The following is a 57,671-nucleotide window of genomic DNA, read 5'->3' as shown; positions in this document are numbered from 1 at the left end:
CGTTGTTCGAAGATTTAAAGCGGGATCTGAAGCTTTTAAAATTACTCCATTTTTAGAAATAACAGCTGTTTTTACTGTGAGGTAGGCTTGTTGATTTATTAAAAGATTTTTCAATAGGTCGTGAGCATTAAATGTTGTATATACAATTCCTTCGAGATCTTGCGTTCTAGGATTAAAAAGATTAGATTGCATAACAGAAAATACTTCATTCTTTGTAGAAGAGCGTTTGAAGGAAGCTGAAAATTCTTCATTGGGAGAAATAGTAATTTTATTAGTATAATTCTCTCCTAAATGTTCTAAAAGATTCGATGCCACAACAATTTTATCTCCATTAGCTTGAATTTTGATAAGAGAGATTTCATCGTAAGTAGTGCTAAAAACTCTTTGCATTTCGTTGCTGAGAGCTGTGTCTGGATTTTCTGGAATACCTTGATCTAATTGCAACACTTCAGAAAACAAAGCAAGAACATTGGCATTTAAAGGAACTATCTGCATGAGGGTATTTGCTTTGAATGCTGCATTTTCTTTTAGAGAATTAGAAATAGATGAAACTGTTGAGTGGTATTGCTCTATGTTTAATAAAACTATATTGATTCCAAGAGGAACAATGATAGCTGTAACACAAGCTAACCATAGTCGGAACCCAATTGTTTTAGTAAAGGGGATCATCTATATAGCGATTTTACTTTCCAAAGACTTTCAAGAAGCGCAGGCTCTTCTCGAGTTTTGAATTTTTTCTTAGTATATAAAAATTTTGTTTAAGGGGATATCTACTATTTATTTAGAGCTACTCTAGGAAATAATGCAAACTAAAGACAGTGCCAATCGTTATTATGGATATCATCCTGTTTTACATTCTTTTATTCATTGTTTTTGGCAAAGATATTAGAATCTTTGAACAGGCTTTCCTGACCAAGTTCTTCTTCGATTGCCATGAGCCTATTGTATTTAGCGATACGCTCAGAACGTGATAAAGAGCCTGTTTTAATTTGTCCTGTATCAAAAGCAACTGCAAGATCTGCGATGATTGTATCCTCTGTTTCTCCAGAGCGATGAGAGATTATTGAGCTATACCCATGAGTATGAGCTAATTGAATAGCTTCTGCAGTTTCTGTAAGTGTACCTATTTGATTTGGTTTAATAAGAACTGCATTAGCGAGATTTTTGCTAATTCCTTCAGCTATTAATTCGGGATTTGTTACAAATAAATCGTCTCCGACAAGTTGCACTTTTTCACCGAGTTCTGTTGTTAGCAAAGACCAGCCGTCATAATCCTCTTCTGCCAAGCCATCTTCTATCGAGTCTATAGGGAAAGTTTCACATAGTTCTGAGAGAATTTGTATTTGATCTTCGTAATTTTTCCCATTATAGGTTTGTTTTTTTGTATCATAAAATGAAGATGCAGCGCAGTCCAGAGCTAGAGAGATATCTTCTCCAGGAATAAAACCAGCTTTTTCTATAGCAGAAAGAAGAAGCTCGAGAGCTTCTGCATTTGATTGTAAATTAGGTGCAAACCCACCCTCGTCTCCGACCCCTGTTGCTAAATGGCGTTCGTTCAAAAGTTTTTTGAGAGAATGGAAAACATCTGCTCCCATGCGTATGGCTTCTTTTACAGAACGTGCTCCGATTGGTCGAATCATGAATTCTTGGAATTCTAAACCATTATCAGCATGCATCCCTCCATTAATGAGGTTCATCATAGGACAAGGGAGCGTAGAAGCAAAACATCCTCCTAAGTAACGATAGAGAGGTTGTTGTAAGGTATTCGCTGCAGCTTTTGCTAAAGCTAAGGAAACACCTAAAATAGCGTTAGCTCCTAATTTCTCTTTATTAGGAGTTCCATCAGCATTTACCATGATCGAATCTAGTAGAACCTGATCAAAAATGCTACACTCTTGTAAAAGAGGGAGAAGAATCTCTTTCACATTTTTAATGGCATTGAGTACTCCCTTACCTTGGAATCTAGAGGAATCATGATCTCGAAGTTCCAGAGCTTCATGTATCCCTGTAGATGCTCCAGAAGGAACACAAGCTTCTCCGAAAGACCCCATACTGGTAATAACTTTAACATATAAAGTCGGAAAACCTCGGGAATCTAAAATTTCTCGAGCTTGGATATCAGAAATAGTTGCTTCGAACATAATGAGTCTCTTTTTAAAAGATTAAAACCTTTAGAGAGGTTTAAAGAATAGTTCTACCGAATATACAATAAAAGCGGATTCTTTATTGGCCATATTAGATTTTATTATAACAAAAAGTAAATAGATTTTGTTACTTGAAAATTATGAAAAATATAATAACTGTTCCTTATAGGATGTCATAAGATCTCGGTATTTTGCAGCATCATCAAAAAGAAAATTTTCAGAAGCCTGAAGCATCAGCTTTTCATATTTTTTAATTTGTTTTTCGAGATCTTCCTGAGAAAGAGTTCTTTCTATTGTAAGATCTTTTTTCCCCCCTTGAGGAATCGGATTCTTAAAAATAGCCTTTATAATAGGGCGAGGGGTAATATTATGCTTTTTGTTATAATCAAGTTGGATTTGTCTTCGTCGTTCAGTTTCTTTTATAGTTGTTTCTATAGATTTTGTTTTCTGATTAGCATAAAAAATAACTTTCCCTTGAATATTTCTTGCTGCTCTTCCACAAAATTGAATTAAGGATGAGGTGCTCCGCAAAAAACCTTCTTTATCAGCATCTAAGATGGCAACTAAAGATACTTCAGGAAGATCTAGCCCTTCGCGTAAAAGGTTAACACCAATCAGTACATCAATTTTACCCATACGTAGATCTGATAAAATATGTGTGCGTTCTGCAGTTTCTATTCCAGAATGGAGATAAGCTGCTGCTATATCAAGCTCATTAAGAAATACTGCGATATCCTCAGCAAGTTTCTTTGTTAGGGAAATAACGAGAATCTTTTCATGTTTTTTAGTAAGTCTGAGGCGAATTTCTTCTAAGAGATCATCGACTTGTCCTGTTGCTGGTCGGATTTCTGGAATGGGATCTGGAATTCCTGTTGGACGAATGATTTGTTCAATAATATGCCCTTGACTTTCTCTAAGTTCCGTTTCTCCTGGAGTTGCAGAAACATAAATGACTTTGCGAAAATATTTCTGGGTTTCTTCATAAGTTAGAGGACGATTATCGTATGCTGAAGGAAGACGAAACCCATATTCTATTAAAGATTCTTTTCGAGAGCGATCTCCGCGATACATAGCTCTTATTTGTGGAAGTGTTTGATGAGATTCATCAATAACGAGTAGAAAATTTTCAGGAAAATAATCTAGGAGACATGCTGGAGGAGTTCCTGGAGGATTCCCTGTGAAATGTCGAGAATAATTTTCGATTCCTTTACAGAAACCTATTTCTTTGATCATTTCAATATCATGCATTGTTCTGTGAAATATTCGATCTTGTTCTACAGGACGGTTATCAAAAAATAGCATACGTTCTTCTAATTCTTCACGAATAGTTCGAATTGCTTGTTCTCGAATTGCTTCTGGAGTGACATAATGGGATCCTGGATAAAGAGTAGCTGTTGTTAAGGATGCCTTAGGAATCATTGTAAGAGGATCACAACTTTCAATAGAAACTAAGGAGTCATTAACAAATTCTAAACGTAAAGCTTGAGTACTTTCATATGCTGGGAAAATATCTATAACACTTCCTCTCTCACAAAATGTACTCCTTTGTGGAACCGGAGAAGCTTGATAATGCATTTTTACAAGCTGGGAAATAAAAGTTTCTCTGAGATACTCTTTCCCAACTTCTATAACTAAAGACATGGATGCGTAATTTTCTGGAGAGCCAATACCGTAAATACAAGAAACAGAAGAAACAATGAGAGTATCCTGGCGTTCTAAAATAGATCGTGTTGCAGATAAACGTAACTTATCTATCTCATCATTGATTAATAGACTTTTTTCTATATAAGTGTCACTACGCGCTATATAAGCTTCTGGTTGATAGTAGTCGTAATAGGAAATAAAATATTCAACAGCATTATTTGGAAAGAATTCTCGAAATTCTTGATAAAGCTGAGCAGCTAAAGTTTTATTATGAGCTAAAACTAAAGTTGGTAGGTTTATATTGGCAATGACATTTGCTATTGTAAATGTTTTCCCAGATCCTGTTGTTCCTAAAAGCACTTGTGCTTTTATGTTTTTATGAAGCCCAGAACAAAGTTGAGCAATAGCTTTTGGTTGATCTCCACAAGGTGTAAAAGGGGCATGTAACTTAAATGTCATAGACTTATTAGTTAAGCAAAGAACGCCATTTATGACTCAATCCCAATTTATCATGGACTTCTTGTATAGTTTCTTTGGCTACTGCACGCATGTGCATGGTTCCCTGATACAAGGCTTCTTGAAGAAGTTGAGGGTGAGCTAAGAGCTCATTACGTCTATGTTTAAAGGGTTCTAGAAAGAACAAAATTTCTTCTGCTAGACGAGCTTTAATTTCAATATCTTTGATGCAGCCTTGACGATAACGTCTTTTAAATTCTTCAACCTCGTCTTTATGACGATTAAAAAGATCATGATAGATGAATAGAGGATTTCCTTCGACTCGACCAGGGGTTGTTGCGTGAATTCGATTAGGGTCTGTATACATCTTGCGAATTTTTTCTTTAATGGTGGTTTCATCATCAGAAAGATAAATCGCATTATTTGCTGACTTACTCATTTTTCCTTGACCATCAATACCAATTAAAGAGGTAAGATCTCCTTGTAAAACTTCAGGTTCTGGAAAAACTTCTCCATATAAACGATTGAAATTTCTTGCAAGATCTCTAGTAAGCTCTACATGGGCTTCGTTATCTTTCCCTACAGGGACAAGTTGAGCTTTTGCTAAAAGGATATCTGCGCTTTGTAAGATAGGATAGCCAATAAGGCCATAGGATAGACCCCCTTCTTCTATAGAAGCGTTTCGTGCCATCTCTTTAAGACTAGGAATTCCCATGACTCTATTTATGGAAATTATCATAGAAAATAGGAGATGAAGTTCGTAAATTTCAGGAATTGCAGATTGAAGATAGATAGTAGACTTCTCGGGATCTATCCCTACACTTAACCAGTCTGCAAGAACTTCATAGACGTTATTATCAATCTCTAAGACTTCTTCTTTGCGAATTTTAGTAGTTAGGGTATGAAGATCTGCTATAATGAAAAAGCATTCATATTGGGGATTACTTTGTAGTTCTAAACGATTTTTTATTGAACCAATCCAATGTCCTAAATGAAGCTTCCCTGTTGGGCGATCTCCTGTGAGTACTCGTTTCTTCTTGTTCATAATTTTGATTATTGAAGAGCTTTCATAAGTTCTTCAAAATGATTTTTTAAAGATTCTAGTTCATCACGAATTTCTTGAAGATTTTTTTCTCCAACAGGATTTTTTTGTGCTTCGAGAAGTCTTGCAAGCAAATGTCGAATTAGATGACTAGTATTTTGTACATCTGTCATGAGCAAAAACTCTTGTCCATCAACACGAGCTAAGCGATTTAGAAAGATACAACGTTCCTGCTGTGCAAGCATATCTGAAGTGATAAAATTAATAAATTCCCCACGTTCATGTATATCTTTCGCTACTCGGATTGGCATCATAAATGCTGCAATGAGATTTTGTGCTGCTTGTTTTTGCTGTGAGCTAACCTCTTGAATAAGTTTACCATTAATAAGCATCTCAAAAAAAAAGTTTGCGATTTCTTGTTGTCCATTTGCACAGTTAAAGACAACATTTTGAAATTCTCGGAATGTTGTATAGCCAATAGAAGTAGCAAAAATCCTTTTTAAGTTTCCTTCAAGAAGGAGGTATACATTATCTTCTAATTCTAATGTTTTTGTTTTTGCTGCCATAATGATCACACCTTTGTATTAGGAAAGAAGTTATTTTTAACTTTTTCGAGTTTTTTTATCAATTTTTCCAAAGAGCCTCTTTCTTCTGAGGATAGAGTAGAACACTTTCCTAGTAATAAAGTCCCTTTGGAGAGCAAGGTGAGTGCTTGTTTTGATAAGGAAGTTTGGCGACAATCTGTTGTTGTTAAGGGAAATTCTTTACGAATAATACTAAGAAGTTCGTCTTTAGTTTCACCTTTATAATTGCGAATTATCTGTTCTTTTTTGTCTTGAGACCCTTGACGGGATGCTAAAGTATAAATAGCTTGTTTTGGCATTTTTTCAGCTTCTATTTTTAAAGAATCAGGAAGAAGGGAAAAGAGCTCATAATATACTAGGAAGTTATATGGCGTTTGCCGATTGCCATATGTTAGCATGAGCCAAAAAGAAAAGGCCCCTTCGCGATAGTTTTTAAGAAGATCTCGAACTTTCTTAATTCTCTCTCCATGTAAAAGCACTGATTGATGATGAATTTGTTTGATCTCAGCAGAAAGTAAACATAGGTTATGAAAGTCTTGTTGTTCTACTTGATCTTTCGAAGAATAGTGTTCTAAAAGTTTTTGTAACTTAATTTTTTCTTGAGGAGATAGAGTTCTATTTGCAAATTTTCCTGGAAAAGGAGAGAGTTCACCTTCCATACGTTTACGAGCTAGTGACTCTATTTTATTAGGAGTATTTTTCTTAAAGCGATTTTCTAGTAGAGTCTTTAAATTGCCCATAGAATTAAATATCTCTTAATAAAATTAACAATTCTTTTGTTAAATTTAGATAGTCTTCAGAAGCTCTACCGCTCGGAGCTGTTAAAAACACAGGCTTACCATGAATCGCAGCTTCTGAAACGGTAATATCTCTGCGTATCTTAGTTTCTAGAAGTTTTCCTGGAAAAGTTTTTTGAATAAGCTCTGCAAAAGTAGAATTATTTTTGCCTCGACCGTTCCAAAAAGATAGAGCAACTCCAAGTACTGTTAAAGGATGTCGCGCAGCTATCCCTTGAATAAAACCAGCTAAACGTTCTAAACCTTTTACACTGTAAAATTCTGGGGTTGCACAAATAAGTGCATGATCAGCAGCTATTAAAGCAGATTCTGTAAGCCAACATAATGAGGGAGGGGTATCAATAATGATATAATCGTAGTCATTTTCCACTTGCTTTAGGATGTTTTTCAATCTTTCGTGAGAATAACGATCTGCAGCAAGGTTCCCAGAAACTTCGATACGCTCTAACCACGTATCTGCAGGAATTAAGTCCAAATCAGAATTTTCAATTGGACGAATAACCTCGCGAATATCTTTTTCCCCCTGTAACACAACTGCTAAACTGTCGTAACAATCTGGGTCAAGACCTAGTCCTGAAGTTAAATTTGCTTGGGCATCGAAATCTATAAGCAATACTCTAGCATTGTGATACTGCGCTAATGCAGCTCCTAAGTGAAGAGTCGTTGAAGTTTTCGCAGTCCCCCCTTTGAAGCTATTTACAGCTATAGTTTGCATAGCAAAAGCTTATCCTTAGATTTTAATGGCTACAATAGTGCAGTTAAGCTTAAAGAATTCTTTTCTTCAAGTATAGTATTTAAGAACTGTTCTACGGTTATATTGTTAATAACGCGATTATCACGTGTTCGCACAGATAGCGTTTTATTTTCGATTTCCTGGTCTCCAAGGAGAACCATATAATTAATTTGCATAGTTTGTGCGTTACGAATTTTTTTACTCACAGATTCGCTAGTGTTATCTATAGAGACAATAAGGCCCAACTTTTGCCATTCTTGAACAAGCTCTTTTGCTCGGAAAGCATGCCTATCCGCAACTGTAATGAGACGAATTTGTTCTGGGCTAAGCCATAGAGGAAATTTACCATTAAAATGTTCTATTAGAATACCTAAAAATCTCTCTATAGAGCCAAATAATGCTCGATGTAGCATTATAGGAGTACTTTTTTCCCCTTCAGAATTTGTATATTCTAAATTGAAACGCTCTGGTAAAAACATATCCAATTGAATTGTTCCACACTGCCATGTACGCTGGATAGCGTCTTTGACGTGAATATCAATTTTAGGACCATAGAAAGCGCCTTCTCCAGGTGTGACAATAAATGGGATGGAAGAATTTTCTAAGGCTCTTTGTAGGGCTGTTGTTGCGTGATTCCAAAGTTTATCACTACCTATAGTACCTTTTTCGGGTCGTGTTGAAAGCTCTAGATGATAATCTAAACCAAATGTTTGGTAAAGTTCAGAAACTAAAGAAAGAATATTTAGCGTTTCTCCTTCTACCTGCTCAGGAGTTAAAAAAACGTGAGCATCATCTTGATGAAATGCTCGCACACGCATTAAACCTGAAAGAGCTCCAGAAACTTCATAACGATGAACATGTCCTATTTCTGCAATGCGAAGAGGAAATTCCTTATAACTGTGTGAGTGAGTTTTATAATAAAGCATGCAGCCAGGACAATTCATTGGTTTGATGGCATAATCTTCATCATCAATCAATAGGGTATACATATTTTCTTTATAATTTGCCCAATGACCAGAATTTTCCCAAAGTTGCCGATTCATAAGTTGAGGGGTCTTGATTTGCTTATAGCCAGCAAGTTTATGTAGTCGTTTCCAATAATCAATTAAAGCTTCCCATATGATCATTCCTCTGGGATGGAAAAAAGGCATACCCGCAGAACACTCTTGTTGAGAAAATAGATCCAGCTTAGCCCCAAGAACTCGATGATCGCGTTTTTTTGCTTCTTCAAGTCGGTATAGATGTTCTTTTAACTCTTTAGTCGTAGGAAACGCTATGCCATAAACTCGAACTAGAGATTTTCTAGAGGGATCGCCTCTCCAATAAGCTGCTGAAGTTCGTAAAATTTTAAAAGCTTTTACCGGCGCAGTAGAAGGAAGGTGAGGACCTCGACACAAATCGATGAATTCCCCTTGACCATACATTGAGATTTCCTCATGTTCTGGGAGCTCTTGTATCAACTCAACTTTAAAGGGGTTTTTTGAAAATTTCTCTAAGGCTGTTATTTTATTTTTAAGAATAAATCTTGTTATAGGAAGACGTTCTTCGACAATTTTAGCAACCATTGCTTCAATAGCTGGAAAATCTTTTTCACTAATAGTAAGATTGGCAAAATCGTAATAAAATCCTTGATTGATAACTGGTCCTATGGTGGGTTGTGCATCTGGCCATAGTCGAAGAATAGCTTGAGCAAGCAAATGAGCTGAAGTATGGAAAAATATTTCTCTTCCTTGAGAGTCTTCAAAAGTAATAAAAGTTATTGTGTCATCTTCTTCCAAGAGAGTAGAAAGATCTTTAGGATGTCCGTTGATTACGGCTCCAACAAAGGTATGCGAATTTTTAAAATTTTGCGCGAAGTCTATCGCAGAAGTTCCTTTTGGCAATTCGTATGTCTTTTGATTACAATTTACTTGGATCATATTTTCTAGGGGGATGTTTCTTCCCTAGTATTTTAGTGTTTTTAGTGATCAAAGCAAGAGACTTTTTCAGAAAAACATTTATGTGAATTTTTAGTATTTTTCTTTTTAATTTTTATTTAAGTTGGAGGCAATTTTTCTCTTCTTTTAAAATAGATGGGTTTTATTCCACTCTAAAGTTTCCGCATGTCTTTGTTTTTAGTTTTTTTTACCGCTTTTATTTGGTCTTCATCTTTTGCTATTAGCAAGCTTGTTATGAGTTCTGCAGCTCCTCTGTTTACTACAGGGATTCGTATGCTGTTTGCTGGAGGTGTTCTTGCCAGCATTGTTTGGATGCGGCGAGGTTCTTTGCGTTTTCCAAAACAAATTTTTATCCATATTATTATTTTAGCTATTACAGGCTACTATCTTGCTAATGTCTGTGAATTTTTGGGACTACAGGGATTAAGTTCTGCTAAAGCTTGTTTTATCTATGGTCTATCACCTTTTATTTCAGCTTTATTTTCTTATTTGCAGTTGAAGGAGAGGATTTCTTTTAAAAAAATTTTTGGATTAGGCTTAGGCCTTATAGGGTATATTTCATACTTAGTTTTGGGTGGTGAGAGTGGTGGAGGACAAGCGTGGTCTTGGAATTTCGGCCTACCTGAATTTTTGCTTTTGTGTGCGACGTGTTTTGCTGCTTTTGGTTGGACGCTATTGCGTAAAATAGAAAAGAATAGCTCTTTATCCACCTCTGCAATAAATGCCCTAGCGATGCTCGTTGCTGGAGGATTTTCTCTTGTACACTCTTTATGTGTAGAACCGTGGAATCCGATTCCTGTACAGAACATCCCACTATTTTTAGAATCGGTATTTACTTTAGTCTTCATCTCGAATTTGATCTGCTACAATCTCTATGCAAAACTTTTAAGAAAATACTCTTCGACGTTTCTTTCTTTTTGTAATTTGATCATGCCATTATTTGCAGCTTTTTATGGATGGATTCTTCTCAGAGAAAGTTTTTCCTGGGGCCTACTTCCAGCTGTAGGTTTTATGATCCTTGGTTGTCGTTTGATATATCAGGAAGAGTTACGTCAAGGTTATATTGCCTCGTAATGTAAAACTGTTTTACATTTTAGGCGAGGTTCTAATGAACTCGCCCAAAGCTTTAATTAAAAATTGCAGAAGTCGTTTGAGTTTGACTATCTGCAATATTATTTAGAGTTTGTAAAGCCTCTTTGAAAGCACTGTAGGCTTGTTCTTGCAATTGACCTGCTTGTCCTGCATATTGACCCTGAACAGAAGATAGCTGCTTAAGCATTTCTGCTCTAGCTTCAGCTTCCCCAGCAGCTCTTTGGTGCTCAGCAACTTCTGCTCCGATTACACCTCCAGTAATTCCTTCTATTCCGGCGCTAAGTCCGTGTATGACTTGAGACATTTGCATTGTTGCTCCCAAAACCTTAGAACCGAACTCAGCTGCTCGAGCTCCTTGTTGTTTGACAACGTTGAAACCTCGAGTCACTTTTTCAGACCAATTTGGTGTATTTAATACCTTCCCAAAAATTCCTCCGGTCGTGGCTTTTGTAGCTGCTGTTGCCATATCGTCTGTAAGATTTGCTGCGGTTTTAGCTGCAGAGGCTCCGATTCCTCCTCCTAAAGCTGAAGTTGCAGAGCTCGCTGCTGATGCGGCAGCTGTTGCTGTCTGCTGTGTGGATTGGGTCGCTGTAGATAATGCAGATTGCGTAGTTGCTGCTGCTGCGCCTCCTGTTTCTTTTGTAAAGCTAGCTGCTTTAAGAGAGGATGTTCCGCTTTTTAAAGCACTGAGAGTTCCCATACCCACAGTTAAGGCGAAGCCAACAACATTTACAATTCCAGAAATTAAACTTTGTTTAGCTTGTGCTTCGGTCGCTGCTGCTTGACTATTTGCTTGAGATCTTATTGCTTCTCCGATTTCAGGAGCCATTTGTATTTGGTTTGCAATAGCTTGGTTTTGTTGTTGAAATGATGCTGACCAACTTTTTCCAGAAGCTTCCGCTAAAAGAGCCATGATTTGCCCTAAGAGAGCTAGAGTTCCTTTTCCTTTTCGAAGAACTACACCATTTACTTCAGAACTTTCAGGAAATGGGAGATGAGGGGCCTCGTAATTTGCTCCGAGCTTAGTTGCTGTAACAGCGCCAGCTGTTGCAGTCTTTGAAGCTTCGGCTACAGTAGAAGTTGAAGAAGCACCTTTAGATTTTTCACTTTTCGAAGTCTTTCCGCTTTTAGTTGTTTGTGACGTTTTTTCTTTTTTAGAACTACCTTCAGTTTGCATATCTTGAATAAGGTCTTCAAAGCCAAGAGCCTCGTCTGTTCCAGCTGCTTTTTGCCCTTGGGCTTTTCCTGATGCCGACGCTCCAGTACTTCTAGCATTTTGTGCAATCTGAGCAGTTAATGACGGATCTTGATTACTTGATGGACTTCCACTGACTCCTGATGTCATAGAAAAATACCTCTTGAAATTAATTTATACTGCACTTGCAAGACCTGCGCTAATTGTTGCGAAGGCTTTTCCAATTTGAGCACCGAGTTTTGTCGCTTGTTGAGACATCTCTTCGGATTGACCTGTTTGTTTTGCTGCTATTTTACTTGCTTGCATCCAGAATTGAGTGAACATTTTCATCATTTCAGACTGAGCTACGAGTTTCCCAACTTCTTTTTGTATTTGAGCAAGTTCTTGTTGAAGGTCTGCTGTCTGCATTTGACCAATTCCTTTTACTAGACCAGGAACTGCTGTGGCTATGCTTATACCCAGACTGACCCATTTACTAGATAGAGAGTTTATTACTTTAGATAGGTTGGGGAATGCCTTGGATATTACACTTTTCCCTGTAGAGAAAATTTTTGTTATGGCTTTAGATACTACTTTAGCAATAGTTTTTATGAGGGATTTAATAGCGGCTTTAAGTCCCTGTTTAACAGCAATTTTTATAGCTTGTGAAATGGCTTGTTTTATTGCTTCTACAACAGCTGTTTTAACAGCTTGAATGACAGCTTGTATTGTGACTTGAGTTGCAACAGCAGTCACTGTCGTCGTCGCAGCAGCAGCTCCAGCTCCAGCTGCTAAAGCTCCAGCTGCAGCTAAACCAATAAATCCTGCTCCACATGTAAAGATGCCTGCAATAACAGAACCTACTGTCACAGCTATAGAAACGGCAATCATGACCTTATTCGCAGTCTCCATCGCAGTGTTATCTTTAGCTTTAGCTTCAAGCTCTTTCATTTTTTGGAATTCTTCACGTTCTTTATCTATTTTTAGCCCCTGCTTTTCTAGAGAAGCTTTATTAGAAGCGTCTGATTGTGCTTGAGTACTGAGATAGTTAGATATCGCTGACCTTGTAGATTCTCCCAAAGCTGCTATTGCTTTGGCAAGTGCCATACCAATTTCTGAAACATCTTTTCTCGGTGTGAGTTTGGGAACAGGAAGCTGAGGGGTCTCTAATTGCGTGTTGCCAACGATGTTTCCAGAAACAGCATCTTTTACAATGTCCGTAACTTGTTGTAATAAAGCATTTTCTTCAGGGCTTAGTGTAGATAAGAAGGTTTCTTTTAATCCTTCAAGAGCCTGTAACCCTTTGGAAATATCAATCGTTGTACCGATTTGTGTTGCCAATTCTTGTATTTGTTGGCTTTCGGTTTTAGAAAGGCTATTTTCCTCTTGAATTTGTTTTATAAGATCGCCAATGTCTCCTGATTGCATATCAGGACTGTTCGCAGCAATTCCTTGAGTCTCTTTTGCTTCAGAGTTTGTGAGTTTTACATCACTCTGCATTTCTGCATTGAGTCCTGAGCGAGTTTGTTGTACCTGCTTATTTTCTTTTCCTGTGAGCTTGTCTTCATTGGGAACCCCTTGAGGAGTCGATGTTAGCACCTGACTTAGAATATTTTTAGCGCTATCTGGTCCTGAGGAAGATGAAAGAGACATATTTTACCTAATTGATTGATTCCAAAAGACTATTCAACGTTTTTAGATATGTTATCAGTTACGATTTTAGAAAGATTTTTTAAGCTATACAGAACAGAAGATAAATTTTTAGCAAAGCGCTCATCTTCTTTAGGATTAGGGAATAAACCTTGGGTAAGCTCTTCTATATGTAACGAATCTAGTGTTCCAGAAAGTGCTGCGATCATTTTAGACATTTGTTTGCTGTCTGTAAGATTTGCAAATGTCTGAGCTAAAGGAAAATCTTGATAAATTTCTAAAACAGCGTTTTCCAAATCATGAAGAGCTGTTTCATTGTTTTTTATTGATTTCGAGCAAATAGTAGAAGGTTTCGCTATAGGTTTGGATGTCTTTTTTGATTTTTTTTGAATTTTTTTCTGCATGACAGGTTCCTAGTTCCTAGATTCTATTTTTTTTTGTTTTTCTTTCCTGGAGCCTTTTTTGCTACAGGCTTTCTCTTCGTGTCTTTTTCTTTTTTAGATTGTTGCGTGTTAGCAATAGATCCTTTCATAATACTACAGCGCTCTTTCAGAATTTTATATTCTGGTTTGTCGCCGCAAATGTCTGTAGTAATGTCTAAGAAGTTTTTAGACTCTTCTAGCTGATCAAGCTTTAGAAGACTGTCTGCGATATAATAGGGTGGGATAGGGTTGTCTGGTTGAGAATCAAAGGCTAGGAAAAATCCGAAAGCAGCTTCGTTATACATCTTCATTTGATGAAAACAAGAACTTAAGCCCAACATGTATTTATAATTTTGAGGCTTTGAGGCAGCAAGAATTTGGAAAAGACCAATGGCTTCAAGATACTTTCCTTGAGAATATAGGCTATAGGCTATGGTATAAATTTCTTCTAAAAGAATATCTGATATTCCTAAAATTTGCTGTAATGACAAGCCGTTCCCCAAACCTTGAAAAATATTCAATAGAACTTGCTTTGTTTCCTCTTCTGTTGGGGGAGGGTACTTCTGTTCTAAATCATTTTCATTCGCTTTTTTTTGTGCAGCGAGTTCTGCTAAGCGGCTGCGATTTTTCTTATTGAAAGATGCTGAAGGTTTGTTTGGCTTACTAGAGCTAGGATTACTCATTAATATAATTCCTAAAATAAAAAATTATTTGTTTTATATCTAATATAGTTATTTTTATGTTTATTTCGGAACAATAGCTTAATAAAAATATGAATTTGTTTTTGTATAAAGTAATTAAGTTGTTAAAGATGAGGCAAATCAAGCCATCCCCTCTTTCTTGACTTTAGCTTTAAGGTTCTTTAACTTGCTCTTTTGGAATTTTATCGAGTAATTATGTTTCAAAAAAAACCTATTCAGCTTTTGGATTCGGTTACAGTGAACCAAATCGCTGCTGGAGAGGTCATAGAAAATGCTGCTTCAGTAGTTAAAGAGCTTTTGGAGAATGCTTTAGATGCTGGCGCCGATGAAATAGAATTGGAAACCCTTGGCGGAGGTCAAGGGCTCATTGTTGTCAAAGATAACGGATGCGGAATGACGGCAGAAGAGATTTCTCTAGCTTTGCAGCGTCACGCAACGTCTAAAATTTGTAACTTCTCAGATCTTTTTTCTTTGCATAGTTATGGCTTTCGAGGAGAAGCATTACCCTCCATAGCTTCTATCTCTAAAATGAAAATCCTTTCTTCTCCAAAGGTTGGGACTGGTGCATATGTTGTTGTGGAAGGAGGGAAAATGCTTCTCTGTGAACCTGCAGCGCGCCAGTTAGGGACTACGATAACTGTAGATTCGTTGTTTTATAATATCCCTGTAAGGCGAGGTTTTCAAAAGAGCCCTCAAATAGATCGATTGCTTGTGCGTAAGATATTGGAAAACGGAGTGCTTGCTTCGGAAAATATTGGTTGGTCTTGGATTAGTGAGAAGAATCAAGAACTTTTTGTGCTGAAACATCAAAACTTTGCGGAAAGAACAGCCCTTATTATGGGTGAGGAATTTATGCAAGGTGCTTTTGCTGTAGATAGAGGTGATAAAGATATTCGTATCGTAGGCTTTCTTGGAGCTTTAAATTTTCATCGTCCTACACGTCAAGGGCAGAAAATTTTTATAAATGATCGTCCTGTAGAATCTTTATTCATCTCTAGAAAAGTTGGAGAGATTTATTCTTTACTTCTTCCTTTACAGAGATTCCCTGTATTTGTTTTAAAGTTATATCTTCCCCCTGCTTGGTGTGATTTTAACGTACATCCACAAAAAGTAGAGGTGCGCATTCTTCGAGAAGAATTTGTCGGGGAAAAGTTAAAGGAACTTCTTTCTGAAGTCTTAGTTTGTCCTCAAGGAATACACCAAAGTCCTATTGTTTTTGAGCCGCCACTTGAAATTAGAGAATTTTTGCCGGTATGCCAGCCTTTAAATCCTAGTGAAACTTCCTTAGAAGAAGAGTTCAAAGTTTCTTCGAAAGATCTTTTTACAGAATTCGTGAAATCTCGGGAAGACGCTTTGCAAATAGATTGGTTAGGAGCGCGTAATGTACGCTTTTTAGCTTCTTTAGGTCGAGTGGTTTTGGCAGAAGATTTTGAAGGTGTTTATATTGTTTTTACTGCCATAGCTCGGAAACATTTGTTTTACATGTCCTTAAAAGAACATCGTTATTTGTATAAGAGCCAAGCTTTTCTAATTCCTTTAACCTTACAGGTAACTCCTCAAGAAAGCCGTTTTCTTTCACTGTATGTTCAAGAGTTTTGTCAATTAGGGATAGAGATCTCACAAATTGGTCCTCAAACGTTTATTATTGAAAGTGCTCCAACATTTATCGAAGAAGAAGAGTTGAAATCTTGGATTTTATTATTGATTGCCGAAGGTCAAGAAAAAGTAGATCGGGAAGCCTTTTTCTCTTTAATGCGAGATGTTCTTTCTCGAGAAGTTTTTTCAAAAACTTCTCGAATATTTGATGCTTCATGGTTGACTCTTCTTTGGGGCCTTGGAAAACCAGAAAAAGCTTTTGACGGGACACAAATACTTCGTCAAATCGTTGATACAGATTTTATTGGAGGATAGTATGTTACGGAATCGTATAGTGCTTGCACAACAGGCTTTAAAAACTTATAACATTGATGCGATGTTAATAGAAAGAGAAGAAGATATAGCATACTTTCTCTATGATGAAGCTGTCTCTGGAACTTTACTTATAAGTCAAGAAGAGGCAGTTTTTTTTGTTCATAAAATCGATAAAGACCTTTATGCGCATATTCAGAGTGTTTCTCTGATTTTTTGTTCAAAAAATCATCTTGAAGTACTTTCTAACTATATTCAATCTCACGCTTACCAAAGTATAGGATTTGATAGTGAGCACACTTCCTATAGTAATTATGAGATGTGGAAAAAAATTCCTTGTCAATGGGAGCCTCTGAGACTATTTACCGAAAAACTTCGTAGTATTAAGTCTGAGCAGGAAATAGAACAGATGCGTCAAGCTGCAGCGTTAGGATCTGCTGGCTTTGATTATGTTTTATCCATACTTCATGAAGGCATAACAGAAAAAGAAGTCGTAAAGCAGTTGCGAACTTTTTGGGCTCAATCAGGAGCAACTGCTCCCTCTTTCCCTCCTATCGTTGCTTTTGGAGAACATGCCGCTTTTCCCCATGCGATTCCTTCAAATCGTCCTTTACGTCAGGGAGATATCGTACTTATAGATATCGGTGTACTTTTGGATGGTTATTGTTCCGATATGACTCGCACTGTTGCCTGGGGACGTCCTCATTCTCGACTTTTGGAAAGTTATCCTATAGTTGTTGAGGCTCAAAAATCTGCGATGGCTTTGTGTAGGGAAGGAGTTTTGTGCAGTGATGTGCACGAAGAAGCCGTACGTATATTAAGATCTCATGGATTAGACGAGTATTTTTTCCATGGTACAGGTCATGGTGTCGGAAGAAATATTCATGAGTATCCAAGACTATCTCCAGCGGGGAAAAGCATTTCTCTACAATCTGGTATGACGGTTACTGTCGAGCCTGGAGTATATTTCCCTGGACTTGGAGGGATCCGAATAGAGGATACCTTGGTAATTTGTGGAAATAAAAATTTTAGTATAACAAAGCGTCCCGTAGATTCAGAATTAGTTTGTTTATAAAAAATCGATATGCCTTTTTATTTGTTAAATTCTGGGTTTGTTTGAGTTTTGTTTGTATAAATTGATTTTTTTTCTCTAATAAGTTATCTTTTCTTATTTTTAGTTTGCTTTCACTATGTATCCACTTCTTTCGATAGGTTATAGTCTTCTAAGCGTTGTCACAGTCTTCTCGATTATTTGTGGATCATCAAACAGCATGGGTGGATTTTATAAAATTTTCTTGTCTGCAGAAGAAGGAGTTCGAGAATTCGGGACACTACCTCAAGTAGAAGAGTTTGATAAAGGCGTGTGGGAGCTTGATTTTCCCGAGATAGAAGAACTGTTGCCAGACTTGCGGCAGGAAGTAGTTTTCTTAGGGAGTAACGACAGGCCTGATGCTCTAAAGAGTAAATTTTCTTTAGCATTAGCATCGTCAGGAGATCGTTATACTGCAGCCCCAGGAGAAAAGGTTTATCTATGCACAGAACCTTCTTCTCAAGGGGTTATGTATACTTTTAGTACTTCCCCAACAGAGCTGTGGTTAGAATGTCGATCTGTGGGCATAGAAGGTAGAATAGAGGTAAAAGTGCGTTTGATTGGAACTACAAAAACGATGATTTCTTCTCCTAAAGAAAGAGAGACTTTGTTTTTAGGAGCATCTATGAGAGCGATTTCATCTTGGGAAATTGGGGGGATTAAAGTAGATGCAAGCTTTCCTGTGAAACAAAAAATGCGGCGTGTTGGATTAGATAAATTTTTGCTCATGCATGGAGGAGTAGAATATGCTGACAAAGCTGTTAAAGAACGCATAGATTTTACTTCTGCTTCGGAAGAAAATTATAGTCGATATCTCTCTGTTGGGGATTTTCTTTTATGGGATGGTGAGTTTTGGCAGTCGTGTGGTGCTTTTCGTGGTGAAAGTGCATCGGTACCCTTGTTAGAAGTTAAAAAAATAGACGATAAAGTTATTGTTATTGATTTATGGAATGTTGGAGGAACTGCTCGTCAATCTGTAAGTTTAGCAAAAACCCTGAGCTCTCCTATTGAGATAACAGATGTTCTGCGAGAACTCGAGTTTGTTGGAATGCGGTCATGGTCACGTCCAATAGTCTTACTTGGTAAGCAGAGATTGATTTTATCTCCTAATGATTGGGTTTTGAGAACCATAACAGGTTGGGAAAAACTGTCTTCTCCTCAACAAATTCAGGATTATGTTTCAGGGAAACTCTCTGGACCTCTTATGGTCTTTGAGAAATTAGAAAAAGAAGGGGCGAATTTTGTTTTAAGAGGACATGTATTTAATTCTCAACGTACTTTAGTAGAGACTATCACGTTACCCCTAAAGCAAGGTTTGGAATCTAGTCTAGTTTCTCATGAACAAACTAGTTCTTCGTGTGTTGTAGAAACAACAAATAAGGGATCTACAATAGATCGAGGGGGGGCATAGATGCATTTTTGGCGTAGCTCTATAGTGTTGTATTCTGTCTTGGTGGTAGTGAACTTTGTTTCCTGCAATTCAGTATTCGCTTTGACAATAGCAGAAAAAGTGCAATCTCTAGAAAAGAACAACTCTTCTTCGGATTCTTATGAAGGGCTGGCTTCCTTTAATGCTGATATGAAGGAGAGTACTCTTCTCCTAAAGAATTTATATGAAGAAGCAGCACGTTTGCGTGCTTTAGAATGTGAGGACGTTGATGTTTGGGAAAAACTCCTTATTCGGCTTGCTGATGTAAAAAATCATATTAGAGAAATAAAGACTCTTTGGGCAGAAGAAGTTCGAGGAAAAAATAGTGACCAGGAAGATTTTGCTTTGTGGCATCATCCTGAAGCGACTATTTATAATCTTGTCGCTGATTATGGTGCCAACGATTCCATATATTTGATTCCTCAAGATATAGGGAATATCAAAGTTTCTGCATTGTCTAAGCTTTTAGTTCCCAAAGAAGGTTTTGAAGATTGTTTGAACCAAATTCTTTCTCGACTTGGAATTGGTATTCGTCAGGTAAGTCCTTGGATTAAAGAATTATATTCTACGCGTCAGGACAGTTCAGGGATTGCCGGGGTTTTTTCCTCTAAAAAGGATCTAGAGAGTTTGTCATCAACAGCTTACATAGGTTTTATTCTTGTGTCTAAGAATGTTGATGTGCGAGCAGAATTGCAACTTTTACGAAAGTTCATGAATGCAGAAACAACGCAGATAGATGTAATTGCTGGACATTTGTGGATATTTGGCTCCGTAGGAGAGATCGGGGAATTATTAAAAGTTTACGATTTTATACAAGCAGATAATGTTCGTCAGGAATACCGTATAGTTCCTTTAACGAAAATAGAAGCTAGCGAAATGTTGGAAATTTTAAATGCAGCATTTCGAGAGGATCTTGCTAAAGAAGGAAGTAGTGATTCTATAGGGCTGCGTGTTGTTCCCTTGCAGTATCAAGGACGGTCTCTCTTTCTAAGTGGTTCCGGAGCTCTCGTTCAGCAGGCAATAACACTAATTCGAGATCTTGAAGACGGTATAGAGAATCCTTCAGATAAGACCGTATTTTGGTATAATGTTAAACACTCAGATCCTCAAGAGCTTGCAGTCCTTCTTTCTCAAGTGCACGATGTCTTCTCTGGAGAAAACACATCTTCTTCCAAGGGGCATACGGAGACTTCAGTTCAAACAGATTCTTCTATACAAATAAATACTGTTGCTGCTGCCCCAGTAAAAGATGGTCCCGTGAAATACGGAAACTTTATTGCTGATTCAAAAACTGGCACGTTAGTAATGGTTGTTGAGAAAGCAGCGTTATCTCGAATACAAATGCTACTTAAAAAGCTTGATGTTCCTAAAAAAATGGTGCGAATAGAAGTTCTTCTTTTTGAAAGGAAGCTTTCTCATGAAAGAAAATCAGGCTTAAATCTTCTTCGCTTGGGAGAAGAAATAGGGAAGAAAAGTTGTACACCCTCCTTCTCTTGGACTGGAGGTACTGGTATTTTAGAGTTTCTTCTTAAGGGGACAACAGGTTCCTCCATTGTTCCTGGTTATGATCTTGCCTATCAGTTTTTGATGGCTCAGGAAGATGTGCGTATTAATGCAAGTCCCTCCGTCGTTACAATGAATCAAACTCCAGCAAGAATTGCTATAGTGGAAGAGGTCTCCATTGCAGTTTCTGCAGAGAAGGACAAGGCTCTTTATAATCGAGCTCAGTACGGAATCATGATAAAAATGCTTCCTACGATCAATATTGGAGAAGAAGATGGAAAAAGTTACATCACTTTAGAAACGGACATTACTTTCGATACCACGGGAAAGAAAATAGATGATCGTCCGGATGTTACACGACGTAATATTACCAATAAAGTACGGATAGCAGATGGGGAGTCTGTAATTATTGGCGGTTTGCGTTGTAAATATATGTCGGATATGCAAGACGGCATCCCTTTTCTAGGAGAGATTCCTGGAATTGGTAAATTATTTAGTATGAATACCTCCTCAGATAGCCTTACTGAAATGTTTGTATTCATAACTCCTAAAATTATAGAGAACCCTATAGAGCAGCAAGAACGTCATGAAGAAGCTCTTCTTTCCTCTCGCCCAGGGGAGAGCAAAGAATATCTTCAAGCTTTGGCTGCTAGCGAAGCTACTGCGAAAGCAGCTCAAAAGAAATTAGAAATTCTACCAGCAGTAGGCCTTCCTTCACCTCTAGTAGAAGGCTTAGAGTACGATGGACGCTAATTTTTTATCTCAAGAACTTTTGGATGTTCTACCCTATGCTTTTCTAAAACAACACTGTTGTCTCCCTATCGAGGAAACTCCCGATTCTGTTGTTATTGCTCATGCAACAGCAACATCTCTGATAGCTTTGGATGAAATTAAACTTTTATTAAAAAAATCTATCCGATTTGTAGTAAAGGATGAAGTAGAAATTCTGCAAAGTTTACAAAAACTCTATAGCTCTCGTGATGGCAATGCTTCAGACATGCTACTAACGATGGAACATGACAAATCATTGCCAACAGCTAAACAAGAAGATCTTCTCGAAAATACTGATTCAGCCCCAGTTGTACGATTATTGAATTTAATATTGAAAGAAGCGATTGAAGAAAGAGCCTCCGATATTCATTTTGAACCATCCGAAGAAGCTTTACGCATCAGGTATCGTATAGATGGGGTTCTTCATGATCGCCACTCTCCCCCTTTTCATTTGCGCTCCGCGCTTATCACGCGAATCAAAGTATTGGCAAAGCTAGATATTGCGGAACACCGTCTTCCTCAAGACGGGCGTTTAAAAATACATATTGGTGGCCAAGAAGTAGATATGAGGGTGAGTACGGTCCCTGTGATTCATGGAGAAAGAGTAGTTCTTCGTATTTTGGACAAGAGAAATGTGATTTTTGATATCGCAGGTTTATGTATGCCTGAAAATATTGAAAGCTCTTTTAAAGAAATTATAAAAGCTCCTGAGGGAATATTACTCGTTACAGGTCCTACAGGGAGTGGAAAAACAACAACTTTGTATGGAGTCCTTCAAGAACTTACAGGACCTTTTACGAACATTATGACTATAGAAGATCCCCCCGAGTACAAACTGGCAGGGATAGCTCAGATTGCTGTGAAGCCTAAAATAGGACTATCATTTTCTCGTGGATTACGACATTTATTACGTCAGGATCCTGATATTTTAATGGTAGGAGAAATACGAGATCAAGAAACTGCCGAAATTGCTATACAAGCAGCTTTGACAGGTCATTTAGTTGTGAGTACACTTCACACGAATGATGCGATTTCCGCTATATTTCGGCTTTTAGATATGGGAATAGAGTCTTATTTACTTTCTGCTACTCTTATAGGTGTGGTTGCTCAAAGATTAGTACGAAAAACCTGTCCTTATTGTAAAATTCTTTGTTCTCCTAATGACCAAGAAAAAGCTTTCCTTATTTCTTTGGGAAAAGATCCTGAAACACCTTTATATCATGGACAGGGGTGTGCGTCTTGCTTTCACTCAGGTTATAAAGGGCGTCAAGGAATCTACGAGTTTTTCCGACCAAATTCTCAACTACGTTCTGAAATAGCCTTACGGCAATCTTATCAAGTTTTACGCGAACACGCTTACGATCACGGCTTCTGCCCTTTATCAGAACACGGCATAGCTTTGGCTCTAGCTGGGGATACCTCACTGTCAGAAGTCGCCAGAGTTACTAGGCACTACGATTAAAATAAGAGGGGGGGACGGATGCCAAGATACGTCTATACTTATCTTGATGCTAAAGAGCGAAAAAAACGAAATTTTTTAGAAGCCTCTCATATTCAAGAAGCTCATGATAAACTTATGCAACAAGGCATTCTTGTCTTGGATGTGCGTGAAGAAACCTTTCGTCGAATTCGCATAAAGAAAACAGAGCTTATTGTTTTTACTAAGCAACTGGTGCTTCTTTTGCGGTCAGGTCTCCCTTTATATGAAAGTCTCTCATCTTTGCGAGATCAGTATCAGGGACAGGGAATGGCGACATTACTGACATCTTTCATAGAAGTTTTACGTTCTGGAGGATCATTATCGCAAGCTATGGCGTTGTATCCGGAAATTTTTAATAACTTTTATTGTAGTGCTGTTTTGGCTGGAGAAAGTGTCGGGGCTTTAGAAGGGTGCTTGCAAAATGTTATTACAGTATTGGAAGAGCAGGCTTTGATCTCTAAGAAAATTGTGTCAGCTTTAAGTTACCCTATAGTGTTGTTCAGTTTTTCTATAGTAGTGGTACTATTTTTTCTTTTAGGGGTTATTCCCTCTATAAAAGAAACTTTTGAAAACATAGAACCTAACAAATTAACAAGTATAGTTTTTAGCTCTAGTGACTTCTTATGCCGGTTTAAATTTTGGTTATTAGGAGGGATAAGCGTTCTTTTTGGAATAGGGACTTTTTTTCGACAGAAAATTCCTTGGAACCAATTTAAAGAAAAAATTTTCTTTTCATGCCCCCTTATAAAGAAGTTCATTATTAAAGTTTCTCTTATTCGGTTTTGCTCAGTAACCTCTGCTATTTTAAAGGGAGGAGGGACTTTAATAGAGGGGTTAGAATTGGGATGTGGAGCTATTACTTACGATGCTCTTCGAGATGAGATGAAAGAAATAGTTCAGGCTGTTATTCACGGAAGCTCTTTGAGTCACGAACTGGCGCAGAGACCTTGGGTTCCAAAATTAGCTTGCGGAATGGTGTCTTTAGGAGAAGAGTCTGGAGAGCTTTCTGAAGTTTTGGGGTATATAGCACATATTTATAATGACGATGTTCAGAAAACCCTTACCTGGATAACTTCGTGGTGCCAACCTGTGATTCTTATTTTCCTTGGAGGAATTATAGGCGTCATTATGTTGGCAATACTTATGCCGTTAACGAGTAATATTCAAGCGTTGTAACATATTAGAATCTAGGAGGAAAACGCTATATGAAAAAACAAAAAAGAAAACAATCGATCACATTAATTGAAATGATGGTCGTAATTACCCTCATCGGGATTGTCGGTGGAGCTTTGGCATTTAATATGCGTGGAAGCATCCATAAGGGGAAGGTATTTCAATCAGAACAGGCTTGTGCTAAGGTTTATGACATCTTAATGATGGAATATGCCTCAGGAGGAACTCCTTTGAAAGACATCATCGCACAAAAGGAAAAAATCATTGAAGAAGCCGCTTGGTGTAAAGATGGGAAAAATCTTTTAAAAGATGCTTGGGGAGAAGATCTTGTTGTTCAACTTAATGAGCGAGGCGATGATCTCGTGATCTTCTCCAAAAGAGTTCAGACTAAAAATTAGCTTTCGTTGTGATGTTTAAAATGATCCCTAGAAAAAAATTCAAACGAAGTTTTTTCTTGATAGAAGTATTAATGGCTATGTCCTTAGTTTGTCTTGTACTCATACCATGCATACAATTTTATTCGAGAAATAGGAAATTTTTTGAAGAAAACATTCAGTCTCTTCAACTGCCATCGATTATTGATAATTGTTTTTTCTCTATAGAAAAGCAAATGCAAAAACAAATGCTCGCTGGAGAATTTCCCTCATCGGGATCAGGACTACTCGCTTCAACTTTTCTTTATACAAGCTCTGGTAAAAAAATTTCGATCCCTTATCACTATGAGGTCGATGTTCGGAAGGGTGTGCGAGTAGAAAACAATATTGTGAAAGCTTGTTTAGTAGACGTTGCTGTAGAGATCTTCCCTGATCAAAAACACGCTGTTTTGGTGCAAAGATGTATGTGCGTTACCCACTAGCCTCTCCAAAAAAACAGAAACACAGCTTTATACTTATGGAGCTTCTTATGTCTTTGACATTATTAGCTGTGCTTCTAGGTTCTCTGGGATTTTGGTATAGACAGATTTATTGTTTACATAAGCAGCAAAAGAATGTGTATTCCTCTTTTATGGAAGAAGCACGAGCGTACCAATTATTACGAATCCTGTTTAGGGAAGCTTTAACATCCGCAGAAGATAAAGATGCGCTATTGTCTCTAACGTTTGATCGAGGGGTTTACAAGGATCCTGAACTCGCAGGAGAAGTTCGTGCAGCCTTTCATTATGATCCTGAGCAATATAAGTTGGAATTGAGAGTTTATAATTTAAAAAACGAAAATAAAATGGAATACCTTACTTTACTCTCTTATGTAAAGTATTGCTCGATAGCTTCCTTAGAACATCCAAGTGATCAAGCTTTACCAGAAAAAGTCTGCATAAAGATAATCCGAGAACTGCCTGGGCAAAAAACTCGTACATTAAACTATTTGTTTGCTTTAGGGAAATAGTACTACTATGCAATCGTATATTTTTACTTTAATGTGTCTTGCATCTTTAGCATCGTTGGTAGCTTTTGATGCCGCGAATTCTCGCAAACGATGTCTTTGTTCCCAGTTTATTGAGCGTCAGGAAAATTTTATGACGGCGTGTCGTTCTGCATGTGCGGAAGTCGAGTATCAAGAAAAAGCGAAAAAACTTACCGTTATAGATAAAGTTTCTAAGGAACATGAAACTTCTGTACCAAGTAAAACTGCGAAAGTTGTTACAAAAAAAAAACAGAAGTATCGTCTTCTTCAAGTTCCTTTTTCAAGACCTCCAAATAACTCCCGGTACAACCTTTATGCCTTGTTTATGGAACTCCCAGAAATCCATTACAATTCAGCATCGTGGTATTCTATTTTTGTCAGACTTTTGAAACGAGTTTATGTAGATACAGGTAATGTTCCTCAAGGATCAGAGTATCTTATAACGAACACCTTGTTGAGCAAAAAGGAGGAAATTATGGAGGGAGCAGCTAAGTTTGGTCCCGATATTATTGAAACTCTGACGCTTCCAAAAGAAGAGGCTGATATTCTTTACACAATGTTAAAAGGATCTAAGAATGCTCAACCCTTACTAAATTTCCTTCATTATGAGGAGAAATTGCCAAGCAATTGCAAACTTAACCTTATTTTTATGGATCCTTTATTATTAGAAGCTGTGATAGATCAACCTGCAGTATATCTTGAGATAAACACTTTGCGTAATGGCATTTGGGAGTCTGTTAAGCGTCAAGAAGAAGCCATACAAAAGCATGGACAAGCTGCTGCAATAGAGTTATTTAAGACTAGAACAGATTTTCGTTTAGAGCTTAGAGATAAAACTCAACTAATTTTGAGTCAACATGGTTTGATAGAATTGATAAATAAAAAGCTATTTGATTTTACCTTAGGCTGTGCTGGGGATTATTTATTTCTTGTAGATCCTGATACTAAAACAATTTCTCGATGTCGCTGTTCTTCAAAGAGAGTAAAACTATAACTAGAATTTTTGATTTATTTTTTATATAAATTTTTTTAATAATTAGTATTAGATGAATCATTAAATAGAATTTCATTTTTTTACGAGGTACAGAAATGGCAAATGAAACCCCAAAAGAAGACGTTTCCAAAGAGCCATCTTCGCAATTTGATGGTATCAAAAAGAAAGTCAAAGATTTGCATGCAAGTCCCAAAGTAACTAGTATGAAACATTTCTTTACGCATCATGCTCGCGAAGTTATTGGCGGAGCTCTTGTTCTTTTCGGGATTATTTCTGACTTCGTCTCTTGGATGGGAGGGATGTTTGTCGCTTGTGGTATCGTTTTAGGTTTTTATCAAGAAATCCGCACGACTCTAGCTAATTTACAACGCTACTATGCTAAAAATGGTCCAATTAAAAATGCTCTTCTTTGTGGACTTCTACTGTTTTTTATCTTAAATATGTTTCCTTTCTCTGTTTCCTTCCTACTTTTATGTATTATTCTTACCTTTATTGTTGATTCCCCAGCTTCCTCGTGTTCTAAAAAACAGTGCTCTCATCATCATCAGAACTCCTCATCAGATGAATAAATCCTTGTAGCTATTTTCTTTTCTGCTCTTTTTTAAGAGAGCAGACAGGTTTCCTTCCCTTTAATTTTTAATATCTTTGTTATAACACTTGAGGATTCGTACCAAATAGCATCATAGGAGTTTCTTTGAACCAAGCTAGAGTGAAGTAATCCAGTTGTTTAATGATGAACCACCAAGCTATTGTCAAAAAGAGAAGTCCCATGAAGGCTTTTAATGCAGAAAGCAAGTAGATAACCTGTACTTGGGGCGCCATTCGGTTAATAATTCCCAAAAAGAGATCGGACATTAACATTGCTAATGCTGCTGGAGCACTGAGTTGAATTGTCATAATAAGACTCAACTGACATATTTTCAGGAGAGTAGACCAAATAGGGGCATGCAAGCTCATCAGCTCTGGAGGAAAAAAATTGTGAATGGGAATCACTTCAAGAGACTGTAGAAGAAGAGAAAAAACGATCCGATGTCCTCCTAAAGACCAGAAAGCTATGGTAACAAAATAGTGATAAAAAATTCCATGAGGGGAGGTTTGCTCAATAGAAATTGGAGAAGTAGACCCTTCGAGACCTTGAATACCCTGCTGATTTGTAATGAAAGATCCTGCTGATTGTGCTGCATAAAAGGGAAATGATAAAATAAAGCCAATAATCACTCCAATAATCATTTCTTTAATTAGCAAAATATAAAAAAGATTTTCGTTTGTATAATTTGCTATACGAGTATCCATCAAGACTTTAGGGAAAATAATAGCGAGCCATGATATTCCGATACCAATTTTTATAAGAGAAGGAAAAAGTTTTGCTCCTAAAAATGGTACTACAGCAAAAATTGGTAAAAGGCGGGCTAATAATAATAAAAATACTGACCAAACATAGGCTGGAGGTTGTTGAAAAATATAATTTAGATAAGTAGATCCCAAATGAGAAACAAGCTCGGGTAGATTATGTCCCATGCTGTTTATTTCCATTTATAGAAATTTTGAAAAATCTGACTTGCGAAACGTAAAATCATAGTACTAAGCCAGCCTCCAGAAATCATTAAAGTTCCAAAAATTACGACAAGCTTAATAGCAAATGCAAATGTTTGTTCTTGAATTTGTGTTGCTGCTTGGAAAATAGCAACCATAATCCCGACTACGGAAGCCAAAATGATAGGTGGAGCAGAAACAATGAGTATTAACAAAAGAGATTGGTAAGAATATTCAAATAAAACTGATTTGAAGCTTGTTGCAAGAGTGAGCACGGTCAATTTCCTATTTAAAACTAATCATAAGACCTTGAAGAAGCAACGTCCAACCATCTACCATCACAACAAGCAATAACTTTAGTGGTAAAGAAATTGATAGAGGGGAAAGCATCATCATTTGCATAGCAACCAAAATGTTTGCTGTAACTAAATCAATGACAAAGAAAGGCAAGTAAATCAAAACTCCGATTTCAAATGCATTTTTAATTTGTCCCATAATAAAAGCAGGAATAATGATAACGAAATCTGTTGCGGATACATGCTCGCGAATTTCTGAAGGAAAAGTTTTTTGTGAAATTTTATAAAAACTTTGAATTTGAGCTTTTGGAGTATTGCGAATTAAAAAAGACCGTAAAGGTTCTTTAGATTTATTTAATGCAACAAAAACTGTTTCTGCTCCTTCTGCTGTGAATAAATTTCTAGGAATAGTGTTAGCTTCGATTTCTTGTTTAGCATCTTTATACATAGCTACTCCTGTTGGGAACATAACATATATAGAAAGAATAAGAGCTATACCATTAAGAACTTGGCTGGGAGGTGTTTGTTGAACGCCTAAAGCGTTTCTCAGGAGTACTAAAGTGATAATAATCTTCAAATAGGAAGTGAGTAACATTACCAGAAAAGGAGACAAAGCTAGAAAAATAAGGATAACAGCTTGTGTTGTTAAATCTGGATAAGTCTCAGAAAAACTTCCTTCAGATAAACCTTCTCTAGGCAAAACATCATCTGCAGAGACTGGAGCGCGATATGACGGCATAGGAATCGGTTTTGTCTCAATCTCTGGAGAAGAAAGTATTTGTTGTGGAGGCGGAAGATCACAGCGAGAAGGACAAAAATTAGAATAGGGATCATCGGTACTAGCTAAACACCATGAAGCATTAAAGGCAAAAATGCAAAAGAGAATTTTGAAAATGATGTGCATGATGATGGAATACCTTTATTCTTTTTTATTCTTAGCTTCATGAGGTGATAATGAGGATTCAGATTCGCTTGGGTCTTTTTGCTTTAATATAGAAGAGAAAGCTTTTTCTAATGCAGATAATTGTACATCAAGTTGAGCATTTACAATGCCTGCTTCTGTCTCAATGATACAGCCTCCTGGAGCAATATCTTGTTTAGTGGTAAGGATTAAAGCGTCGGCGTATTCTACTATTTGTTTTAAGTCTGGACGACTTTTTTCTACTAATGGTAAATCTTGAGGGTTTAGATAAATGGTGATCTGTTTATTTTGAGTAAGCTCTTTTAATGCTTGAGAAATTATAGAGACTATTGTTTCTGGATGCATTTCTAGTTCTTTACCAATGATTTTCTTTACACTGGCAATAGCAAGATGGACTAAGGAATCTCGAAATTGATCTCTCAAGTGATGGGCTTCTTTCTGAAGAAAAGCAAGTTGCTGATTCCATTTTTCGCAACCTTCTTGAAATCCCTGATCTTTAGCTGCTTGGCAAAGTTTGATGCACTCTTCTTCTGTACTTTTAAGAAAAGCCTCACTATCTGCTTTGGTTTTATCTAAAAGTTCTTTTGCTTCAAGAAGAGTTGAAAATGCCTCGGGACTTAAAATTTTTTTATTTAGCGAGACGTCGTTATCTTTATGTATTAAACTGAAAAATTTCATTTATACAATGGCGTAAAACTTCAAAGTATCTTGAAAGCAACGCCGCTCCTTTTAATGTTAAAATGTGATTTTTTGCATAAGTTCTACAAAGAGCTGATCTTTTGTATTTTCGTTATCTAATAATTTTATTTTTCTTTATGTTTACTGTATTAAAACTTTTAAACATCTTTCTAAATTATTTTTATAATAATCTACGTATGAATGCCCATAGGATTCTTTTAAAGCTTGTTCAAAAATATAACCTCTACGAATGTCGAGTCTTCTTAAGAAATACCATAAAAAAGAAGCGTCTTCTTTGACTAAAGCTTTTCCAAGAAAACGTAAACCTTGAATATGAATAAACTGATGTAGTTCTGAATCCTGGTCCCAAGAACTGAGAAAATTTGTCGTTTCAAGATTTTTCATTGGGTGAGATTGACAATAGGTTAAAAAGAGTTTTTCTGTAGAGGAGAGAAGCTTTTTCACTCGTTCAAGAACAACTTTATCGACAACATTTTTTAGCTCTTTTGCTAAATAACATAACCCTAAGCAATTGATAACAGAAATTTTAGTTGGACCGGAATAATACAGTATAGCATTTATAGTTGATGCAGGAAGAAAAACTTCTTCTACAATGCCTTTGGGACGAAGTTTTTCGTTTAACATATTTAAAAGATAGAATGCACCGAAATTAGAACAACGTTTTTGTGCTACAGTGACGTTGGGTAGTGAAGGTAATAATTCTCGGACTAAAGTTTCTGGAAGACAGGCAAGCAGCTGACTTTGTATTTCTTTTGGAAGTTCTTTCATTGCGATAGCAATCCAAGAAGGATGGATTGTCGCTAGCCAACGCATGGAAAAAGAGAGAGAGCTTAAAGGAATTTCTTGTGTATGAGAAGAAGGAACAAGAAGAGAATCTGGCAAAAATTTTGCTAGATTATCCTCTTTTGAGTGTTTCATTAAGATATCTAGAGTTCCAAAGGTATTGGCGGTCACTAGCTTTCCTCATTTGCAGAGTTTCCTTCTGGAGCTTCTGTTGAGGTTTCCTTAACTTTTGTTGTATCTTCTCCTTCTGTAGAAGCATTATCTTTTTCTTCAGGAGCTTTGTTTGATACTTTGGCTGCATCTAAGGCAACCTTAGAATAAGGAGTTGGAGCAAAGAAGTTTTTAGCTCCTCCTAAGGAGATAATTAACGTATGTGTTTTCCAAATGATCCATAAAAGGCTACAGGAAATAATAAATAGGATTAGAATCAAAAAATAAAAAATTAAGCGAAATTTGAGAAGCGAAGATTTTGCTAAAATTATCCCCCAAACAGAAACATAATCAATATCATCTGTTAATCCCCAAGGACCGTTAATAGTAATATCACTATAAGCAGCTCGATCACTGACTACAGAAACATTTTCAGGAGCCAACCCTGGAACTGCACTTGCTATTAAACGTTTAATTTTAGAGATCATTATACTGTTAGGATTATCTAAAACTCCTCGATGTTTAATATAAACAGATGCTGTTAAAGGTTGGGCTTCATCGTTATCTGTAGAAAAGGAAATTTGAACACTAGCATCAACTATACCATCCATTTTTCTTATAGTTGTCGCCATCTGTTCTGATAGGCCTTCTTGATAGCGAATTTTTTCTTGTAACTCTGAAGGTACTAGTCCTTGTTTTGCAAATAAATCTAACAAACTGGTTCCTTTCATTCGCGGAAGGCCTGCTTGGTTTAGAATAGCAAGAGCTTCGGTGATTTGTGCTGCAGGGACAGAGATATCCCAAAGTTGTTCAGTGGAAGCTCCTCCCGTAGCTGAAGCTATTTTAGGAAGTTTTTGTGCAGCAACACCTTTGCTTACAAGAAGAACTACAATTTCATTTGCTTCTCTTCCTGGAAGCCCATGAACTATGAGAGATCTGCTGTTGCAACTTGTGCAGCAAAACAGGGTTAACAAAAAGAAAAAGCAACAAGAAACAGAACTACGAAACATAATCCACGCATACCTTTTTACTCACCATAACAAAAGGGGGGATTAGTGCCAATCGTGAACATTTAATAATAATTATCGTCTTTATTATGATAAAGCTATGGTTATAAAAAATCGTTTTGAATTCTTTTTAGGGAAGATAAATTCTTTTTGAAGAGATTATAAGTGACTGTGTTTCTTTTGAATAGTATCTAAAACAATATCTGCATTAAGACTTGATCTTACAAAAGGTCCTGCATAAATAAATAACCCTAGGGATTCTCCAACTTGGCGATAATAATCAAAAGTTTCTGGAGTAACATAATCTTTTACAGGAATATGCAAACGTGAAGGACGCAAATATTGTCCAATTGTTACAATTTTTACTCCAATAGAAACAAGGTCTCGAAGAGATTGTTTTACTTCACTTTCTTGCTCTCCTAATCCAACCATAATTCCTGATTTAATGAATAAATCAGGTTGATACTTCGCTGCTGCTTCAAGCATAGACAGAGATCTTCTATAAGTAGCTTTATGGCGAACCATAGGAGTTAATCGTTCTACTGTTTCTATGTTATGATTGTAAATTGCTAATCCTGAATCTAAGAGAGAGTGTAACGCTGGGATATTTCCTTGAAAATCTGATGCAAGTACTTCTATAGTTGCTAAAGGAAGCTCTTCTTTTAATTTTTGAATAATACGAATTAAACCTTCTGCACCACCATCTTCTAAATCATCTCGAGCAACCATTGTAATAACGACATGACGAAGACCTAGAGCTTTTGCTGATATAGCTATTTTTTCTGGTTCTTTAGGATCGAGTGGCTGGGGTTTTTGGGTAAAGTCAATGTTACAAAAACCACATTTTCGAGTACAAGTAGATCCGAGAGCTAAATATGTTGCTGTTTTTCGAGACCAACATGAAGTTCGATTTGGACACAACGCTTCTTCACAGACTGTAGCCATCCCAACATTTTTTATAGTTGCATCTGTAGTTGCAAATACTGATCCTTTAGGAAGAGAGCGTCGTAACCAACTAGGAAAACGCTTAGGAAGGCGTTTTTTTTCTAAGGAATCTGTTGTTTTCATGGTCTTGGAGGAAGATGAAGAGGTTGATTTACTGCAAGTAAAGCACTTTCAGCCCAAATTTCTGAAAGAGTTGGGTGTGCATGGATTGTTTCGTAGATACAATGTAATGTCAACTCATTGCGAATTGCCAAAGTCATTTCTCCGATGAGGGATGCTGCATGAGGTCCTACAACATAGGCTCCCAAAATTTGTTGTGTAGTCTCATGACTGATAATCGTTGCAAAACCATTAGATTCTTCCATCACAACAGCTTTCCCTATAGCCTTGAATGGAAATTTTGTTAGTTTAATGGGAATATTTTGTAGTTGAGCTTCATATTGGGAAAGTCCTGTTATAGCAATCTCTGGATTTGTAAAAATCACAGAAGGGATAGCAGAATAATCCATAACCGCATTATGGCCAGATACATTTTTCCCTGCAACGACTCCTTGGTGAGAAGCTACATGCGCAAGTAGCATTTTTCCAGTAATATCTCCAATGGCAAAAATATTAGGAACATTTGTTCGCATTGTTTCTTCAACAGGAATCACTCCTCGCTCATCACGGATCACTCCAGCATTATCAAGACCTAAATTAGAAGTGTTAAACAACCTTCCTATAGCTATCAAGGCAATGTCAAAGTGTTCTGTTACGTCATTTACTTGAATTGCCACATTATTTTGAGTCTCTTTTAAAAGAGAAATAGAAGCTTTTGTGAGAACTCGAATTCCTCGTTTTGTAAACTCTGTTGTTAGGGTTTTAGAAACTTCAGGATTATTAATAGGAAGAATATGATCCATAGCTTCTATTATAGTGACTTCAACTCCTAGGGTTTGGAATAGTGAAGCAAATTCACAACCGATAACACCTCCACCGATAATTGCAAGTTTATTGGGTAAAGTAGAAAGATTTAACATTTCTGTGGAGGATAAGATCCTAGAAGAAAAAGGAACTCCTGGAAAAGGTTTCGGTTCCGAGCCAGTTGCTAAAATAATATGCTTTGCTTTGATTATTGTTGTGTCCGTTCCAATAACTTTAATTTCCGTCGAAGAGATTAAAGAACCCCTTCCACTTAAAGTTGTAATCTTATTACTACGGATAAGCCCTACTAAACCTTGTTTTATACCTTGAACTATGGAATTTTTTCTTCCCACCATCGTAGGGTAATCTATAGAATAGCCTTCTATATTAATCCCAAATTTTTTTGCCTGTTGAATTTGAGATACTAAATTAGCACCAGTAATTAATGCTTTAGAAGGAATGCATCCACGATTTAAGCATGTCCCTCCCTCATGTAATTCTTCGATAAGAGCTGTTTGTAATCCTGATTGAGCCGCAGTAATAGCTGCGACGTATCCTCCTGGGCCTGAACCTATAACAACGCAGTCAAAATCTTTAACCATTGTATTGTCCCTACTCTTATTTAAAAATATGCAGGATATAAAAATCCGAATTAATGAATCTTACAAAAACGCGATAATGTTTTTGAGGAGCTTTTGCGCATTTTAAATCTAATGATTAATTTTCGGCATTGATTTTTTCCCAATAGAAGTTATAGTTTAAGGGAAACTCTGCATTAAGCTTTATTTAACGTAGAGCTATTTTAAATCTCTTCATAAATTATAATGAAGAAGGCTAAGCCCATGCCATTCGCTAAAGAAACGGAGATGCAACGGACGTGTTGGAAATGTGAAGGTAGTGTATCAAAACATGTACCTCAATGTCCTTATTGTAGTGCATTTTTACAAGATCCTCCAATTGCTTCGGGAGGGTTTGCGTCTTGCCATATTTCTCTTTCGGAAGGTTCTGCTAAGGGGGAAACAGAAGATCTTTTTGCTGTTTCTTCTGAAGATTGGGAAGCTGTTTTAGAAGATCAGAAAAACTTTAATCAAACAAATGAACAACCAAAATTACGTTATACGTGGTTACAGTATTGGCCTGTTATAACTTTGTTTCTTGGGATAGGTTTTGCAGCATTTACTTTGCTGATTTTGTTTTTCGCTACGGATGAAGGTCTCTCCTTAACTTGGCCTAAGAATCGAGCGTATATTTATGGCTTTTTTGGAGCTGTTCTTATTTATCAAGGATATAAAAAATTATCAGATACTTCTCTAACTAAGTAACTTTTGATCTTCATTGCTTTCTGTTTCATTATGTTCGTCTTTATAAGAAAGTATCACTATTAGATCTTCACGGTTTAACATATGTAGGAGATTAGAATCTTGAGTTGCTATAATTTTGTCTAAAAGACGTATTTTCTTTTCTATAAGGTAATGAATTCTTTCTTCTAGGGTGTTTTCTGTGATTAGTTTATAGATGAAAACAGTTTTTTTTTGTCCGATTCTATGCACACGGTCTAGGGCTTGGTTTTCTTTTGCAGGATTCCACCAACGATCGTACATAATCACAACATTACCTGCTGTAAGATTGATACCAGTTCCCGCTGCTAGTAGAGATCCTACAAATACTTGACATGTAGGATCATTAGAAAATAGTTCTATTTCCTCTTTTCTATTCAAAGATTTCCCTTGGATAGAAGCATATTTTATACCTTTTTCTGTTAAATACTGCGTAATGATTTGAATCATGTGGATATATTGCGAGAAGACCACAACTTTATAACCGGATGCTAAAGATTCATGAAGCAACTTCACAAAAACATCCCATTTTCCAGATTGATGTTGGTGATAATTTTGAGGCTTTTTAAAAAATACTGCTGGATGGTCGCAGATCTGCTTTAGATGATTTAAGAGCGCAAAAATATGTAGGAAATTTGAAGAAGGCTCTTCCGTTGTTTCTAATTGTTGAATTTGATTTTTTTCTTTTTGTAAAGCTGTTGAATAGAGCTTTTCTTGCTCTGGGGATAATACACAGGGTACTATGGATTCTACTTTGTCCGGAAGTTCTGGAAGAACTAATTTTTTAGTTCTTCTTAAGATAAAGGGACGAGTAAGTTTCAATAACAGATCTTGATAGGGAATGACCTCTTCTAATTCTTTATGAACGACTTTTTTTGTAAAAAGTTTTTTAAACAGAGTGTCTGAAGGTAAGTAATTTGGTAAAATAATATCTAGCAGTCCCTTAAATTCGAAAAGATTATTTTCTATGGGTGTTCCTGTAAGCCCTAACTTCATATGAGCATTTAAACGACAAAGAATCTTGTGAATTTGGCTAGTTTTATTTTTTGCCATATGAATTTCATCAAATACTGCTATAGCAAAAGATTGTTTATAAAATTTAGCGTAGTTTTGTCGAAGAGTTCCGTAGGATGTTAAAATAATATCGCTATTAGAAGGTAATTCTTTAGGCTTATTTGGACCATGAAAAGTGAAAATACTAACTCCAAGTAAATGCGTACTTAAAGTGTATTCCCAGTGAGGTAGTACACTAGTTGGGCATACTACTAAAAATTTAGGATAAGGAGGTTCTTTTGTTGATTGATAGACAATATCTAGAAGAGCTGTTGCTTGATGTGTTTTCCCTAATCCCATCTCATCACAAAGAAGTCCTGATAGCCGGTAATTGTATAGAAACCATAACCAGAGCAACCCATTATTTTGATAAGGCCGCAGTTTGTGATCTATAGAGAAAAAACTTTGTGGAATAGGTGGTAGGCAAGCAGCTTTTAATTGTGAGAAGAATTGCAAATCTTCTTCACAAGCGTTGACATTTTCGGCTAAAATTATCGGAGCTAGAGCATCTAATTTAAAAATATCTGTAACAGATGCCATAATGGTGCTTGCTGTTATTAGACATTTCTGTGTGGTAAGGAATTGCTGTAAAAATTGAAATAGATAATGTTGCAGATAGAGAAAACCTGCTTTTGTAAACAGATAGATTTTTTTACTCTTAAGTCCTTGTAAAATCGTCTCCAAAGGAACACAACCAATATTCGTTTTCAAAGAAAACTCTAAATGTAGAGGAGAAGCAGGATGAGGACGTTTAATAGATAAAATAATGAGCTCGAAACTTGTTGGAAGATGTGTTTCTAGATCTGGAAATAAGATCCGATCATTATGGAAGAATTTTTGAATGAAGTCAGGAACCTGCTCTGCAGGAATATGTGCGGGTAGAGAATATACTGTTTGTAAAGAAATCGGAAGTTGTATGAAACCGACTCGTTCTTGATAAATGAAATTACCAAATAGCCTACAAGTTTCTTCTACGCCTTTAATTTTTGGGATAAGGCTTAATCCTGAATTTTTATTAGTTTCTTTATGTACTTCGAGATAGAGGTCGAGAGAAGCTACATGAGAAGCAAAGAATCCAGGAAGTTTACGCAAAGCATGTTCATTTTTGGTAATAAACGTAGGAATGTCTATAGCTTCGATGATTAAGCCATCTTGAATTGGGCTGTCATCTTTTTCTTGAAGAAAAAATCCTTGGTTAGAGTAATACGTCCATCGTCCAAAATGAATTTCTGTAGTTCCAGATTCTCTGATATCGTAGTGAAATAATAGAACGCCTTGATCCGTGACATTATAAGTAAGATTTCTTTCAGGGTTTTTTTCTGTGAATGTTTTAAAACCTGTTTCTTGGATAAGGTGTCCTGTTTCATCTAAAAACTCTTCAATTTGATCTGACTTGACGATAAACGTCGTTTGAGGATGAAGAGCTCCTGATATGGGCTGTAGCCCTAAACCTAGGTCATAGCAGTAATTAGGATAAATTAGACAACCATTATCTAAATCTCCAGGAGTTTCCAAATAAGCTGAAAAACACAGAGATGCATCTCGAAGAAAATAAATGGTGTAGCGTAAAGGTTTTTCTTCTGTATTGTAATAAAGTTGGGGTAGCAGTTGACGCTGTATTTTTTCTGGAAGAAGAGGAAGAGTATAAATAGGTAGGGAAACTTTTTTAGGAAGAGAAATTACAGTTTGTCTTCCTGTAAGATAACTTGATGCCCCTATGTTTACTATAGTCTGTTCTAAAATAGCTTCTTTAGGCTTTTCTGGATTTATAATAAAAGATACTTTTGAAAGTTTAGGGTCTACTTCTATAGTAGATATTGAAAAGTCTTCATGAGATTCTTGTAAAGTTGTGTGAGGTATTTCTATTTTAGGAAAGAGATCTTCGAGTGTAGGAAAATCCAAAAGTTTTCCTTTAAAGGTGATATCCTGCCATTGAAGAGAAAACAGACAAGGAAGCCCCTGAGAATCCTCTTCTACCTGTAAAAAAGCTCCAGATTCATTAAAGAAAAAGAAATATTTAGCTACACGATATAAAATTGATTGTGAAAACGTTTTTTTTATATGTGTCTTAGATTCTGATGTTATATGAATTATAGGAAGCCATTTTTGGAAAGCTTCATAAGATAAACAGGAAATTTCACACGCAATATGCGGAGAATTTATGGTATAAACCATCCCTTCTTGCGCTTTTAAATCTGCAGAATCTAAAAATAATTTTAAAAAGAATTCATACCAAAAAGAATGTCGAAATTTATAGTGTAAAAATGCAAATGCTTGTGAATCATAAGCAGCTAAATACGCAGTCATTAAATGTTCGCAACATTCGCCTTCGGGGCAACTGCAAGAAGCAAAGATTAGTCTATCCTCTGAATCAAACTTTAAGGTGTTAGTCCAGAATCCTTCTGGAGAATTTTCATCAGGAATTTGGATTGAATAACAATCTTCAAAAAAATCTATATGAATATCATCACGATTGGCTGTAAGAGATTGCAGTGCAACCCTTCGAAAGGTCGCTAGTGCTTCTAAAACCATAATATTATTATGCTAGTAAATCCAAAATTATTTTTAATTCATCAGTCTTAAAATAACTGTAAGAGATAGGGTTAAATAAAATAAAGCTCGGACATGACGGAAATTCCATAACTTATAAGCAATACTTCCACAAGTTAATGCAATTAAAGCAGGGTAACAGAGTTGCAGTAAGGGTAAAAGCAGTAAGCTGATATTTTCAAAATTCAATATGGAAATGAGATATGTTGGAATCAAAGTCAAAACAACAGCAAGAGAATAAGTAAGTTTTTTAGATGCTATTATTCGAGCACAGAAATCTGCAATAATTCCAACTAAAGCAATTTCTGTTGTAAGACATGCAATAAAAACGCTTGTTCCAGTTAAAATACTATTAGGCCCTAGTGCAATTATGGAAATTTTTCCAAGAATATGTCCTTTGCTGACGTTTGTTAGGAGTCCCGCATGGCGGGACGCACATAAGGCAAAGCTTAAATAAGTCAAGCTCAGTAATATAGTGGAAAGAAAAAACCCGAGAATAATGGAGCGTTTATTTTTTTTGCTAATACGTTGAAAATTTAGAGGTGTTTCTTCTTCTTCTTCACTACTACCATTTGTTTTCTCTTGAGCCATCATTTGCCTTAGTGAAATAAGTACTATAGAGCAAAAGAAAAATGCTGCGAGTAAATCCATAGTATTGAAGCCTTCTATAAATCCTGTAAGCCATGCTTGCTTACTGTTAATAGTAGAAACTACGATACTTGGATGTGCAGAAATAAAAAAGCCTCGGATAATGATCCAGAGTAAAGAAAATAGCATTACAGGGAAAAAAACAGTTCCTAGCCACTGAACTAAACGACTAAGTTTACACGCAAAAACATATATTAAAACGCAACTAATCAAACTATAAATTGGAAGATTAGGAAGTAAGGTTGGTGGGGTGTCTGATAAGGATGCTAGAGTTGCATGGGAAACAGCAATGGCTCTAGGAATACCTCCAAATGGGCCGATTAGACATAATATGGCAATCGTTAAAATCATCGCAGGAATCTTTCCAATAGAAGCGAAAAAGCTAGAATAATCGCCGGAATAAAGAAGCATGCTTAACAATCCTAGCAAAGGGACACAAACAGCAGTAAGAATCATGCCAAAGCAGGCAAACCAAGGGTGCGCATGACAATGATATCCTAGTGCTAGAGGAAAGACTATATTCCCTGCGCCAAAAAACATGGCAAAAATAGATCCTCCAATAGATAAAAAAGAAGGTCCCTTATTGGGGCAAGCTTCATTCGAAGATTTTAATTTCATTTTCTATAGAGATTTTGAATGAGATATTTATGTAGTTTAAGAAAATTCTCTCATAGAAAGCAAACTATTTTCTCTTTGATTTTGAGAGAGACTTTTCGAAAGCTTTTAGTTAACAGTAAATTTTTAGATACCAGGATCATATTTCTTTTTAAAAAGATAAAAGCATATAGGACAATTTGTAATTTTATGGTGTAAAGCTGGACAAAACTTTCGTGCATAGTGAATTAATTGTAGATGTAGTTTTGGGGTATTGTTGTTCTCAAAAAATAGAGTTAAATCTTTTTCTGCAGCAGAAGGACTTTTCTTTTTAGTAATCTCCCAACGTTGCGCAAGACGTAATATGTGGGTGTCTACAGGAAATGTTGGTTTGTTATAGATAATCCCAAGAAACACCGATGCTGTTTTTCTTCCTACTCCAGGGAGCTGGGTAAGAAGAGACATTTCTGCAGGAGGTTCGCCGTTATATTTTTGAATGAGAATTTTAGCCAACTTTTGAATGTAAAGAGACTTTCTTTGACCGAGACCGCAGGGAGCTATAAGTTTATAAAGCGTTTCGATGGGTAAACTTGCCATGGAGAGGGCATTTGGAGCAGTCTTAAAGAGTAAAGGTATTACAGTGTTAACAGCTTTGTCAGTCGAGTTCCCTGAGAGTAAAATTGCAATAAGAAGTTGAAAAGGTGTAGACCAGCCTATCAGTGACGGTTGTGGATTTGGAAATAATGTGTTTAATGTAGAAAGGATAAATGATTTCATATTTCTATTTGCCAATACAAAATCTACTAAAAATTTCTCCTAAGATATTTTCTGTAACTTCAGATCCTGATAGATTGCCGATGGAGTGTAGGGCGTGCCTTAGATCTTGAGCAACAAATTCTGGAGGGAGTTGAGAAGATAAGTTTTCTTGAGCCGCAACTAAACATTGGTGAATGGTTTTAAAAATAGTATAATGACGAGAAGATACTAAAAAAATTTTAGAATTTTTTCCTGAAGGGTTACATTGAATCCATTGTTGCAAAGCTCTTTTTAATTCTGTAAGACCCTTTCCTGTTTTTGTTGATACTGTAAATTGAGGTAAGTCGGTCTGAAGCTTCGGTGGCGTAGCAAGATCCGCTTTATTCCATATCAAGAAAGAAGGTTTAGAGAAAAGTATTTCGGGTAAAGACTTACAAGGTCGCGTTGAATCTATCACCCAAAGAATTCTTTCAGCGTGTTTCATTGCCTCTATAGCTCTATTAATACCTTCATTTTCTATATAGTCATTAGTTGTTCTTTGACCTGCGGTATCAATTAATCGGATACGTTTTCCTTGTAACAACCAAGCTTCTTCTAAAATATCTCGTGTAGTTCCTGGAATATCTGAGACAATAGCTCGATTTTTTTGTACAAGAGCGTTTAAAAGAGAAGATTTTCCAACATTTGGTTCTCCAGCAAGAATAATAGTTGTTCCTTGAGCTAGGCGTTGCCCTTCGTTAAAGCTATCTAAAAAATTTGCAACGATATCAAGAGATTTTTGAATATTTTGTTTAGGAATTTCTAATGAGGGTTGTTCTTCTTCTGGGAAATCTGCCAAGACTTCTATAAATGCTAAAGTTTCAAAAATCAAATTTGTAATTTCCTGAACTTTTTTTGAAAAAGCTCCTTGAAAATGCTCTTGGGCAATACGAAAAGCATCTAAATTATCTGCAGCAATAAGATTTTGTATGGCCTCAGCTTGAATGAGATCTATTTTTCCATTAAGAAAAGCTCTTTGAGAGAATTCCCCAGGAAGAGCTGCTCGCGCTCCTTCTGTAAACACTGATTCAAGAATTTGGGTGCAAGCAAAATATCCTCCATGACATTGAAATTCGATGACATCTTCTCCTGTAAATGATTTCGGAGAGCGCATAATGAGAAGCAATGCTTGATCTATGATAGTATTTTGGTAAAAAACATCTCCAAGATGAGCTGTATGAGAAGCATATTCAGTGACGTTCCCAGAAAAGATTCGATCAGCAATAAGAATTGCTTCTGGGCCAGATATTCGGACAATGGCAATGCCTCCTTCACCAGGAGGTGTGGCAATAGCTGCAATAGTGTCGTTTGTAAGCATAGAAATAGAAAGTTGGAATAACTTTTATTTAGAATATCAGGTTTTATATTAAAGAGATAAGGGGGTTTTTCTTTGGAAAGAGGCAGTTAATTAATTTGGATATTTTTATAAATCTTTTTATAGTTATTGAATTGCCTTGTTTAAGAGAAGATTTGTGAAGAAATTGCAGTACATAGATCGTTTGACTAAAGAAAGAGTTGTCGAGCCCATTTTTTATGAAAAAACGATGCGATTTTTATATAATTCAAAAATTGGAAAGGTATTGTCTATTCTTTTATCCCGAAATCCTTTTTTCTCTCGATTCTACGGTTGGGTTCAAAGACGTTCTTGGACTCGTAAACAAATAGCTCCTTTCGTGGCACGTTATAAAATTTCGGAGAAAGAATTAGAGCAGCCTATAACTGCTTATAAATCTTTTAATGATTTTTTTATTCGGAAATTAATCTTGGAAGCTCGACCTGTTTGTCCTGGAGATCATGTTTGCATAACTCCCGTAGATGGGCGTTATCTTGTTTATCCTAATATTGCAGATTTTAATACATTTGTAATCAAGTCAAAATATTTTTCCCTTCCAAAGTTATTGGGTGATAGTCAATTAGTTGAGCAATATGCTTTGGGAAGTATGGTTATAGCTCGTCTTGCGCCTTTTGATTATCATCGGTTTCATTTTCCTTGTGATTGTATCCCAGAAGAAACTCGACTTATTAATGGACATCTTTTTTCTGTTCATCCTATGGCTATAAAAAATAATTTTATTTTGTTTTGTGAAAATAAGAGAGCCATCACAGTTTTACGATCTGAGATATTTGGAAAAGTTCTTTATCTTGAAGTCGGTGCATTAAATGTTGGATCAATAGAGCAAACTTTTTCCTTAGGAAAACCTTATCGAAAAGGAGAAGAGAAGGGCTTTTTTTCTTTTGGAGGCTCTACAGTAATTTTACTTTTTCTTCCCCACAGTATTCGATTTGAAGATGATTTATTGAGAAATTCTCGTATGGGTCTTGAGACGCGCTGTTTAATGGGACAGGCTTTAGGAACTGTTCGTAGAGAAGAAAATTAAAGACTTTAAAGTTTTTTTTTGGTATTGCAAAGGGAGAGAAAAGTCAAAAATGGCAAATTATGTGGCTAGTCATCTTATGGACTTTAGTTACAAGTTTAGCAATAGCAGTTGTTGCTAAAAGTTATTACTGCCTTATTTGTTTTCGTCGTCATGCTACTCAGGTCATTCGAGAAGTCCGTTTAAGTATGGAGTTGAAGGAATGGGCTATTGCGGAGCAAAAACTTCTCCCAATTTTTAAAAAACGCTTTTTTAGGTATCTATGCTTGTTTGATTATATGCGGATCCTTCGGGAGATGGAACGTTTTGATGAAGCTGAAAAGTTACTTGCTGAAGCACATAAACTAAAATTGATAGGGGATGCATTCTTTTTAGAAGTTGCCTATAAAGCGTTTCGTTACGGAGCATTTAAAGAATGTGCTCAGGCTTTTTCTTTAATCCCCTTGGAAAAATTAGAAGAGCAAGATGCAGCTAAATTTGCTTCAGCTCTTGTTCGTTTGGGACATGTTAATGAAGCATGTAGTTTGATAGAACCTTGGATTTCTCCTCTTTCTCATCAAGAAACCTATATTACAGTTGGTTATATTTATTTTATTTCTAAGCGTTATCATGACGCAATAGAATTGTACAATCGTGCTTGTGCTTTAGGACCATGCCCTATAGAAGTGACCTATACCTTGGCTCACGCAAACCGGATCTCTTCAAATTATATTCAAGCTGGCCAATTGTTTCGAAAATTACTAGCAGATCCAGCTTATAAAGATGAAGCTCTATTTAATATCGGATTGTGTGAACAAAAATTAGGAAAGCCTGGTCGGGCTCTTTTAATTTATCAAAGTAGCCGTTTATGGTCGAGCGGGGATGCTTTATTAATGAAACATGCAGCCTTAGCTGCTATGGATATTCAGGATTATTTTTTAGCCGAGCGTTGTTGGAAATTTGCTTTGAATTGCCCTATCTTTGTAGAAGATGACAAATGCAATCTTAGTTACGGCTTATGTCTTTGCCGTTTGAGCAAATATTCTGATGCTGAAAAAATCTATCTTAAGATTATTCAAAAATCACCAGAATGTTTAATTGCTTGTAAAGCCTTGGCTTGGCTTGTTGGTGTAGGATTTGCGACTACTGTTGTTCCAAAAGAAGGTCTTATGTATGCAAGAAAAGCCGTTCAATTACATCATTGTTGCGAAACTTTAGAATTATTAAGTGCTTGTGAAGCACGTTTAGGGAATTTTGATGTTGCTTATGAAATACAATCTTTTCTTTCCTGCCAAGATAACTCTTTACAACAAAAAAAACGTCGAGCACAAATTATGCGTAATTTAAGGCAGAAATTGCCTTTGAGTGATCATCATATCATGGAAATCATGACGTTGCTTGCTGCATAATTGTTGTTTTGTCTTATTTCCTTATTTTTATAAATTTTTTTGATGAGTTGCTGAGAGAAATAGGGCTTCAGGGAACTTTTATTCGTTTTATTAAGTCTAATAGAGTATGGTGTTAAGAGATGTTCTCGTAAAAGATAATGAAGTTTTATACAATTTGAACAATGTATGATAGATTTTCTTAAACGCTTCTTTGGTTCTTCGCAAGAGCGTACTTTAAAAAAATTCCAAAAGCTTGTTGATAGTGTAAATATTTTCGATGAAATGTTTACTCTCCTATCTGATGAGGAATTGCGAAGTAAAACAGTAGAATTAAAAAAACGGTATCAGGAAGGTGAATCCTTAGATGCTTTGCTTCCTGAAGCCTATGGTGTAGTGAAAAACGTCTGTCGGCGCCTTGCTGGAACTCCTGTAGAAGTTTCTGGTTACCATCAGGAATGGGACATGGTGCCGTATGATGTCCAAATCCTAGGTGCTATTGCTATGCACAAAGGATTTATTACAGAGATGCAAACTGGTGAAGGGAAAACCTTAACTGCAGTTATGCCTCTTTTCTTGAACGCATTAAGTGGAAAGTCCGTACATCTTGTCACGGTGAATGATTATCTAGCTCAACGAGATTGTGAATGGGTTGGATCTGTATTACGCTGGTTAGGATTACGCACAGGAGTTCTTATTTCTGGAACACCTACAGAAAAACGTAAAGAGATTTATCAATGTGATGTCGTTTATGGAACTGCTTCCGAGTTCGGTTTTGATTACCTGAGAGATAATTCTATTGCAACCCGAGCTGAAGATCAGGTAGGTCGAGGCTTTTATTTCGCAATAATTGATGAAGTTGATTCTGTATTGATAGATGAGGCTAGAACCCCTCTAATAATTTCTGGGCCAGGGGAAAAACATAATCCTGTTTATTCTGAATTAAAAAATAAGGTAGCAGAGCTTGTCGTTTTACAACGGGATCTTTGTAATCAGATTGCCCTTGAAGCTCGTCGTGGGTTAGATCCTTTTTTAGATACTGATTTTCTTCCTAAAGATAAGAAAAAATTTGAAGCTATTTCTGAGTGCTGTCGTAGTTTTTGGCTGGTAAGCAAGGGAATGCCCTTAAATCGTATTTTACGTAGAGTTCGAGAACATCCAGATTTACGTGCTCTCATTGATAAGTGGGATGTTTATTATCACGCGGAGCAAAATAAAGAAGAGTGTTTAGAACTCCTAGCTCAATTATATATCACTGTTGACGAACATAATAATGATTTTGAACTGACAGATAAAGGAATGTTACAATGGGTAGAGCATGCTGAAGGCTCTGCTGAAGATTTTGTTATGATGGATATGGGGCACGAGTACTCTTTGATAGACCATGATAACTCCTTATCTCCCGTAGATAAAATTAATAAAAAGATAGCTGTTTCTGAAGAAGATGCTCAGAGAAAAGCTAGAGCTCATGGTTTGAGACAGTTATTGCGAGCTCAATTATTAATGGAGCGAGATGTTGATTACATCGTGCGTGAAGGTGATATCGTAATTATTGATGAACATACAGGTCGTCCTCAACCTGGTCGTCGTTTTTCTGATGGGTTGCATCAAGCTATTGAAGCAAAGGAAGATGTTAAGATTCGTAAAGAATCTCAGACTTTTGCTACCGTTACGCTGCAGAACTTTTTCCGTCTATATGACAAACTTGCAGGGATGACAGGAACTGCAATTACCGAATCTCGAGAATTCAAAGAAATTTATAATTTATACGTACTACAGGTTCCGACATATAAGCCTTGTTTACGTATAGATCACAATGATGAATTCTATATGACGGAGCGTGAAAAATACCACGCTATCATTAGTGAGATCTCTAAAGTACATCAAAAAGGTAATCCTATTCTTGTTGGAACAGAATCTGTGGAAGTATCAGAGAAACTTTCGCGTATTTTGAAACAGAATCGGATAGGGCATACTGTATTAAATGCAAAAAACCATGCTCAAGAAGCTGAAATTATTGCTGGAGCAGGCAAACTTGGTGCCGTGACCGTTGCAACCAATATGGCTGGACGAGGAACTGATATCAAATTAGATGAGGAAGCTGTCATCGTAGGAGGACTACATGTTATCGGAACTTCCCGTCATCAATCTCGTCGTATTGATAGACAGCTAAGAGGAAGATGTGCTCGGTTAGGAGACCCAGGCTCAGCTAAATTCTTCTTATCTTTCGAAGATCGTTTGATGCGACTTTTCGCTTCTCCTAAATTAAATGCTTTGATTCGTCATTTTCGTCCTCCCGAAGGTGAAGCTATGTCAGACCCTATGTTTAATAGGATGATAGAAACCGCCCAGAAACGTGTAGAAGGTCGAAATTATACTATTCGAAAGCATACTTTAGAATATGACGATGTAATGAATAAACAGCGCCAAACTATTTATGCTTTTCGTAATGATGTTTTGTATGAAGAAGATATCTTTGCTCTGATACAAGAAGTTATTTACCACGTGGCCTTAATGGTAGCCAATGCTGTGGTATCTTCTTCTGGAGTTCCTACACAACTTCAAGAATGGATGGATTACTCTTTCCCTATAGAATTAGACAAATCTCAACTACTAGAACTCGGAAACATAGATACAATAGCAGAAAAAATCTCTCAAAAGCTTACTCAAGTCTTGTCTCAGAAGTTTTCTCATATGATTCAAGAAATTGCAGCAGCAGCAGAAAATAAAACTATTGATGTAGAGAGGATTTGTAAAGACATCTTCCGTTCAGTGATGATTATGCACATCGATGAACAGTGGAAAATTCACCTTATAGAGATGGATTTACTACGTAGTGAGGTAGGTTTAAGAACTGTGGGTCAGAAAGATCCTTTATTGGAATATAAATATGAATCTTTCTTTTTATTCGAAGGGCTAATTCGTGATATTCGTATTATGCTTACTAAGCATCTATTTCATTTGGAACTTACAGCACAACGAGAACAAGCTAATAGTAAAATCATTCCTACTGTAGCAACATCTTTCCATAGTGATGTTAATTTTGGTCCTATGGAGTTTACGATTGTTTCAGAGTCTGAAGAGGAGTAAAAAAGAGACGAGAAGATATTTTCGGCCTCTTTTTTAGTTTCTTGATACTTTATTTGATCTTGGAGTATTAGATAAACGTTTCCCAATCCGACCAAGAAAAATTATCATTTTGATGGCGTATCCAAAATGTTCTGCGATTATCAGCTATAAAGAATTGGACATAGTGATGTACTTTTTTGCTTGCCATACTGATAACGATGTTGTTTAAGCTTTCAGAACCTTTAGGAAAATCTTCTGGGGCATTGATAAAAGACTCTACATTCGTTGTGAGAAGAAATTCTGATCCCGTAAGACTGTTGAAATCGTAAGTTTTGGACGAAATCGTTTTAATAGGAATATGAGACCACAGTTCCCACTGTCCTTTTTGGTGATTACGGGTATAGGCAAGGTTATCTTCACTTATATAGAATTGGCGAATGGTTCCCTGTAATATGGAATTACCGAGAACTATAAGAAGATCCCCATCATCTTTTTCTTCTTCAACATACACTCCTGTTTCGTGATATTTATCTAGTGAAATAGTTTCTTCAGAGTTGTAAGAGAGATCTTTATCAAGAAAGTAGTATTGATCTGCTTCTGATGTATCGTGATGATCATGGTTCATAGCTTTATATCTCCAAAAATAATTAATTTGTTTAATTACTGTTTAAATAAAAGTTATTCTTTTTTTTAACAAATTAATTTGTTCTTTTCGGTTTTTCTTTAAAACTTAAATCAAAAGGTATTCCATGTAATTTGAAGGATGTTTTTAGTGAATTTCTTAAATAATGTTCATATTGTTTTGTTAACAATGATTTTGCATTAATAAATAATAAGAATTGAAAAGGAGAAGAAGTTTTTTGAATCGCATAATAGATTCTTAATCTTCTACCATTAATGATTTGAGGATGGTGTTTTTGTAATGCAGAAGCCAATGTTTTATTTACCATTGGGGTTGAAAGCTTCCTAGAAATTGTATCGTGTAATTCATTAATAGTTCGGAAAATTTGAGATAAATTACGTTTTTTTATGGCTGAAATACACAAAATTTTTGCTTGGCCAAGATAAGAATCTGTTGCGAGAATATCCCGACAATAATGTTCCATACGAACTTCTCGCATTAAATCCCATTTATTAACGAGTAAGATATGGGGTTTTTTCTCTTTAGAGATTAGAGAGAGAATACGTTTATCATAAGAAGAGAGTCCTAGAACGGCATCTATCACAAGAAGACAGATATCTGCTCGCGCAATAGCTTTTTCTGCCCGAGATGAGGAAATCCACTCTACAGAATTTTTAACACTTTTCATTTTCCTAAGACCAGCAGTATCTATGAACAGATAGGAGCGATCATTGTAAGTATAGAGTATGTCAACGTTATCTCGAGTGGTCCCTGGAATATTGTCAGTTATACAACGTTCTTCATTAAGTAAGCCGTTAATAATTGAAGATTTTCCAACATTAGGTCTGCCAATTAGAGCTATTTTTAAAGTTTTCTGTGTATCTTGAGTCTCAAGTTTCGCAATAGGTTTTTCTACTACGAAATCATTAATGTTATTTTCATAAAATGCTTCTGTTGTAGCTAAAAGCTCTTCAGAAATCTCAACTTCTTGATCTTGAGTATCATCAACAATGACAGTTTCTTCAACAGGATCTGGAATTGCTGCAAGTTTCTTTATTTTATCAATAAGAGCATTAATACATTTTCCATGAGCTGCAGATGTCGCTATGACTTCTGAAATCCCAAGAGAATAGAATTCGTGTATTCTTATCTCGTCGTTATGGTTATCAGCTTTGTTTGCTACAAGGATGATGGGTTTATTTAGAGGTAGGAGTTGTTTTGCCAATACAGCATCTTGTTCTGTAATTCCACAGCGAATATCAACCACTAATAATAAAACGTCAGCTTCTTGTGCCCCAGTTATGGCTTGTTTAGATATATGCTTTTGAAAGTGATCTTGGGAATTTTTATTAACTCCCCCTGTATCTATAACCTGTATAGTAGAGCCACAGATAAGCGCATTACCATATAAACGGTCTCGAGTTGTTCCCTCTTCAGAGTTTACAATAGCTAAAGATCGTTTGCACAGCCTGTTAAAAAGGGAGGATTTGCCCACATTGGGCCTTCCTAAGATAGCGATTCGCAACATAAATAGTCTCGTTTTATCTTAAGCCTTTGATAATTACGAGAAAATAATAGAAGCTAAAAAATTAAATCTAAAGAGATAAAATCTTATTGACAACTTAAGGAATGTCTTGGTTTTAGATAAATTATTTCCAAAAACCTTTTTCTTGCAAAAGCAACAAAATTTTTTCTTTGTCTAAACACTCGTTTTCTATAGAGAGAGTTTCTGCTTCTTTTAGTAGATCTCCAAGTAATCTGCCTGGAGCAATACCTTTCGCCATAAGATCTGGAGCTGAAATAAGAGGAGATGCTGTTTTTATTCTTAAAATAAACTGCTCAAGGCGAGTTTCTAGTTCTTGAACACGAGCAATAAAGTGTTGTTGTTTACTAGGATCTTTTTGAAGAGCCGAAAATAATTCCAAAAACATTGAAGCTGATGGAGACGCAAGGAAATGAGCCCAAAATACTCGATTGCTAGAAATATTTTGAAAATTAGGCAAAATCTTGTACCAAGATTCTATAAATTGTAATTCTTTATTAGAAACTTTTAATCTTGCAAAGGCTACAGATGTTGCTTCTTCTGGAACTCCTTGAAATAAGGGAAGTAAAAGAAGTATCTCAGGAAAATTCTGAGGATTTAGCTTATTTAGAAAGTTTATGGTTGTTCGTAATAAGCTATAAGGAACATTCCGAAGTTCCGGGAAAATAACTACAAGAACCTTAAGCTTTAGTAGTAAGGATAGAGCAGAATAAGGTTGTTGTTTTATCATTTTTTTAAGTTCTTGCCAAATCCTTTCTGGAGAGACAGATTTGATAAGTGTAGGAACTTCTTTAACAATGGCTCTTTCTGTCGCAGGATCTAAAGTAAAGCCTAAAGAAGATGAAAAACGAATAGCTCTTAAGATTCGAAGCTTATCCTCGGCAAATCTTAATCTAGGATGACCTATAGCTCGGATAACTTTTTTTTCAATATCTTGAGTTCCTTCAACAAAATCAAAAATTTTATCTTCAAAAGGATCGTAATATATACCGTTAACAGAAAAATCTCGACGTAGAGCATCTTCACGCATTGAAGAAAATACAATTCCTTTAGGATGACGGCCGTCTTCATATTCTTTATCACAACGAAATGTTGCAACTTCAAAAAGATATCCTTCTTGCTTAACTACAATAATCCCAAAAGCAGCTCCGATTGTAATAACGTCTGTGAAAATAGTAGAGACTATAATGGAAGGGGCGTTGGTTGCGATATCTATGTCTGTAATGGGTCTTCCCATTAACATATCTCTAACACAACCACCAACAAGATAAGCTTGATAACCAGCATTTCGTAGTTTTATAAGAACGTTTTTTGCAGCCTTAAAGGCATCGGTATTCATTTTATCCCCATGCAAAGAAAACGTTATGCTATAGCTTCTGGTGTTCTTCTTATGATTAACGGGGCTTTATTTTCTACTATTGTGTTTTCTTGAATACGTATAGATTCTACAGTAGGATCTGAAGGAACTTCAAACATGAGATCTCTTAAGAGATTTTCTAGGATCATTCCTAAAGCGCGAGCCCCAGTTTTTGCTTGCTTTGCTTTTTTTGCTATAGCATATAAAGCTTCTTTTTCGAAGATTAACTTTACGTTTTCCTCAGCAAATAACTCTACGTACTGCTTAACTATTGCATTTGTAGGTTCAGTAAGAATTGCAACAAGCTCATCTAAAGAAAGCTCCTCACAATTAGCTATACAATTAAACCTTCCAACAAATTCAGGAATCATACCAAAAGCAATAAGATCTTCAGTCTCAACTTTTTCTAGAAAATGATCTCGGTCTTTTTGAGTCAAATCTGCTTGATCATCAGAAAATCCTATAGTAGTTTTCCCTAATCGTTTACTAATAATTTTATCTAAATTGACAAAAGCTCCTCCAACAATAAACAAAATATTTTCTGTATTTACACGAATATATTCTTGATTAGGATGCTTGCGCCCTCCTTTAGGAGGAACATTTGCTGTTGTCCCTTCAATAATTTTTAATAGTGCTTGTTGAACACCTTCTCCCGATACGTCTCTAGTAATAGATACGTTAGCTGTTGTTCTACCAATCTTGTCAATTTCGTCAATGTAGATAATACCTCTCTCTGCTCTACCAACGTCATAATCTGCAGATTGAAGAAGTCGAAGAACAATATTTTCTACATCCTCTCCAACATAACCAGCTTCTGTAAGAGTTGTGGCATCTGCTATGGTAAAAGGGACATCGAGAATCTTTGCTAGCGTTTTTGCTATTAAAGTTTTTCCAGAGCCTGTAGGGCCAAGAAGTAAGACATTAGATTTTCCATAACTAACTTGTTTATTTTGTAATAAAGCTCGAATACGCTTGTAGTGATTATAGACAGCAACCGCAATCGTTTTCTTTGCTCGTTCTTGCCCAATGACATACTCGTCTATATGTTTTTTTATTTCTTTGGGGGTGAGCACTCGTAAATCAACACTTTGAGGTGGAGTCTCTGATGTAGGAACCGAGGATGATGAAGCCAGAGGTTTTTTATCTAAGATACCGGAACATAACTTAATGCAATAATCACAAATATAGACCGATGGGCCTGCAATCAGCTTTTCTACATCTTTTTCTGAACGACCACAAAAAGAACAAATGGTTAGATTTTTTTTATTCATAATTTTTCTCTAGGAGCTAGTAGTATCTTTGTCTTTAGCTTCTTTTGCTGAAGTGACAACTTTATCAATAAGACCATATGAAATCGCTTCCTCTGCTCCCATAAAAAAGTCTCGCTCAGAATCTTCTATAATTTTTTCAACTGATTGGCCAGTACATTCAGCTAAAATATTTGCAAGGTGTTTTTTTAATGTTAAAATTTCTGCTGCTTGTAACTGAATGTCAGCAGATGTTCCTATAATCCCTCCGGAAGGTTGATGAATCATCATCCGACTATGAGGAAGTGCATGACGTTTTCCTTTAGTTCCTGCTGAGAGTAGTAGAGCTCCCATAGAAGCAGCCTGACCTATACAATAAGTACTTACATCACACCCTAAAAAACGAATAGTATCATAAATAGCTAATCCTGCTGTGATGTAACCACCAGGGGAATTGATAAAAATCTGAACATCCTTTTTAGGATCTTCGGACATGAGAAATAGTAGTTGAGCAATTACTGTATTCGCTAAAGGTTCGGTAATTTCTTGACCGATTATTACAATACGATCCTTTAGGAGTCTTGAGTAAATATCCATAGCGCGTTCGCCACGGCCTGTATCCTCAACAACATATGGCACTAATGTCATTTATATTTCCTCATCACAAGTTTCTATCTTTATCTTGAACCTAAGTAGGCGTGTCAATTCTATAATAAATTTTAATGCTTATTTTTGTTGCCGACTCAATAACAAACTTAGACATTAAAATCTTGAATTCTATGTTTCAGACCTTCTTGGGTCAAGTATTTTCCTTTAGATAGCTATGTTGGGGTTGATGCAGTTAATATTTCTGCTTTTTCAAGCACTTTTTCTATGGCTTTGCTATAAGTAAGGCGATCTCGAGATGCAGAAATTAGTTCTTGCAAAACTTCGTTAGAAATATTTTTAGGTGGTTGAGAGCCAAAACGCTCTCTAGAGCATGCTTCTATTGTATACTGAAGTTCTTCTCGATTAAAAGAAAGTTGCTCTTCTACAAAAATTTTGCGAGTTAGAAATGAAAGACGAAGAGCTTTAACTGCACTATCTTCCGCTTCTTTTAAAAGCTCTGGCTTACGAGATTCCAATTCTTCATTAGAACAATATTGAATCAGACGAGCATTTAAAAGTTTTTCTCTTGTGAGTATAGAAATACGTTCTTTAAGAAGTGTAGCGGGAAGTTCAAAGTCAACAAGAGAAGCAAGAGCCTCTTCTGCTTCAGAAAAACGTTGTTGTTGAAGTTTTTCTTTGGCTTGATTTTCCAATCGTGCACGAAGTTTTGTTTTTAATTCGTCTAAAGATGCAACCTGAAGTTGTTGAACTTTTTCTTCATCCAATTCTGGGACAAAAATTTCCATAACAGCATTTACTGTAAAAATTAGTGTATCTCCATTTAAAAATTTCTGTATTTCAGGGGAAGAAATATGCTCGATAATACGATGCCCTACAGAAGCTCCTAAAAATTTCTCTTTAAACGCATCTGTCATATCTTCGTCTGAAAGTTTGAAGTATTTATTTTCAAAAATTGGAGAGAGAACAGTCTCTTCATTTTGTTTTGAAACGTGTAGGGAAATCGAAAGAAAGTCACCCTCTTGAGAAGGTCGAGTTACGGGAGTTTTTGTTGCGAAAAAGTATGCGATATTATTTAAACTTTTGGCGATATCTTCTTCTGAAACTTCTTCCAGTTGAGATGCTTCTGGAAGGGTCAGTTTTTCCCAAGAAATTTCTGGAATTATAGGAAAAGCTTCATAGGTAAACGAAACTTGCCCACCTTCAGATAAATCACAAGCTTGAATAGCTGTGGATTGAACTGCTTGTGGCGAAAGAGGCCGACGATCTCCCACAGAGGATAGAGCTGAATAAGCTGCTTGAATAAGAAGTTCGTTACACTCTTTGCGTATAGCATCAGGATAGCGAGTTACAATAGTATCGTCAGGAGCTTTGCCCTTTCGAAACCCAGGAAGGGTGATATTCTTTTTAACTTTTTTAATCGCTTGTCTATGGAAAGAGTTAAGTAACTCGGGTGAAGTTTTCACTAAGGCAGAAACTAAACAATTTGGATGTTCTTCTAAGTCTATAGAAAATTGTTCATTGGAAAAACTACGCGACACAGGGCTACCCATACTAAGTATTGGAAGAGAAAGCGGGTGATGAGGCTTGAACTCACGACCTTTACGTTGGCAACGTAGCGCTCTACCACTGAGCTACACCCGCAAGAAAAGAAGTATTCTAATTTTTCGAGGAGTTTTTAGCAATGGGTAGCATTGTTACTTTGTAGAGTTGAGTGACTACACATGGGGTAGTGTTAAGCATAAAATTTTTCATTGATTTAGCGTAAATAAACGGGTACAAGTAAGCAGATTCTATCATCAGCTCTTAATTTAGAGGAGAAATGCTTAACTTTCGCAAATTACGCCGAGATTTTTCAGCTAATATTTTACAAGAAGGTAAAGAACTTTTTGAACAGGGAGCAGTAGTTAATGCAAAAATCCTCTCCATGAATGGGGAAACAGTTTGTATTGGCGCACAAATTCGTGGTCTTTATGACAATATTTATGAGTGTGAGATAGAAGTAGATAGATCTGAATCAGATACTGTAGATTCCAACTGCGACTGCTCTTATAATTTTGATTGTCAACATATCGTTGCATTGCTGTTTTATTTGGAGCAGTATTTTAATGAAATGGTTGTTGCATATTCTCGAGAAGCAGATTTAGAAACGAATCAAGAAATTAATGAGGAAGTTAAGAAAGAACTACAAGAAACCTTTGTTACTGCCGCAACTAGAGAAGAGGAACGCAAAGATCGTGAACACCAAAAAGAAATTCTTCGTGAATATATTCATGCTTCCAATGCATTAAGTGTAAATCCATTTTTCTTGCCTTTGGAATATTTAGAAAAGGATTTCGCGGAGCTTGCTGTTTTATTTGTTGCAGCAACTGAAGAGGCATTTGTTTCAAATAATCATCCTATAGAATTCCAACTTGTTCTTCGTCTTCCTGGCCGTTCGAAGCCTTTTTATATTCCAAATATTCGTACTTTTCTTGAAGGCGTGTTGTATCAGGAGCCTATAATTCTTAATGGAAGGCGTTTCTTCTTTACGATGCAATCTTTTAATGCCTCAGATCGGAAGTTAATAGATCTTTTGATTCGCTATGTGCGTTATCCCAACCAAGTTTCTGAAGAAAAGCTTTTAAAATCTGCTTATTTGATGCATGCATCCTTGGGCGTTATCTTAGCTAAGATGTTTGAATATCAACTCGCAGATCGAGGTGGGGTACAGTCAGGAGAAAGAGAAAACTTCTCAGGATTTTTCTGTGGGAATCTGGAAGAACCTTTGTATTGGTCTGTAATACCTGCTCGAATGAAATTCAATTTGGACTTTTTTGATACGCCTTACAAAGCATTATTAATGAGCCCGATGATTTTGGTAGATGATGATGAAGTACTTCCAGAGCATACTTTATTACTTGAATCTGATGTTCCAGGTATAATTCATCGTAATGTGTATCATCGCTTCCCTCCACAAATAAAGCGGGCTCATTTACGTTCTTTTGCTCGCTTAAGAGACATTACTATTCCTGAAGCTCTTTTTGGTGCATTTATAGAAAACGCTCTTCCAGTATTTCAAGAGTATGCTGAAGTTGCGAATGTGCATCTTTTAAATTCTTTTGTGACTTTACCTTTCGTAGATGAGATTCGCGCCATTTGTGATATGAGTTATTTGGATGGAGAATTAGAAGCGAAGTTATATTTCCTCTATGGTTCATTACGGGTTCCTGCAGCTCCATTAGCTTTGCAATATGGAGATATTCGTGCTTTTATTCGTGAAGAGGGTATTTTAGCGCGTAATCTTGTGGAAGAACGTAAAATTATAGAAGAAGTCTTTTCTGGTTTTATTTACGATGAACGAGATGGAGCTTTTCATGTTAAAAGTGAAAAGAAAATCGTAGAATTTATGACGGAGACTATTCCTGCAAACCAACATAGGATAACGTTCAATTCTCCAGAGAATCTCTCAGATCAATTTATTTATGATGAAACGAGTTTTGATCTTTCCTTTAGAGAAGGAACAGATATCAATTACTATGAAGCTGAATTAAAAATTCATGGTTTGTTGAAAGGGGTAAGCTTAGATCTTTTATGGGATTGTATTAGTGCTAAGAAGCGTTTTTTGGAACTTCCTAAAAAAGGAGTGCAAATTAAAAATGGCCGTCGAGGAAATACTTTTAGCCAAACTAAATTGCCATGTATTCTTGTTTTAGACTTAGAGAAGATTGCTCCAGTGGTGCAAATTTTCAATGAGATTGGCTTTAAAGTTTTAGATAATTTTATCGAAAAATGTCCTTTATGGAGCTTAACGAGTATTTCAGTTGAGCAATTTGAAGGATTACCTGTGAATTTCTCTATGACAGACAAGCTTAAGGAAATTCAACAACAAATTCGTGGTGAAATTGCATTTAATTTCCAAGAAGTCCCAGAACAAATACAAGCAACTTTGCGTGAATATCAAACGGAAGGAGTGCATTGGTTAGAACGTCTGAGAAAAATGCATCTTAATGGCATTTTAGCCGATGATATGGGTTTAGGGAAAACTTTACAGGCGATCATTGCTGTTACACAAAGTAAACTTGAAAAGGGACAAGGATGCTCCCTCATTGTTTGTCCGACATCTTTAGTTTATAACTGGAAAGAAGAATTTCGTAAGTTTAATCCAAATTTCAAAACGCTAGTAATAGATAGTGTTCCTTCACAACGACGTAAACAGTTAACGCTTTTATCAGATCACGATGTAGCTATAACATCCTATAATCTGTTACAAAAAGATATAGAAATTTATAAAAACTTTCATTTTGATTATGTCGTTTTGGATGAAGCTCATCATATTAAAAATAGAACAACGCGGAACGCTAAATCTGTTAAAATGATCCAATCTGATCACAAGTTAATTTTAACAGGAACACCTATAGAAAATTCTCTTGAAGAATTATGGAGTCTCTTTGATTTCTTAATGCCAGGGCTTTTAAGTAGTTACGATCGCTTTGTCGGAAAGTACATTCGGACTGGGAACTATATGGGAAATAAAGCCGATAACATGATGGCTCTTAAACGTAAGGTTTCTCCGTTTATTTTACGTCGTATGAAAGAAGACGTTTTAAAAGATTTACCTCCTGTCTCAGAAATTCTTTACCATTGTCATCTTACAGATTCTCAACGAGAGCTTTACCAATCTTATGCAGCTTCTGCAAAACAGGAGTTGTCTCGCTTAGTTAAACAAGAAGGTTTTGATCGAATTCACATTCATGTACTTGCAACGTTGACTCGATTGAAACAGATTTGTTGTCATCCAGCGATTTTTGCTAAAGATTCTCCAGAACCTGGAGATTCTGCGAAATACGACATGCTGATGGATTTATTGTCTTCTCTAGTTGATTCTGGGCATAAAACAGTGGTTTTCAGTCAATATACAAAGATGTTGTCCATTATAAAGAGGGATTTGGAAGTTCGAGGAGTTCCTTTCGTTTATTTGGATGGTTCTACTAAGAATAGATTAGAATTAGTAAATCAATTTAATGAAGATCCGAGTTTATTAGTGTTCTTGATTTCGTTAAAAGCTGGAGGAACAGGTCTGAACTTAGTTGGAGCAGATACTGTAATTCACTATGATATGTGGTGGAATCCTGCAGTAGAAAATCAAGCTACCGATCGAGTTCATCG

General features: G+C 36.3%; 47 protein-coding genes and 1 tRNA gene (2 of these 48 cut by a window edge). 17 read left to right on the top strand and 31 right to left on the bottom strand.

The annotated features are described in order from the left end of the window. The 8 genes from JMS40_RS01125 to thrS form a co-directional block, all read right to left on the bottom strand. Positions 1–669, bottom strand: partial view of a PP2C family protein-serine/threonine phosphatase gene (locus JMS40_RS01125; protein ID WP_201456441.1) — the start only. 1,245 nt of this gene lie to the left of the window's left edge; 669 of the gene's 1,914 nt are visible here — the first part of the coding sequence; the start codon lies at positions 667–669; the stop codon falls past the left edge of the window. Positions 670–860: 191 nt separating this feature from the next. Next, entirely contained in the window at positions 861–2,141 is a 1,281-nt protein-coding gene (gene eno, locus JMS40_RS01120; RefSeq protein WP_201456440.1) for a phosphopyruvate hydratase, read from the bottom strand. Positions 2,142–2,282: 141 nt separating this feature from the next. Beyond that, the gene (gene uvrB, locus JMS40_RS01115) at positions 2,283–4,247 is read right to left on the bottom strand and encodes an excinuclease ABC subunit UvrB (protein ID WP_201456439.1); all 1,965 of its coding nucleotides are present in this window, start codon (positions 4,245–4,247) and stop codon (positions 2,283–2,285) included. Positions 4,248–4,254: 7 nt separating this feature from the next. Further along, positions 4,255–5,289, bottom strand: a complete 1,035-nt coding sequence (gene trpS, locus JMS40_RS01110; protein ID WP_201456438.1) for a tryptophan--tRNA ligase — start codon at positions 5,287–5,289, stop codon at positions 4,255–4,257. Between the two features lie 8 nt (positions 5,290–5,297). Continuing rightward, complete coding sequence (locus tag JMS40_RS01105) at positions 5,298–5,852, bottom strand: CT584/Cpn0803 family type III secretion system protein (protein ID WP_201456437.1); 555 nt, start codon at positions 5,850–5,852, stop codon at positions 5,298–5,300. Between the two features lie 5 nt (positions 5,853–5,857). Beyond that, the gene (locus JMS40_RS01100; RefSeq protein WP_201456436.1) at positions 5,858–6,610 is read right to left on the bottom strand and encodes a pGP6-D family virulence protein; all 753 of its coding nucleotides are present in this window, start codon (positions 6,608–6,610) and stop codon (positions 5,858–5,860) included. A gap of 4 nt (positions 6,611–6,614) precedes the next feature. Then, complete coding sequence (locus JMS40_RS01095; RefSeq protein ID WP_201456435.1) at positions 6,615–7,382, bottom strand: ParA family protein; 768 nt, start codon at positions 7,380–7,382, stop codon at positions 6,615–6,617. Positions 7,383–7,411: 29 nt separating this feature from the next. After that, positions 7,412–9,319 carry a threonine--tRNA ligase gene (gene thrS / locus JMS40_RS01090; RefSeq protein WP_201456434.1) on the bottom strand — a complete coding sequence of 636 codons (1,908 nt, stop codon included), beginning with the start codon at positions 9,317–9,319 and terminating at the stop codon, positions 7,412–7,414. Positions 9,320–9,502: 183 nt separating this feature from the next. On the opposite strand from thrS, the gene JMS40_RS01085 reads away from it, so the two are divergent. Beyond that, positions 9,503–10,411 (top strand): DMT family transporter, encoded by a 909-nt coding sequence (locus tag JMS40_RS01085; RefSeq protein ID WP_201456433.1) that lies wholly within the window; start codon positions 9,503–9,505, stop codon positions 10,409–10,411. A 52-nt stretch (positions 10,412–10,463) separates the two neighbouring features. Here the strand turns inward: JMS40_RS01085 and sctE are convergent, their stop codons facing one another. From sctE to JMS40_RS01065, 4 genes are read right to left on the bottom strand one after another with little or no spacing between them, the layout of a single operon-like run. Next, positions 10,464–11,774 (bottom strand): type III secretion system translocon subunit SctE, encoded by a 1,311-nt coding sequence (sctE, locus tag JMS40_RS01080; RefSeq protein WP_201456432.1) that lies wholly within the window; start codon positions 11,772–11,774, stop codon positions 10,464–10,466. A gap of 24 nt (positions 11,775–11,798) precedes the next feature. After that, positions 11,799–13,256 carry a secretion system protein gene (locus JMS40_RS01075; protein WP_201456431.1) on the bottom strand — a complete coding sequence of 486 codons (1,458 nt, stop codon included), beginning with the start codon at positions 13,254–13,256 and terminating at the stop codon, positions 11,799–11,801. A 29-nt stretch (positions 13,257–13,285) separates the two neighbouring features. Next, a complete protein-coding gene (locus tag JMS40_RS01070) occupies positions 13,286–13,657 on the bottom strand; it encodes a hypothetical protein (protein ID WP_201456430.1) in 372 nt (123 codons plus the stop codon). A 23-nt stretch (positions 13,658–13,680) separates the two neighbouring features. Beyond that, positions 13,681–14,358, bottom strand: a complete 678-nt coding sequence (locus tag JMS40_RS01065) for a SycD/LcrH family type III secretion system chaperone (protein ID WP_201456429.1) — start codon at positions 14,356–14,358, stop codon at positions 13,681–13,683. A 213-nt stretch (positions 14,359–14,571) separates the two neighbouring features. Between JMS40_RS01065 and mutL the strand changes: the two genes are divergently transcribed. The 11 genes from mutL (at position 14,572) to JMS40_RS01010 (ending at position 26,694) form a co-directional block, all read left to right on the top strand. Further along, positions 14,572–16,287, top strand: a complete 1,716-nt coding sequence (gene mutL / locus JMS40_RS01060) for a DNA mismatch repair endonuclease MutL (protein WP_201456428.1) — start codon at positions 14,572–14,574, stop codon at positions 16,285–16,287. A 1-nt stretch (position 16,288) separates the two neighbouring features. After that, positions 16,289–17,359 carry a Xaa-Pro peptidase family protein gene (locus tag JMS40_RS01055; protein ID WP_201456427.1) on the top strand — a complete coding sequence of 357 codons (1,071 nt, stop codon included), beginning with the start codon at positions 16,289–16,291 and terminating at the stop codon, positions 17,357–17,359. A gap of 115 nt (positions 17,360–17,474) precedes the next feature. Then, positions 17,475–18,785, top strand: coding sequence for a hypothetical protein (locus JMS40_RS01050; RefSeq protein WP_201456426.1), 1,311 nt, complete (start codon positions 17,475–17,477; stop codon positions 18,783–18,785). Continuing rightward, entirely contained in the window at positions 18,786–21,059 is a 2,274-nt protein-coding gene (locus tag JMS40_RS01045; RefSeq protein WP_201456425.1) for a type II secretion system protein GspD, read from the top strand. Further along, positions 21,049–22,539, top strand: a complete 1,491-nt coding sequence (locus tag JMS40_RS01040) for a GspE/PulE family protein (RefSeq protein WP_201456424.1) — start codon at positions 21,049–21,051, stop codon at positions 22,537–22,539. Before JMS40_RS01045 ends, JMS40_RS01040 begins: the two co-directional genes overlap by 11 nt. Positions 22,540–22,557: 18 nt before the next feature. Next, complete coding sequence (locus JMS40_RS01035; protein ID WP_201456423.1) at positions 22,558–23,733, top strand: type II secretion system F family protein; 1,176 nt, start codon at positions 22,558–22,560, stop codon at positions 23,731–23,733. Positions 23,734–23,762: 29 nt separating this feature from the next. After that, entirely contained in the window at positions 23,763–24,128 is a 366-nt protein-coding gene (locus JMS40_RS01030) for a type II secretion system protein (RefSeq protein ID WP_201456422.1), read from the top strand. A 71-nt stretch (positions 24,129–24,199) separates the two neighbouring features. Continuing rightward, positions 24,200–24,586 (top strand): type II secretion system protein, encoded by a 387-nt coding sequence (locus JMS40_RS01025; protein ID WP_236558922.1) that lies wholly within the window; start codon positions 24,200–24,202, stop codon positions 24,584–24,586. Beyond that, complete coding sequence (locus tag JMS40_RS01020; protein WP_236558921.1) at positions 24,565–25,113, top strand: DUF1494 domain-containing protein; 549 nt, start codon at positions 24,565–24,567, stop codon at positions 25,111–25,113. The genes JMS40_RS01025 and JMS40_RS01020 overlap by 22 nt, the downstream gene beginning before the upstream one ends. Before the next feature lie 7 nt (positions 25,114–25,120). Continuing rightward, the gene (locus JMS40_RS01015) at positions 25,121–26,125 is read left to right on the top strand and encodes a hypothetical protein (RefSeq protein WP_201456420.1); all 1,005 of its coding nucleotides are present in this window, start codon (positions 25,121–25,123) and stop codon (positions 26,123–26,125) included. Positions 26,126–26,220: 95 nt separating this feature from the next. Then, entirely contained in the window at positions 26,221–26,694 is a 474-nt protein-coding gene (locus JMS40_RS01010; protein ID WP_201456419.1) for a hypothetical protein, read from the top strand. A 79-nt stretch (positions 26,695–26,773) separates the two neighbouring features. On the opposite strand, the gene JMS40_RS01005 is transcribed toward JMS40_RS01010, so the two are convergent. From JMS40_RS01005 to lpdA, 8 genes are all read right to left on the bottom strand, one after another. Then, entirely contained in the window at positions 26,774–27,643 is an 870-nt protein-coding gene (locus tag JMS40_RS01005) for an EscT/YscT/HrcT family type III secretion system export apparatus protein (RefSeq protein WP_201456418.1), read from the bottom strand. Between the two features lie 5 nt (positions 27,644–27,648). Further along, positions 27,649–27,933 (bottom strand): type III secretion system export apparatus subunit SctS, encoded by a 285-nt coding sequence (sctS, locus tag JMS40_RS01000; protein WP_201456417.1) that lies wholly within the window; start codon positions 27,931–27,933, stop codon positions 27,649–27,651. Positions 27,934–27,943: 10 nt separating this feature from the next. Next, positions 27,944–28,858, bottom strand: a complete 915-nt coding sequence (sctR, locus tag JMS40_RS00995; RefSeq protein WP_201456416.1) for a type III secretion system export apparatus subunit SctR — start codon at positions 28,856–28,858, stop codon at positions 27,944–27,946. Between the two features lie 15 nt (positions 28,859–28,873). Then, the gene (locus JMS40_RS00990) at positions 28,874–29,554 is read right to left on the bottom strand and encodes an HrpE/YscL family type III secretion apparatus protein (protein ID WP_201456415.1); all 681 of its coding nucleotides are present in this window, start codon (positions 29,552–29,554) and stop codon (positions 28,874–28,876) included. A 141-nt stretch (positions 29,555–29,695) separates the two neighbouring features. Continuing rightward, entirely contained in the window at positions 29,696–30,529 is an 834-nt protein-coding gene (locus tag JMS40_RS00985; protein ID WP_201456414.1) for a hypothetical protein, read from the bottom strand. Beyond that, complete coding sequence (gene sctJ, locus JMS40_RS00980) at positions 30,529–31,518, bottom strand: type III secretion system inner membrane ring lipoprotein SctJ (protein WP_201456413.1); 990 nt, start codon at positions 31,516–31,518, stop codon at positions 30,529–30,531. Before sctJ ends, JMS40_RS00985 begins: the two co-directional genes overlap by 1 nt. A 156-nt stretch (positions 31,519–31,674) precedes the next feature. After that, positions 31,675–32,583, bottom strand: a complete 909-nt coding sequence (gene lipA / locus JMS40_RS00975; RefSeq protein WP_201456412.1) for a lipoyl synthase — start codon at positions 32,581–32,583, stop codon at positions 31,675–31,677. Beyond that, the gene (gene lpdA, locus JMS40_RS00970; RefSeq protein WP_201456411.1) at positions 32,580–33,965 is read right to left on the bottom strand and encodes a dihydrolipoyl dehydrogenase; all 1,386 of its coding nucleotides are present in this window, start codon (positions 33,963–33,965) and stop codon (positions 32,580–32,582) included. Before lpdA ends, lipA begins: the two co-directional genes overlap by 4 nt. A gap of 240 nt (positions 33,966–34,205) precedes the next feature. Between lpdA and JMS40_RS00965 the strand changes: the two genes are divergently transcribed. Beyond that, on the top strand, positions 34,206–34,685 hold the full coding sequence (locus JMS40_RS00965; RefSeq protein WP_201456410.1) for a phage holin family protein: 480 nt from the start codon (positions 34,206–34,208) through the stop codon (positions 34,683–34,685). On the opposite strand, the gene JMS40_RS00960 is transcribed toward JMS40_RS00965, so the two are convergent. The 4 genes from JMS40_RS00960 to mnmE all read right to left on the bottom strand — a co-directional run bounded on the left by JMS40_RS00960 (position 34,674) and on the right by mnmE (position 41,658). Further along, positions 34,674–38,285 carry a DEAD/DEAH box helicase gene (locus JMS40_RS00960; protein WP_201456409.1) on the bottom strand — a complete coding sequence of 1,204 codons (3,612 nt, stop codon included), beginning with the start codon at positions 38,283–38,285 and terminating at the stop codon, positions 34,674–34,676. The genes JMS40_RS00965 and JMS40_RS00960 overlap by 12 nt on opposite strands. A 33-nt stretch (positions 38,286–38,318) precedes the next feature. Beyond that, positions 38,319–39,569 (bottom strand): branched-chain amino acid transport system II carrier protein, encoded by a 1,251-nt coding sequence (brnQ, locus tag JMS40_RS00955; protein WP_201456408.1) that lies wholly within the window; start codon positions 39,567–39,569, stop codon positions 38,319–38,321. Between the two features lie 123 nt (positions 39,570–39,692). Beyond that, on the bottom strand, positions 39,693–40,322 hold the full coding sequence (nth, locus tag JMS40_RS00950) for an endonuclease III (protein ID WP_370545310.1): 630 nt from the start codon (positions 40,320–40,322) through the stop codon (positions 39,693–39,695). Between the two features lie 4 nt (positions 40,323–40,326). Then, entirely contained in the window at positions 40,327–41,658 is a 1,332-nt protein-coding gene (mnmE, locus tag JMS40_RS00945; RefSeq protein WP_201456406.1) for a tRNA uridine-5-carboxymethylaminomethyl(34) synthesis GTPase MnmE, read from the bottom strand. 154 nt (positions 41,659–41,812) lie between these two features. On the opposite strand from mnmE, the gene JMS40_RS00940 reads away from it, so the two are divergent. The 3 genes from JMS40_RS00940 (at position 41,813) to secA (ending at position 47,169) form a co-directional block, all read left to right on the top strand. Beyond that, positions 41,813–42,718 carry a phosphatidylserine decarboxylase gene (locus tag JMS40_RS00940; protein ID WP_201456405.1) on the top strand — a complete coding sequence of 302 codons (906 nt, stop codon included), beginning with the start codon at positions 41,813–41,815 and terminating at the stop codon, positions 42,716–42,718. Positions 42,719–42,777: 59 nt separating this feature from the next. Continuing rightward, on the top strand, positions 42,778–44,103 hold the full coding sequence (locus JMS40_RS00935; RefSeq protein WP_201456404.1) for a hypothetical protein: 1,326 nt from the start codon (positions 42,778–42,780) through the stop codon (positions 44,101–44,103). A 165-nt stretch (positions 44,104–44,268) separates the two neighbouring features. After that, positions 44,269–47,169: a preprotein translocase subunit SecA gene (secA, locus tag JMS40_RS00930; RefSeq protein ID WP_201456403.1), complete on the top strand. Its 2,901-nt coding sequence runs from the start codon at positions 44,269–44,271 to the stop codon at positions 47,167–47,169. Positions 47,170–47,236: 67 nt separating this feature from the next. Here the strand turns inward: secA and JMS40_RS00925 are convergent, their stop codons facing one another. The 7 genes from JMS40_RS00925 to JMS40_RS00895 form a co-directional block, all read right to left on the bottom strand. Continuing rightward, positions 47,237–47,773, bottom strand: coding sequence for a hypothetical protein (locus JMS40_RS00925; RefSeq protein WP_201456402.1), 537 nt, complete (start codon positions 47,771–47,773; stop codon positions 47,237–47,239). A 73-nt stretch (positions 47,774–47,846) separates the two neighbouring features. Then, positions 47,847–49,298, bottom strand: a complete 1,452-nt coding sequence (der, locus tag JMS40_RS00920) for a ribosome biogenesis GTPase Der (protein ID WP_201456401.1) — start codon at positions 49,296–49,298, stop codon at positions 47,847–47,849. A gap of 121 nt (positions 49,299–49,419) precedes the next feature. Next, positions 49,420–50,652, bottom strand: coding sequence for a CCA tRNA nucleotidyltransferase (locus tag JMS40_RS00915; RefSeq protein WP_201456400.1), 1,233 nt, complete (start codon positions 50,650–50,652; stop codon positions 49,420–49,422). A gap of 23 nt (positions 50,653–50,675) precedes the next feature. Further along, the gene (gene clpX, locus JMS40_RS00910) at positions 50,676–51,941 is read right to left on the bottom strand and encodes an ATP-dependent Clp protease ATP-binding subunit ClpX (protein WP_201456399.1); all 1,266 of its coding nucleotides are present in this window, start codon (positions 51,939–51,941) and stop codon (positions 50,676–50,678) included. Positions 51,942–51,950: 9 nt separating this feature from the next. After that, entirely contained in the window at positions 51,951–52,565 is a 615-nt protein-coding gene (locus tag JMS40_RS00905; protein ID WP_201456398.1) for an ATP-dependent Clp protease proteolytic subunit, read from the bottom strand. A gap of 173 nt (positions 52,566–52,738) precedes the next feature. Further along, positions 52,739–54,064 (bottom strand): trigger factor, encoded by a 1,326-nt coding sequence (gene tig / locus JMS40_RS00900; protein ID WP_201456397.1) that lies wholly within the window; start codon positions 54,062–54,064, stop codon positions 52,739–52,741. A 31-nt stretch (positions 54,065–54,095) separates the two neighbouring features. Beyond that, positions 54,096–54,167 (bottom strand) — tRNA-Gly (locus JMS40_RS00895). Positions 54,168–54,345: 178 nt separating this feature from the next. Here JMS40_RS00895 and JMS40_RS00890 point away from each other — a divergent pair. Continuing rightward, on the top strand, positions 54,346–57,671 hold the 5' portion of the coding sequence (locus JMS40_RS00890; RefSeq protein ID WP_201456396.1) for a DEAD/DEAH box helicase. It continues 178 nt past the right edge of the window; only the first 3,326 of its 3,504 coding nucleotides appear in the window; it begins with the start codon at positions 54,346–54,348; its stop codon lies off the right edge, out of view.

It is taken from the genome of Chlamydia sp. 17-3921 (assembly GCF_902705545.1).
Taxonomy (GTDB): Bacteria; Chlamydiota; Chlamydiia; order Chlamydiales; family Chlamydiaceae; genus Chlamydia.
Note: the sequence above shows the minus strand (reverse complement) of the source record. Positions and strands in the feature narration are given on the sequence as shown.

Bases quoted from the DNA above. Each gene is read 5' to 3' on its own strand.
- JMS40_RS01040 (WP_201456424.1), top strand. From the start codon at position 21,049: ATGGACGCTAATTTTTTATCTCAAGAACTTTTGGATGTTCTACCCTAT.
- sctE (WP_201456432.1), bottom strand. From the start codon at position 11,774: ATGACATCAGGAGTCAGTGGAAGTCCATCAAGTAATCAAGATCCGTCA.
- secA (WP_201456403.1), top strand. From the start codon at position 44,269: ATGATAGATTTTCTTAAACGCTTCTTTGGTTCTTCGCAAGAGCGTACT.
- JMS40_RS00960 (WP_201456409.1), bottom strand. From the start codon at position 38,285: ATGGTTTTAGAAGCACTAGCGACCTTTCGAAGGGTTGCACTGCAATCT.
- JMS40_RS01050 (WP_201456426.1), top strand. From the start codon at position 17,475: ATGTATCCACTTCTTTCGATAGGTTATAGTCTTCTAAGCGTTGTCACA.
- uvrB (WP_201456439.1), bottom strand. From the start codon at position 4,247: ATGACATTTAAGTTACATGCCCCTTTTACACCTTGTGGAGATCAACCA.
- JMS40_RS01070 (WP_201456430.1), bottom strand. From the start codon at position 13,657: ATGCAGAAAAAAATTCAAAAAAAATCAAAAAAGACATCCAAACCTATA.
- JMS40_RS00965 (WP_201456410.1), top strand. From the start codon at position 34,206: ATGCCATTCGCTAAAGAAACGGAGATGCAACGGACGTGTTGGAAATGT.
- JMS40_RS01075 (WP_201456431.1), bottom strand. From the start codon at position 13,256: ATGTCTCTTTCATCTTCCTCAGGACCAGATAGCGCTAAAAATATTCTA.
- der (WP_201456401.1), bottom strand. From the start codon at position 49,298: ATGTTGCGAATCGCTATCTTAGGAAGGCCCAATGTGGGCAAATCCTCC.
- JMS40_RS00935 (WP_201456404.1), top strand. From the start codon at position 42,778: ATGTGGCTAGTCATCTTATGGACTTTAGTTACAAGTTTAGCAATAGCA.
- JMS40_RS01030 (WP_201456422.1), top strand. From the start codon at position 23,763: ATGAAAAAACAAAAAAGAAAACAATCGATCACATTAATTGAAATGATG.
- JMS40_RS01025 (WP_236558922.1), top strand. From the start codon at position 24,200: ATGGCTATGTCCTTAGTTTGTCTTGTACTCATACCATGCATACAATTT.
- lpdA (WP_201456411.1), bottom strand. From the start codon at position 33,965: ATGGTTAAAGATTTTGACTGCGTTGTTATAGGTTCAGGCCCAGGAGGA.
- JMS40_RS00990 (WP_201456415.1), bottom strand. From the start codon at position 29,554: ATGAAATTTTTCAGTTTAATACATAAAGATAACGACGTCTCGCTAAAT.
- JMS40_RS01085 (WP_201456433.1), top strand. From the start codon at position 9,503: ATGTCTTTGTTTTTAGTTTTTTTTACCGCTTTTATTTGGTCTTCATCT.
- JMS40_RS01105 (WP_201456437.1), bottom strand. From the start codon at position 5,852: ATGGCAGCAAAAACAAAAACATTAGAATTAGAAGATAATGTATACCTC.
- mnmE (WP_201456406.1), bottom strand. From the start codon at position 41,658: ATGCTTACAAACGACACTATTGCAGCTATTGCCACACCTCCTGGTGAA.
- eno (WP_201456440.1), bottom strand. From the start codon at position 2,141: ATGTTCGAAGCAACTATTTCTGATATCCAAGCTCGAGAAATTTTAGAT.
- JMS40_RS01045 (WP_201456425.1), top strand. From the start codon at position 18,786: ATGCATTTTTGGCGTAGCTCTATAGTGTTGTATTCTGTCTTGGTGGTA.
- thrS (WP_201456434.1), bottom strand. From the start codon at position 9,319: ATGATCCAAGTAAATTGTAATCAAAAGACATACGAATTGCCAAAAGGA.
- nth (WP_370545310.1), bottom strand. From the start codon at position 40,322: ATGAAATCATTTATCCTTTCTACATTAAACACATTATTTCCAAATCCA.
- JMS40_RS01065 (WP_201456429.1), bottom strand. From the start codon at position 14,358: ATGAGTAATCCTAGCTCTAGTAAGCCAAACAAACCTTCAGCATCTTTC.
- sctJ (WP_201456413.1), bottom strand. From the start codon at position 31,518: ATGTTTCGTAGTTCTGTTTCTTGTTGCTTTTTCTTTTTGTTAACCCTG.
- JMS40_RS01010 (WP_201456419.1), top strand. From the start codon at position 26,221: ATGGCAAATGAAACCCCAAAAGAAGACGTTTCCAAAGAGCCATCTTCG.
- JMS40_RS01035 (WP_201456423.1), top strand. From the start codon at position 22,558: ATGCCAAGATACGTCTATACTTATCTTGATGCTAAAGAGCGAAAAAAA.
- trpS (WP_201456438.1), bottom strand. From the start codon at position 5,289: ATGAACAAGAAGAAACGAGTACTCACAGGAGATCGCCCAACAGGGAAG.
- JMS40_RS01005 (WP_201456418.1), bottom strand. From the start codon at position 27,643: ATGGGACATAATCTACCCGAGCTTGTTTCTCATTTGGGATCTACTTAT.
- JMS40_RS01100 (WP_201456436.1), bottom strand. From the start codon at position 6,610: ATGGGCAATTTAAAGACTCTACTAGAAAATCGCTTTAAGAAAAATACT.
- JMS40_RS01020 (WP_236558921.1), top strand. From the start codon at position 24,565: ATGTATGTGCGTTACCCACTAGCCTCTCCAAAAAAACAGAAACACAGC.
- JMS40_RS00915 (WP_201456400.1), bottom strand. From the start codon at position 50,652: ATGAATACCGATGCCTTTAAGGCTGCAAAAAACGTTCTTATAAAACTA.
- JMS40_RS01055 (WP_201456427.1), top strand. From the start codon at position 16,289: ATGTTACGGAATCGTATAGTGCTTGCACAACAGGCTTTAAAAACTTAT.
- clpX (WP_201456399.1), bottom strand. From the start codon at position 51,941: ATGAATAAAAAAAATCTAACCATTTGTTCTTTTTGTGGTCGTTCAGAA.
- lipA (WP_201456412.1), bottom strand. From the start codon at position 32,583: ATGAAAACAACAGATTCCTTAGAAAAAAAACGCCTTCCTAAGCGTTTT.
- mutL (WP_201456428.1), top strand. From the start codon at position 14,572: ATGTTTCAAAAAAAACCTATTCAGCTTTTGGATTCGGTTACAGTGAAC.
- JMS40_RS01095 (WP_201456435.1), bottom strand. From the start codon at position 7,382: ATGCAAACTATAGCTGTAAATAGCTTCAAAGGGGGGACTGCGAAAACT.
- brnQ (WP_201456408.1), bottom strand. From the start codon at position 39,569: ATGAAATTAAAATCTTCGAATGAAGCTTGCCCCAATAAGGGACCTTCT.
- JMS40_RS01015 (WP_201456420.1), top strand. From the start codon at position 25,121: ATGCAATCGTATATTTTTACTTTAATGTGTCTTGCATCTTTAGCATCG.
- sctR (WP_201456416.1), bottom strand. From the start codon at position 28,858: ATGCACATCATTTTCAAAATTCTCTTTTGCATTTTTGCCTTTAATGCT.
- JMS40_RS00905 (WP_201456398.1), bottom strand. From the start codon at position 52,565: ATGACATTAGTGCCATATGTTGTTGAGGATACAGGCCGTGGCGAACGC.
- JMS40_RS00925 (WP_201456402.1), bottom strand. From the start codon at position 47,773: ATGAACCATGATCATCACGATACATCAGAAGCAGATCAATACTACTTT.